General features: G+C 65.8%; 55 protein-coding genes and 1 pseudogene (1 of these 56 cut by a window edge). 30 read left to right on the plus strand and 26 right to left on the minus strand.

All coding sequences use genetic code 11. From position 1 onward, the window contains the following. The 3 genes from B3D50_RS14960 to B3D50_RS14970 form a co-directional block, all read right to left on the minus strand. The coding region (locus B3D50_RS14960) for a cbb3-type cytochrome c oxidase subunit I (protein WP_286952402.1) at window positions 1-418 on the minus strand (418 nt) is incomplete at its 3' end. Continuing rightward, complete coding sequence (coxB, locus tag B3D50_RS14965) at window positions 415-1,365, minus strand: cytochrome c oxidase subunit II (RefSeq protein ID WP_286952404.1); 951 nt, start codon at window positions 1,363-1,365, stop codon at window positions 415-417. The genes B3D50_RS14960 and coxB, both read right to left, overlap by 4 nt. Continuing rightward, window positions 1,355-1,714, minus strand: a complete 360-nt coding sequence (locus B3D50_RS14970) for a c-type cytochrome (protein ID WP_286952406.1) — start codon at window positions 1,712-1,714, stop codon at window positions 1,355-1,357. The genes coxB and B3D50_RS14970 overlap by 11 nt, the downstream gene beginning before the upstream one ends. A 128-nt stretch (window positions 1,715-1,842) precedes the next feature. Here B3D50_RS14970 and B3D50_RS14975 point away from each other — a divergent pair, with 128 nt between their 5' ends. After that, window positions 1,843-2,583: a c-type cytochrome gene (locus tag B3D50_RS14975; RefSeq protein ID WP_286952408.1), complete on the plus strand. Its 741-nt coding sequence runs from the start codon at window positions 1,843-1,845 to the stop codon at window positions 2,581-2,583. Between the two features lie 72 nt (window positions 2,584-2,655). Beyond that, the gene (locus B3D50_RS14980; protein ID WP_286952410.1) at window positions 2,656-3,102 is read left to right on the plus strand and encodes a DUF305 domain-containing protein; all 447 of its coding nucleotides are present in this window, start codon (window positions 2,656-2,658) and stop codon (window positions 3,100-3,102) included. Here B3D50_RS14980 and B3D50_RS14985 read toward each other — a convergent pair. The 3 genes from B3D50_RS14985 to B3D50_RS14995 are packed head-to-tail and all read right to left on the minus strand — an operon-like array spanning window position 3,099 to window position 5,828. After that, on the minus strand, window positions 3,099-3,815 hold the full coding sequence (locus B3D50_RS14985; RefSeq protein WP_286952412.1) for a cytochrome b: 717 nt from the start codon (window positions 3,813-3,815) through the stop codon (window positions 3,099-3,101). The genes B3D50_RS14980 and B3D50_RS14985 overlap by 4 nt on opposite strands. Continuing rightward, window positions 3,812-4,534, minus strand: coding sequence for a cytochrome c oxidase assembly protein (locus B3D50_RS14990; RefSeq protein WP_286952414.1), 723 nt, complete (start codon window positions 4,532-4,534; stop codon window positions 3,812-3,814). Before B3D50_RS14990 ends, B3D50_RS14985 begins: the two co-directional genes overlap by 4 nt. A gap of 43 nt (window positions 4,535-4,577) precedes the next feature. Next, window positions 4,578-5,828: an erythromycin esterase family protein gene (locus B3D50_RS14995; RefSeq protein ID WP_286952416.1), complete on the minus strand. Its 1,251-nt coding sequence runs from the start codon at window positions 5,826-5,828 to the stop codon at window positions 4,578-4,580. Between the two features lie 218 nt (window positions 5,829-6,046). Here B3D50_RS14995 and B3D50_RS15000 point away from each other — a divergent pair, with 218 nt between their 5' ends. Beyond that, on the plus strand, window positions 6,047-6,826 hold the full coding sequence (locus B3D50_RS15000; RefSeq protein ID WP_286952418.1) for a hypothetical protein: 780 nt from the start codon (window positions 6,047-6,049) through the stop codon (window positions 6,824-6,826). After that, window positions 6,810-7,601, plus strand: coding sequence for a metallophosphoesterase family protein (locus tag B3D50_RS15005; RefSeq protein ID WP_286952420.1), 792 nt, complete (start codon window positions 6,810-6,812; stop codon window positions 7,599-7,601). The genes B3D50_RS15000 and B3D50_RS15005 overlap by 17 nt, the downstream gene beginning before the upstream one ends. A gap of 2 nt (window positions 7,602-7,603) precedes the next feature. Here the strand turns inward: B3D50_RS15005 and B3D50_RS15010 are convergent, their stop codons facing one another. Continuing rightward, window positions 7,604-8,497, minus strand: a complete 894-nt coding sequence (locus tag B3D50_RS15010) for an SDR family oxidoreductase (protein ID WP_286952422.1) — start codon at window positions 8,495-8,497, stop codon at window positions 7,604-7,606. Between the two features lie 178 nt (window positions 8,498-8,675). On the opposite strand from B3D50_RS15010, the gene B3D50_RS15015 reads away from it, so the two are divergent. The 5 genes from B3D50_RS15015 to B3D50_RS15035 all read left to right on the plus strand — a co-directional run bounded on the left by B3D50_RS15015 (window position 8,676) and on the right by B3D50_RS15035 (window position 11,680). Then, complete coding sequence (locus tag B3D50_RS15015; RefSeq protein ID WP_286952424.1) at window positions 8,676-9,728, plus strand: flavodoxin family protein; 1,053 nt, start codon at window positions 8,676-8,678, stop codon at window positions 9,726-9,728. Between the two features lie 68 nt (window positions 9,729-9,796). Next, on the plus strand, window positions 9,797-9,991 hold the full coding sequence (locus B3D50_RS15020) for a hypothetical protein (RefSeq protein WP_286952426.1): 195 nt from the start codon (window positions 9,797-9,799) through the stop codon (window positions 9,989-9,991). A gap of 129 nt (window positions 9,992-10,120) precedes the next feature. Next, window positions 10,121-10,360 carry a hypothetical protein gene (locus tag B3D50_RS15025; protein ID WP_286952428.1) on the plus strand — a complete coding sequence of 80 codons (240 nt, stop codon included), beginning with the start codon at window positions 10,121-10,123 and terminating at the stop codon, window positions 10,358-10,360. A gap of 18 nt (window positions 10,361-10,378) precedes the next feature. Beyond that, window positions 10,379-10,972, plus strand: a complete 594-nt coding sequence (locus B3D50_RS15030; RefSeq protein ID WP_286952429.1) for a DUF4142 domain-containing protein — start codon at window positions 10,379-10,381, stop codon at window positions 10,970-10,972. Window positions 10,973-11,179: 207 nt separating this feature from the next. After that, window positions 11,180-11,680: a ferritin-like domain-containing protein gene (locus B3D50_RS15035; protein WP_286952431.1), complete on the plus strand. Its 501-nt coding sequence runs from the start codon at window positions 11,180-11,182 to the stop codon at window positions 11,678-11,680. 48 nt (window positions 11,681-11,728) lie between these two features. Here the strand turns inward: B3D50_RS15035 and B3D50_RS15040 are convergent, their stop codons facing one another. After that, window positions 11,729-12,457, minus strand: a complete 729-nt coding sequence (locus B3D50_RS15040; protein ID WP_286952433.1) for a Crp/Fnr family transcriptional regulator — start codon at window positions 12,455-12,457, stop codon at window positions 11,729-11,731. A gap of 152 nt (window positions 12,458-12,609) precedes the next feature. On the opposite strand from B3D50_RS15040, the gene B3D50_RS15045 reads away from it, so the two are divergent. From B3D50_RS15045 to B3D50_RS15060, 4 genes are all read left to right on the plus strand, one after another. Next, a complete protein-coding gene (locus B3D50_RS15045) occupies window positions 12,610-12,798 on the plus strand; it encodes a hypothetical protein (RefSeq protein ID WP_087141298.1) in 189 nt (62 codons plus the stop codon). A gap of 98 nt (window positions 12,799-12,896) precedes the next feature. Continuing rightward, window positions 12,897-13,658 carry a Crp/Fnr family transcriptional regulator gene (locus B3D50_RS15050; RefSeq protein WP_286952435.1) on the plus strand — a complete coding sequence of 254 codons (762 nt, stop codon included), beginning with the start codon at window positions 12,897-12,899 and terminating at the stop codon, window positions 13,656-13,658. 56 nt (window positions 13,659-13,714) lie between these two features. Further along, on the plus strand, window positions 13,715-14,416 hold the full coding sequence (locus B3D50_RS15055; protein WP_286952436.1) for a Crp/Fnr family transcriptional regulator: 702 nt from the start codon (window positions 13,715-13,717) through the stop codon (window positions 14,414-14,416). Between the two features lie 58 nt (window positions 14,417-14,474). Continuing rightward, window positions 14,475-15,488 carry a DNA topoisomerase IB gene (locus tag B3D50_RS15060; protein WP_269300246.1) on the plus strand — a complete coding sequence of 338 codons (1,014 nt, stop codon included), beginning with the start codon at window positions 14,475-14,477 and terminating at the stop codon, window positions 15,486-15,488. Here B3D50_RS15060 and B3D50_RS15065 read toward each other — a convergent pair. Continuing rightward, complete coding sequence (locus tag B3D50_RS15065) at window positions 15,485-16,090, minus strand: cysteine hydrolase family protein (RefSeq protein WP_286952439.1); 606 nt, start codon at window positions 16,088-16,090, stop codon at window positions 15,485-15,487. The genes B3D50_RS15060 and B3D50_RS15065 overlap by 4 nt on opposite strands. Window positions 16,091-16,305: 215 nt before the next feature. Between B3D50_RS15065 and B3D50_RS15070 the strand changes: the two genes are divergently transcribed. The 4 genes from B3D50_RS15070 to B3D50_RS15085 are packed head-to-tail and all read left to right on the plus strand — an operon-like array spanning window position 16,306 to window position 22,230. Beyond that, the gene (locus tag B3D50_RS15070; RefSeq protein ID WP_286952441.1) at window positions 16,306-19,689 is read left to right on the plus strand and encodes a response regulator; all 3,384 of its coding nucleotides are present in this window, start codon (window positions 16,306-16,308) and stop codon (window positions 19,687-19,689) included. Between the two features lie 8 nt (window positions 19,690-19,697). After that, window positions 19,698-20,522, plus strand: coding sequence for a CheR family methyltransferase (locus B3D50_RS15075; protein WP_112999473.1), 825 nt, complete (start codon window positions 19,698-19,700; stop codon window positions 20,520-20,522). Then, window positions 20,519-21,094, plus strand: coding sequence for a chemotaxis protein CheB (locus B3D50_RS15080; protein WP_286952443.1), 576 nt, complete (start codon window positions 20,519-20,521; stop codon window positions 21,092-21,094). Before B3D50_RS15075 ends, B3D50_RS15080 begins: the two co-directional genes overlap by 4 nt. Then, window positions 21,091-22,230, plus strand: coding sequence for a hybrid sensor histidine kinase/response regulator (locus B3D50_RS15085; protein ID WP_088410911.1), 1,140 nt, complete (start codon window positions 21,091-21,093; stop codon window positions 22,228-22,230). The genes B3D50_RS15080 and B3D50_RS15085 overlap by 4 nt, the downstream gene beginning before the upstream one ends. A gap of 3 nt (window positions 22,231-22,233) precedes the next feature. Here the strand turns inward: B3D50_RS15085 and B3D50_RS15090 are convergent, their stop codons facing one another. Then, entirely contained in the window at window positions 22,234-22,521 is a 288-nt protein-coding gene (locus tag B3D50_RS15090) for a SemiSWEET family sugar transporter (RefSeq protein ID WP_286952547.1), read from the minus strand. A 211-nt stretch (window positions 22,522-22,732) separates the two neighbouring features. On the opposite strand from B3D50_RS15090, the gene B3D50_RS15095 reads away from it, so the two are divergent. From B3D50_RS15095 to B3D50_RS15115, 5 genes are all read left to right on the plus strand, one after another. Beyond that, on the plus strand, window positions 22,733-22,978 hold the full coding sequence (locus B3D50_RS15095; RefSeq protein WP_269300241.1) for a hypothetical protein: 246 nt from the start codon (window positions 22,733-22,735) through the stop codon (window positions 22,976-22,978). A gap of 170 nt (window positions 22,979-23,148) precedes the next feature. Continuing rightward, the gene (locus B3D50_RS15100; RefSeq protein ID WP_286952446.1) at window positions 23,149-23,364 is read left to right on the plus strand and encodes a hypothetical protein; all 216 of its coding nucleotides are present in this window, start codon (window positions 23,149-23,151) and stop codon (window positions 23,362-23,364) included. A 182-nt stretch (window positions 23,365-23,546) separates the two neighbouring features. After that, window positions 23,547-24,785 (plus strand): parallel beta-helix domain-containing protein, encoded by a 1,239-nt coding sequence (locus tag B3D50_RS15105; RefSeq protein WP_286952448.1) that lies wholly within the window; start codon window positions 23,547-23,549, stop codon window positions 24,783-24,785. An 8-nt stretch (window positions 24,786-24,793) separates the two neighbouring features. Further along, complete coding sequence (locus tag B3D50_RS15110; protein ID WP_286952450.1) at window positions 24,794-25,939, plus strand: SO2930 family diheme c-type cytochrome; 1,146 nt, start codon at window positions 24,794-24,796, stop codon at window positions 25,937-25,939. Continuing rightward, window positions 25,930-27,327 (plus strand): aldehyde dehydrogenase family protein, encoded by a 1,398-nt coding sequence (locus B3D50_RS15115; protein ID WP_286952452.1) that lies wholly within the window; start codon window positions 25,930-25,932, stop codon window positions 27,325-27,327. Before B3D50_RS15110 ends, B3D50_RS15115 begins: the two co-directional genes overlap by 10 nt. A 14-nt stretch (window positions 27,328-27,341) precedes the next feature. On the opposite strand, the gene B3D50_RS15120 is transcribed toward B3D50_RS15115, so the two are convergent. Beyond that, window positions 27,342-27,986, minus strand: coding sequence for a TetR/AcrR family transcriptional regulator (locus B3D50_RS15120; protein WP_286952454.1), 645 nt, complete (start codon window positions 27,984-27,986; stop codon window positions 27,342-27,344). A 143-nt stretch (window positions 27,987-28,129) separates the two neighbouring features. On the opposite strand from B3D50_RS15120, the gene B3D50_RS15125 reads away from it, so the two are divergent. Then, entirely contained in the window at window positions 28,130-30,592 is a 2,463-nt protein-coding gene (locus B3D50_RS15125; protein ID WP_286952456.1) for a TonB-dependent receptor, read from the plus strand. A gap of 61 nt (window positions 30,593-30,653) precedes the next feature. Here B3D50_RS15125 and B3D50_RS15130 read toward each other — a convergent pair whose 3' ends face one another. The 6 genes from B3D50_RS15130 to B3D50_RS15155 all read right to left on the minus strand — a co-directional run bounded on the left by B3D50_RS15130 (window position 30,654) and on the right by B3D50_RS15155 (window position 41,770). Further along, entirely contained in the window at window positions 30,654-32,216 is a 1,563-nt protein-coding gene (locus B3D50_RS15130) for an alkaline phosphatase D family protein (protein WP_286952458.1), read from the minus strand. Window positions 32,217-32,278: 62 nt separating this feature from the next. Beyond that, the gene (locus B3D50_RS15135; RefSeq protein WP_286952460.1) at window positions 32,279-34,981 is read right to left on the minus strand and encodes a TonB-dependent receptor domain-containing protein; all 2,703 of its coding nucleotides are present in this window, start codon (window positions 34,979-34,981) and stop codon (window positions 32,279-32,281) included. Window positions 34,982-35,100: 119 nt separating this feature from the next. Next, window positions 35,101-36,045 carry a FecR family protein gene (locus tag B3D50_RS15140; protein ID WP_286952462.1) on the minus strand — a complete coding sequence of 315 codons (945 nt, stop codon included), beginning with the start codon at window positions 36,043-36,045 and terminating at the stop codon, window positions 35,101-35,103. After that, window positions 36,045-36,608 (minus strand): RNA polymerase sigma factor, encoded by a 564-nt coding sequence (locus tag B3D50_RS15145; RefSeq protein WP_286952464.1) that lies wholly within the window; start codon window positions 36,606-36,608, stop codon window positions 36,045-36,047. Before B3D50_RS15145 ends, B3D50_RS15140 begins: the two co-directional genes overlap by 1 nt. Window positions 36,609-37,143: 535 nt before the next feature. Further along, on the minus strand, window positions 37,144-40,845 hold the full coding sequence (locus B3D50_RS15150) for an autotransporter outer membrane beta-barrel domain-containing protein (RefSeq protein WP_286952466.1): 3,702 nt from the start codon (window positions 40,843-40,845) through the stop codon (window positions 37,144-37,146). Window positions 40,846-40,996: 151 nt separating this feature from the next. Then, window positions 40,997-41,770: an SDR family oxidoreductase gene (locus tag B3D50_RS15155; protein WP_286952468.1), complete on the minus strand. Its 774-nt coding sequence runs from the start codon at window positions 41,768-41,770 to the stop codon at window positions 40,997-40,999. Between the two features lie 131 nt (window positions 41,771-41,901). Here B3D50_RS15155 and B3D50_RS15160 point away from each other — a divergent pair, with 131 nt between their 5' ends. Together B3D50_RS15160 and B3D50_RS15815 are read left to right on the plus strand one after the other, a co-directional pair. Continuing rightward, entirely contained in the window at window positions 41,902-42,126 is a 225-nt protein-coding gene (locus B3D50_RS15160; protein ID WP_286952470.1) for a LysR family transcriptional regulator, read from the plus strand. Continuing rightward, window positions 42,098-42,469, plus strand: a pseudogene (locus B3D50_RS15815) (LysR substrate-binding domain-containing protein); the annotation flags it as partial. The gene B3D50_RS15160 and the pseudogene B3D50_RS15815, both read left to right, overlap by 29 nt. A 243-nt stretch (window positions 42,470-42,712) precedes the next feature. On the opposite strand, the gene guaA reads toward B3D50_RS15815, so the two are convergent. The 5 genes from guaA to guaB all read right to left on the minus strand — a co-directional run bounded on the left by guaA (window position 42,713) and on the right by guaB (window position 48,185). Then, a complete protein-coding gene (guaA, locus tag B3D50_RS15170) occupies window positions 42,713-44,275 on the minus strand; it encodes a glutamine-hydrolyzing GMP synthase (protein WP_286952475.1) in 1,563 nt (520 codons plus the stop codon). After that, complete coding sequence (locus B3D50_RS15175) at window positions 44,272-44,967, minus strand: 5'-methylthioadenosine/S-adenosylhomocysteine nucleosidase (protein ID WP_269300225.1); 696 nt, start codon at window positions 44,965-44,967, stop codon at window positions 44,272-44,274. Before B3D50_RS15175 ends, guaA begins: the two co-directional genes overlap by 4 nt. Continuing rightward, window positions 44,964-46,259, minus strand: a complete 1,296-nt coding sequence (locus B3D50_RS15180) for an RsmB/NOP family class I SAM-dependent RNA methyltransferase (RefSeq protein WP_286952477.1) — start codon at window positions 46,257-46,259, stop codon at window positions 44,964-44,966. Before B3D50_RS15180 ends, B3D50_RS15175 begins: the two co-directional genes overlap by 4 nt. A gap of 1 nt (window position 46,260) precedes the next feature. Next, window positions 46,261-46,659 (minus strand): MAPEG family protein, encoded by a 399-nt coding sequence (locus tag B3D50_RS15185; RefSeq protein WP_286952479.1) that lies wholly within the window; start codon window positions 46,657-46,659, stop codon window positions 46,261-46,263. A gap of 65 nt (window positions 46,660-46,724) precedes the next feature. Beyond that, entirely contained in the window at window positions 46,725-48,185 is a 1,461-nt protein-coding gene (gene guaB / locus B3D50_RS15190; protein ID WP_286952481.1) for an IMP dehydrogenase, read from the minus strand. Between the two features lie 129 nt (window positions 48,186-48,314). On the opposite strand from guaB, the gene B3D50_RS15195 reads away from it, so the two are divergent. After that, a complete protein-coding gene (locus B3D50_RS15195) occupies window positions 48,315-48,875 on the plus strand; it encodes a DUF2061 domain-containing protein (RefSeq protein WP_286952483.1) in 561 nt (186 codons plus the stop codon). On the opposite strand, the gene B3D50_RS15200 is transcribed toward B3D50_RS15195, so the two are convergent. Continuing rightward, complete coding sequence (locus tag B3D50_RS15200) at window positions 48,872-49,594, minus strand: RlmE family RNA methyltransferase (RefSeq protein WP_286952485.1); 723 nt, start codon at window positions 49,592-49,594, stop codon at window positions 48,872-48,874. The genes B3D50_RS15195 and B3D50_RS15200 overlap by 4 nt on opposite strands. 80 nt (window positions 49,595-49,674) lie before the next feature. Between B3D50_RS15200 and B3D50_RS15205 the strand changes: the two genes are divergently transcribed. Then, the gene (locus tag B3D50_RS15205; RefSeq protein WP_138141577.1) at window positions 49,675-50,139 is read left to right on the plus strand and encodes a peptidylprolyl isomerase; all 465 of its coding nucleotides are present in this window, start codon (window positions 49,675-49,677) and stop codon (window positions 50,137-50,139) included. Between the two features lie 24 nt (window positions 50,140-50,163). Here the strand turns inward: B3D50_RS15205 and B3D50_RS15210 are convergent, their stop codons facing one another. The 3 genes from B3D50_RS15210 to B3D50_RS15220 form a co-directional block, all read right to left on the minus strand. Beyond that, on the minus strand, window positions 50,164-50,670 hold the full coding sequence (locus tag B3D50_RS15210; RefSeq protein ID WP_286952489.1) for a hypothetical protein: 507 nt from the start codon (window positions 50,668-50,670) through the stop codon (window positions 50,164-50,166). A 5-nt stretch (window positions 50,671-50,675) separates the two neighbouring features. Beyond that, window positions 50,676-51,299 (minus strand): methyltransferase family protein, encoded by a 624-nt coding sequence (locus tag B3D50_RS15215; protein WP_286952491.1) that lies wholly within the window; start codon window positions 51,297-51,299, stop codon window positions 50,676-50,678. A 92-nt stretch (window positions 51,300-51,391) separates the two neighbouring features. Beyond that, window positions 51,392-52,357, minus strand: coding sequence for a M20/M25/M40 family metallo-hydrolase (locus B3D50_RS15220; RefSeq protein WP_286952493.1), 966 nt, complete (start codon window positions 52,355-52,357; stop codon window positions 51,392-51,394). A 315-nt stretch (window positions 52,358-52,672) separates the two neighbouring features. Between B3D50_RS15220 and ligA the strand changes: the two genes are divergently transcribed. From ligA to B3D50_RS15235, 3 genes are all read left to right on the plus strand, one after another. Then, window positions 52,673-54,991 carry an NAD-dependent DNA ligase LigA gene (gene ligA / locus B3D50_RS15225; protein ID WP_286952494.1) on the plus strand — a complete coding sequence of 773 codons (2,319 nt, stop codon included), beginning with the start codon at window positions 52,673-52,675 and terminating at the stop codon, window positions 54,989-54,991. Next, entirely contained in the window at window positions 54,970-55,605 is a 636-nt protein-coding gene (locus B3D50_RS15230; RefSeq protein WP_286952495.1) for a 3'-5' exonuclease, read from the plus strand. The genes ligA and B3D50_RS15230 overlap by 22 nt, the downstream gene beginning before the upstream one ends. A 182-nt stretch (window positions 55,606-55,787) precedes the next feature. Further along, window positions 55,788-56,182: the 5' portion of a DUF2147 domain-containing protein gene (locus tag B3D50_RS15235; RefSeq protein WP_003164483.1), read on the plus strand. It continues 28 nt past the right edge of the window; 395 of the gene's 423 nt are visible here — the first part of the coding sequence; the start codon lies at window positions 55,788-55,790; its stop codon lies beyond the right edge, outside the window.

Below are 56,182 nucleotides of genomic sequence, written 5' to 3' on the forward strand. Positions count from 1 at the left end.
AGGCCCAGAAGGCGTAGGCCCCGAGGCGCGGAAACGGCAGGTCGCGCGCCCCCAGCATCTGCGGCAACAGCAGCACGCCCAGCGCCTCGACCGCCGGCACGGCGAACAGGAACATCATCACCGTACCGTGCATGGTGAAGATCTGGTTGTAGGTCTCCTGCGGCAGGAAGCCCGTCATCGGCAGGGCCAGCTGGGTGCGCATCAGCAGCGCCAGCACACCCGCCAGCACGAAGAACAGCATGGCCGCGCCGACGTAATAGACGCCGATGATGTTGTTGTTGATCGCCGTGATCCACTCGCCGGGACGGCGTGGACCGCACCAGGCGGCTTCCAGCTGCTCCAGCTCGCCGGCCGGACGCGTCTCCTCGGTGGGAAAGCGATCGTATTTGCGGACGTCGAAGCCGGTTTCCGACGTCATTTCAGACTGTCCAGATAGGCGGCCACGTCGCGCAGCTCGCGCCCGGTCAGCACTGGATAGGACGGCATGCGGTTGCCCGGCTTGATCCCTTGGCTGTCGGCGATCCACCCCGCCATCGTGCCCTGATTGTTGGGCAGGATGCCCGCGCCCAGCGTCTGGCGTGAACCGACATGGGTCAGGTCCGGCCCGGCCAGGCCGTTGGCCTCGGTTCCGCGTATGGTGTGGCAGGCGCCGCACCCCGAGGCGCCGAACACCGCCGCGCCCGGCAGGGCGGACGGCGCGGCGGGCGCGGCCTGCCTGGCCCGCCAGGCCTCGAAGTCGGCCTCCGCATGGGCGACGACGACGAAGCCCATCAGGGCGTGAGGTCCGCCGCAGTATTCGGCGCACTGTCCCGCATAGACGCCCGGTTTGTCAGCCTGCAGGCGCATGAAGTTGCGACGTCCGGGGATCATGTCCGTCTTGCCGCCCAAACGCGGCACCCACAGGCTATGGATGACGTCGGCGCTCTCCAGCTCGATCACCACCGGACGGCCGACGGGGATGTGAACCTCATTGGCGTCCTGGACCGTTTCGCGGCCCTGGCCGTCCAGATAGGCCACGCGCCACCACCACATCTCCCCGGTGACGCGCACGCGCATCTCGCCGTCACGCGGCGCATCGGAAACCCGCGCCGTGACGCTGAGGCCGTAGATCAGCAGGCCCGTCAGCACCACCACCGGAAAGGCCAGGCCGCCGATCCAGACCAGGCGCTCGCCGCCGACGCGACGTTTCCACGTTCTCGGCCCGAAAAGGGCGACGCCCAGGGCGATCAGGACGACGGCCAGCACGACCGCGCCCATGACGAACAGCACCCAGGCGACGACCGTCACCGGCCCGGCGAACGGCCCTGCGGGGTCCAGAACCGGCGGCGGCCAACCGCCCAGCATGTCCGGCGTCTCAGTCGTCATCGAGCGTATAGAGGTAGGCCGCTATGTCGCGGGCTTCGGCTTGTGTCAGGAGCATGGGCGGCATGCCGGTGTCGGGCAGCAACGACGGGGCGTCGCGCACGAAGGCGGCCATGACCGCAGGTTGGTTCGGCAAGCGCCCTGCGATCATCGGCCGCGCCCCGACGCCCGCCAGCGATCCGCCGGTCCGCCCCTCGGGCCAGGCCACACCGGGAATGACGTGGCAGGCGCCGCAGCCCTGGGTCCGGATCAGGCGCAGCCCCTCGACCGCGTCGGCGCCCGCCAGGTCGCGCGGCGCCCCAGCCTTGTCCGCGCAGGCGGTGAGGCCCAGCAGGCCGACGGCCGAGATCACAGCCCCTATCTTCCCCATCGTCGCGACATGACAGCATCCGGCCCCTTTCCGCTTCGCCAGAACCAATCCGCCGGGCGGCCAGGGGTTCCGAGGCGGAACCGGCGCCGCAAAGCCGGTGTTGGATCAGGGTGCGCGCCCTGCTCCTCGCTTTTCTGGGATTGACCCTCGCCGCCTGCGATACGACGCCGGGCGCAACCGATCGCGCTTTTCAGGCGTCCGGCGAGATCATCGCCATGGGCGGCGGGGCGGGCGGCGCGGCCAACGCCTGTTTCACCTGCCACGGCCTGAAGGGCGAAGGCGACGGCGTCTCGACGCCGCGTCTGGCCGGTCTGGACCAGGGCTATCTGCAGAAACAGATGGAGGACTACGCCAGCGGCCTGCGCCCTGACGACGTCATGACCCGCGTGGCCAAGGGTCTGGATCAGGACGCGCGCCGGACGGTGGCGGCCTGGTACGCCGGACTGCCCGCGCCCGCCGTGCGAGCTTCAACCGCCTCCCCGCCTCCGATCTGGCTGACTGGCGATACGGCCCGCGGCATCACCGCCTGCGCCGCCTGCCATGGCGTTGAGGGCCAGGGCGCGGGCGAAGGTCAGCCGATCGTGGCCGGGCAGCCCGCCGCCTATACGCTGGAACAGATTGACCGCTGGAAGTCCGGCGAGCGGCGAAACGACCCGCGCGGCGTCATGGCCGCCGCCGTCCAACGGCTGACGGATGACGAAGCCCGCGCCATCGCCGCCTGGCTGTCGACCCAGCCGCCCTCCCCGGTCCGCGCCGAAGCGTCGATCGCCCGCGCCGCCTCGGTCGCTGCTGCCGCGCGCCCGGCCGCGTCGCGCGAGATCCGCCGCCCCGCTCGTTCCGACGGCGACTGAACTCCTCGGGAACAGGCCACGCACACAGCGATTGGTTGTCTCACGACTAGAACAACCCGGTGGAGGCCGCTGATGCACGCCCACAGCTATCGTAATCTCGCAATCGAACTGCTGATCGACTTCGTCATCATGTATCTGGTGATGTTCACCATGATCGCGACGCTCGATCATTTCCGCTTCAACCTGAACAACGTCTATATGACGCTGATGATGGTCGCGCCGATGGCCGTGGTCATGCTGCTGTCGATGCGTTCGATGTTCCAAAACAGACGCGCCAACTGGATCATCATCGGAGTCGCCGCCGTCGTATTCGCCGCCAGCTTCTACGCCATGCGCACCCAGGCGGCCATTAACGACCAGGAGCTGATCCGCGGCATGATCCCCCATCATTCCGGGGCGATCCTGATGTGCGAAAAGGCCAAGCTGATCGACCCTGAGCTCATCGCCCTGTGCGATGAAATCATCGTCGCTCAAGAGCGGGAGATCGCCCAGATGCAGGCGATCCTGGACCGACTCTAGACCTGGAAGCGGGTGCGGCCGCGCCGCAGCCTCCGAACGGTCGTCGCGATCCTTTTCTCCAGCGCGCGCCATCGTCGCTGCCATCGCGTGCGCCGCGGCCTCAATTGAGGCACGACCGGCAGCATGGCGTGGAAGACGTCGTCGCGGTCGATCAGGTGATGCTTCAGCGCCGCCCCCGCATGAATCGGGATCATCAGCAGAAGAGCGACAATCAACGCCCAGTGCATACACTCCGCCGCAGCCTCGACCGCCCACAGCTGGCGGTTCGACAAATTCTGCATCGGCAACAGCGGCCATGGAATGAAGCCCGCCGCCTCCAACTGGGTGTTTCGCGCCGTCGCAGAGACCATCGCCCAACCCGACAACGGCAGGCCGAACAGACACATGTAGAAAACATAGTGGGTGACGCGGGCCGCCGTGCTTTCCCACCCCGGCTTGTCTGCGTCATTGATCAGGTCCGGCGCGACCAGCCGCCAGGTCAGGCGGCCGATCACCAACAGCAGCATCAGCACGCCGACGGCGAAGTGAACCTCATAGGCGGCGACCTTCTCCCCGCCGACCGGCAACCGGCCCATCCACCAGCCCCAGCCCAACTGGAAGACGACCAGGCCCGCCATGATCCAGTGAAACCAGATGGCCACGGGAGAATAGCGCCCCTCATCATGATGACCGGCGGCCCATTCCAGCGCCTGGGCGATCAGCCGGTCGATCATGCCGCCGCCTCGCCCACCGGCTTCAGCAGACCGTGAAGGCGCCAGAGGGCGACCAGGAGATAGGCCGCCGCCGCTGGCGCCCACATGATGAGCCCGGCCGCCTGCTGGTCCTCCAGCGGCGTCATGTTCCAGGCCATGGTGCTGGCGAAATGCGGCGCATAGAGCGGCTGGCCCGCAAACACGATCAGGGCGCCCAGAAGCCCCATCAGCAGCATGGCCGCCAGCAATGCGGCGACGGCCGCATGGCCTCTGGCGCTGCGCACGGCCGCCCAGAACCAGACTGCGCTGCCCAGAATAGTGAATTGCATCAACCAGTAGATCGCATCATGCGACAGGGCCTGGGCATAGAGACCCGGCGCATGCCAGGCCCAGAAGATCACCGCCTGCGCGGCCGTCGCCGCCGCCAGCCTCGGCTTTCTCATCGTCGGCACACAAAGGGCCAGCAACGGGGCCGCCGCCAGCACCAGAAGCAGGTGGTGCAACGTCCGTGCGGTGAACAACGCCGAACTCAGCGCGCACAGAGGCGAGATGAAACCGATCACCAGCGCGGTCATCGCAGCCGCGTATCGCCCCCTTTCCGGCCCGCGCAGCAGAACCAGCCCCGCGACCGTCGCAGCCGTCACAACGACCCAGAGAACCGGGTCGCCGTTCCAGCGGCTCAGCGCCTCGGCCGGATCGGGCGCGGGCCCGCAATAAGGTGTCCAGACGGCATCGACCATCCTGGGCCAACGCCTGCGTGCAGCGACGGTTCACTAAGCCGGATCACGCCAGGCCTTCGCCGTCCCGCAGATAGATCGCGGCATCATAGCCTCGGCCATAGGGCGCCTCGGCGGAGAAGCTGAGATCAAGCAAGCGCGACCGGAAAAAATCGCCGTGCGCCAAGCCTTTGAAGTCGACGACGACTGCGCCGCTTCCACGCTCGAGCAGCGCCGCCTCAAGCGAATCCGGTTCTTGGGTCGGGACGGGACGGGTCACGCTGAAGTCGATTTCGGATCCATCCAGCGCCTTGTGCGACAAAGCGCTGACGTGGCCGCGCCCAAGGGTCGTCGCAATCGCGCATACCCTGTCGGGAAAGGCGCGGGAGATCACGCCGCCGACGTAGGCCAGGGCGGTCTTCTGCGCGTCGCTCATGGCGGCGATCTGGGCGGCCGGTCCTTTATCGCGAACGTCCAGATAGACCGTAGAGTCCTTCAGGATGTGGTTATTGTGCGCCCAGACGATGATCTTCCGTCCGGGGTGCTTATGACGGATCAGCCAGCCGAGATTGGCGGCCATGGCTTCGTCCCTGGAATGGCCCAGCCATGCGAACCGGGCCCAGGCGTCAAGGCTGGCCAGTTCGGCGAAAATCTGTCCGCTGGCGTCGCCCGCCGCGGCGTCATCGCGACGAAGCAGGGACACGAAGCGGGCGATTGCGGTGAAATAGGCCTCCTGCACCGCCGTTTCCGGCGGCGCGTCGAATTCCGCCGATTGAAGAGCGGCGTAGCCGCGGACCAAGGCCTCGAACGCGTCATTGGACAGGCCGACAGTCGTCGCGACGGGGCGCAGGACATCGACCACGCCGCTACGGGCGCTAGCGCCCTTCAGCCGACAGTCGAAGCCGCAGACGTCAAGTCGCCCGCCGGCCCGGAAGACGGTCTCGACATAGGCCCATAGTCCATCGGCGGCGGGCGCCCTGCCCCAGAAGTCATAGATGTTGGTCTGCGCGAACGGACGGACCTCTTCCGGTCGGGAGATATCGTCCCACCCGCGAGTGACGGACCAGAAGTCCGCTTCGAACGCCAGAACATCAAAGCCGAACCGCCTGTGCAGAAGCTCGACCAGCCGCCCGCGCAACCGGATGGAGGCCCCGTCGCCATGGCTGGATTCTCCCAGCATGACGATGTCGCGATCGCCGATGATGCGGGCGAGCGCGTCTGCGAGCGTTGTTTCCTCGGCGGGATCAAAGGCGGCGTCGAACGGAATGGCGTCCCAGGCCAACCGCGCCGCCAGGGCGTCCTGTCCTCGCGAAGGCAAGGTTAGCGAACCCAGCCCCGCCGCCAGAAGCCCGAAGGATGTTTCGCGCCGCGTAAGAATGACCTGTCCTCCCAACCGTCAAGCTCCTACCTCTAGGGCGGGGCGACCGCGCGAACAACGGGAGAGGAAATCGTCGGCGACCGCGACGGACCTGAGAGCAGCGGGCGGAACCCGGTTTCGCCATGCGCCGTTTCCATGCCCTGTTCAGGAACCCGCTCATGTCCGATACCGTCGCCGATGCCGCCTTCGAGCCTCCCGCAGAAGCCCAGGCCTTTTATGAAGAGTCCTTGCGTCTGCTGAAGGAATCCGGCGTTCCCTTCCTGCTCTCGGGCACCTACGCCGTGACGGCCTATACCGGAATCCGTCGGCCGACCAAGGATCTGGACGTCTTCTGCAAGCCCGGCGACTACCCCCGGATTCTGGCCTTCTTCCAGGCGCGCGGCTATCGCACCGACGTCGAGGACGAACGCTGGATCGCCAAGGTCTGGAAAGACGACAAGCACTTCTTCGACGTGATCTTCGCCATGTCGAACGGCACCATCGCCGTCTCCGACAGTTGGTTCGGGCCGGATCGCATCACCGTCTACGGGCATGAGGTGACGATCACTCCGCCGACCGCCCTGATCCTGTCCAAGGCCTTCATCCAGGACCGCTATCGGTACGACGGCGCCGATGTGAACCACGTCATTCTCAAGCAGGCTGACGCCATCGACTGGAAATCGCTTCTGGATCAGATGGACCTCTATTGGGAGGTGCTGCTGGCGCACCTGCTCAACTTCCGCTTCGCCTATCCGACGGAGCGCGGCCTGGTGCCGGCGTGGCTGGTGACGGAGTTGATCGGCCGCCTTCAGGCCCAGGTCGATCTGCCGGCGCCGCGCGTAAAGGTCTGCCGCGGCCGCCTGTTCAGCCCCAGAGACTACATCGCCGACATCTCCGAATGGGGCTTCGGCGACGTGGTGGGCAAGGGCCTGGAGGAACGCCATGACCCCGTCGCCTGAACCCGCCGCCCCCGCCGCTGAAAGCCAGACGCCTCAACCCGGCATGGAAGCCGGACCGAAGAAGAAGCTTCGCGTCGCCGCCGTCGGCGATCTGCACGTCGGCGAGACCTCGCATCGCGCCTATCGCGACCTGTTCGACCGGGTGCATGAAGACGCGGACGTGCTGTGCCTGTGCGGCGACCTGGTCAATTTCGGCAAGACGGTCGAGGTGGAGAACCTGCTGGAGGATCTGCGCGCCTGCCGCATCCCCATGGTCGGCGTGCTGGGCAATCACGAGCACGAGTGCGGCCAGCCTCTGGAGGTGGCCCGCATGCTGAGCGAGGCCGGGGTCAAGATGCTGACCGGCGAAGCCTATGAGATCGACGGCGTCGGCTTCGCCGGAGGCAAGGGCTTCGTCGGCGGCTTCGGCCGCTACATGCTCAGCTCCTTCGGCGAGGCCTCGGTGAAGACCTTCGTCAATGAGGCGGTTGAGGACGCCAATCTCATCGAAAATTCGATCCGAACGCTGCGGACCGAGCGGAGCGTGGTTCTGCTCCACTATGCCCCGGTGGTCGACACGGTGATCGGCGAGCCGCCGGAAATCCACGCCTTCCTCGGCTCGTCGCGGCTGGCTGAGGTGGTCGACCGCTATGAGAACGTCAAGCTGGTGGTGCACGGCCATGCGCATCGCGGGGCGCCGGAAGGCCGCACGGCGCGCGGCGTCCCGGTCTACAACGTCGCCCTGCCCGTGCTGCGGGCGCTGGGCGACACGCCCTATCGCGTATTCGAGGTCTGAGCTCAGGCGATCCCGGCGCCGCCGGTGACGCCCCATACCTCGCCCGTGACGAAGCTGGCTTCCTGCGACGCCAGCAGAACGTAGACGGGCGCGATCTCGACCGGCTGGCCCGGGCGGCCGAAGGCGCTGTGAGCCCCGAATTTCTCGACCTTCTCCTGAGGCTGGCCGCCGCTGGGCTGCAGAACCGTCCAGAAGGGCCCCGGCGCCACGGCGTTCACCCGCACGCCCTTCTCGATCAATTGTTTGGCCAGGGCCTTGGTGTAGGTGACGATCCCGCCCTTGGTGGTGGCGTAGTCGAGCAGGATGTCCGACGGTTCATAGGCTTGGATCGAGGCCGTGGTGATGACCGCCGCGCCCGGCGGCAGGTGCGGCGTCGCCGCCTGGCACAACCAGTGCAGGGCGTAGAGATTGGTCTTAAGCGTGGCGTCGAAATCCTCGGTCGAGACCTGGCGCACGTCCTCGCGAAACTGCTGCCGGCCCGCGTTGACGACCAGGATGTCCAGGCCGCCGAAGGCCTCGAGCGTGCGCTCTACCATGGTCGCATTCCACGCCTCGTCACGCACGTCGCCGGGCAGGGCCAGCGCCTTGACGCCTTCTGCCTCGATCAGGGCGATCACCTGGCGCGCGTCAGCCTCCTCTGAGGGCAGATAGGAGGCGGCGACATCGGCCCCTTCGCGGGCGTAGGCGATGGCGATGGCGCGGCCGATGCCGGAATCGGCCCCGGTTATCAGGGCGCGGCGCCCCTTCAGCCGCCCGTGGCCGCGATAGCTCTCCTCCCCATGATCGGGCTTGGGCTCCATCTCAGCCACCAGTCCGGGCGCGGGTTGCGGCTGCCGCGGAAACGGCGGACGCGGATATTGATTTCGGGGATCCTGCATTGTCAGGCGGTCGGACATGACGGCTCCTGTAGACGTTTGAAGGGCGTGCCTTCCTAAGTCGCCCTCTGTCCGCGCGTTCCCCTCCTGCGGCGGAACGTCGTCTTCAGCCGCGACGTTTCCGACGCACCCGAGCCGGAGAAGCCGCATGCCAGATTCCGTTTCCCAAGCTCCAGCCGTCCCTGAACCACGCAAGGGCATGCCCAGCCCGGAACTGGACCGCGCAACCTTTGAAACCCGCTTCCGCAGCCGGTTCGCGGACCCTGCCTTTGATCCGCTACGCGACGAGATCGACCGCCTGGCCGCCGCAGCCTGGGACGGCTACATCGGGGGTCGGAAATCGCCGCTGACGCGCCCCGCCGGTCCGAGCTTCGCCGAGCCGGACTATGAGCTGGCGCTGGACTGGTTGGACGCCCACAAAGCCCTTCGCGCCGCCGAGGCGCAGCATGACGACGCCGCCGGGCCCGCGCGCATCCTGATCATCAACGCCTCCAGCCGCTCCGAGCACACCTGCCCCGGCGAAATGTCCAAGAGCTGGCGTCTGGTCCAGGTCGCCCGCGAAGTTGTGGAAGGTCACGCGGGCGTGGAGACTGAAGTTCTCGACCTGTCACGCCTGGCGTCGGAATACGGCCGGGAAATTCATCCCTGCAAGGCCTGCTTCTCCACCGCAGCGGCCCTCTGCCACTGGCCGTGCAGCTGCTATCCCAACTACAGCCTGGGCCAGGTCCACGACTGGATGAATGACATCTATCCGATGTGGGTCCGCGCGCACGGCGTCCTGATCGTCACCCCGGTCAACTGGTATCACGCCTCCAGCCCGTTCAAGCTGATGATGGACCGGCTGGTTTGCGCCGACGGCGGCAATCCCGACCCCACCACGACGCACGGCAAGACCGTTTCAATGGCCAAGGCGCTGGAGCTGGCCGACTGGCCCTATCCCCGCCATTTGGCGGGTCGGCGTTTCGCCCTGGTCGTTCATGGCGATACGGAAGGCGCAGAGAACGTGCGCCGTTCTCTGTCCGACTGGCTGGTCTCAATGGAGTTGTCGAGCGTCGGCGCGGACGCGGAGATCGACCGCTACATCGGTTATTGGGAGCCCTACGCCACCAGTCACGACGCCCTAGATCGCGACCGAGCCGTTCAGGATGAGGTGCGGCTGACGGCCGAGAAACTGACCCTGGCCGTGCTGGCGCGACGCAACGGCGCGTCGGAACCCCTTGAGCCAGACCTCAAAGCCCCACGCCGAAAATAGGAAACTGACCGGCGCCGTATGGAACACGCCTGGCGTCGATCCCTTCTCCCCTACGAAAGGAGTCTCTTTTGCCCCTCGCGAATAAGGAAAAGCCTGAGGTTTTGCGACGTCCGCGGCGACTGTTGATGCTCGTCGGAACGCTTCTGGCCCTGTTGTTGATCGTCTACCTGGCCACGGCGGCGACCGGCTTCCTCCGCACGCAAACGAAGTCTCCGGATCCGCGGATGACCGGCGCCGAAGCGCCCCTGGAACGCGCCATGTGACGGCATGTCCAGGCTTGAGCGTTTGGAACACCGCCGCGTCCCGCCGCTTAAGCTCCCGTCACAGGGAGGATAAAGACATGACCGATCGCCATCGCCGCCCGCCGGGCCTTCTCGCCACGGGAGGCCGCCATGCGCTTCTATGAAGTCGTGGTCGGCAGCGACAGCGGCCCTCAACGACGCTTGCGAGTGGCCTCGCCCACCGACGCCCAGGCCGTCGACGCCGCTGCCCCGCTGATGCGCGCGCACGAGGCCGTGCTGTCCATCCGCGAAACGCCGGACGACGGCCTTCAGCAAGCCGACGCGCCCCCGCCCAAAACTCAGGCGGAAGAACTGGCCCCCGTCACGCCCGGCATGGCCGCCAAGTCCTGATCACCCAAGGAGTTTAAAATGATGATGAAGCAAACCGCCGCCCTCCTGGCCGTTTCAGCCGCCGCTCTCACCCTGGCCGCCTGTAATCAACAGCAAGGGTCCGAAGCCGTCGACAAGGCGCAGGACGCCGTTTCCGAGCCGGTGGGCCAGACCTCGGCGGCGACCATGGGCGCCAATATGGTCAGCGCCTATGTCCCGAACGCCGCCATGGGCGACATGTATGAGATTCAGGCCGCCGACATCGCCATGGAGCGATCGAAGAACGCCCAGGTCAAGGAACTGGCGCAGATGATCAAGACGGACCATACAGCCGCCTCGACCGCTCTAAAGGCCGCCGCCGGGCAGGCTGCGCCGGACACGACCTTGCCGACCGAACTGGATCAGCGCCGCAAGGGCCTGATCGACAACCTGCGCTCAGCCTCGGCGGCGGACTTCGACAAGACCTATATCGACCAGCAGGTCGCCGCCCATGAGGAGGCCGTCACCCTGCATCGCGGCTTCTCGGACAAGACGGACGCCCCTGCCCTGGCGGAGCACGCCCGCACCGTCTTGCCCAAGATCGAAGCCCACCTGGAGCGCGCCAAGCAGTTGCAATCCAACTTGGCCGGCTGACGCACGCCGAAGTTAAAACGGCGCGAAGGGGCGGACTGCGGTCCGCCTCTTCTTTCTATTCAGCGACCCCGCGCCGCGTTCGGCATTGACTACGGCGTCTATTTGCGGGGTTCCGTTGCCCCCGGTCCTGTCCAGATCCGAACACTAAGGAACGGGCTTGTGCGCCTATCGCTTCGCAAGCTCCCCTTTCATATTCAGGAGAGCCCCATGGCCGAGAAAACGCTGCAGACCCTGTTTCACGACACCTTGCGCGACATCTATTACGCCGAGCGCAAGATCCTGAAATCCCTGCCGAAGATGGCGCGCGCCGCCCAGTCGCCCGATCTCAAGGCAGCCTTTGAGAAACACCGCGAGCAGACGGAAGGGCAGATCGAACGCCTGCAACAGGTGTTCGAGATCATCGGCAAGCCCGCTCGCGGCAAGACCTGCGACGCCATCGAAGGCATCCTGGCCGAGGGCGACGAGATCGCCGAAGAGTACAAGGATTCGGCGGCGCTGGACGCCGGCCTGCTGGCCGCCGCCCAGGCGGTCGAGCACTATGAGATCACCCGCTACGGCACGCTCAAGCGCTGGGCCGAGGTGATGGGGCTGAAAGACGCCGTCAAACTGCTTAATGAAACCCTGCAGGAAGAGAGCCAGACCGACCATGATCTGACGGCCATCGCCGACGCCGCTATCAACGCCGAGGCGTTGAAGCCCGCCGCCTGAATTCCAACGGCCCTGCCGCCCGATCAGCGGCGGGGCCGTCATTCGGCGCTAAACCGGCAGTCGCTCCAGCCGCAGATAGGAGGGATTGAATTCGGCCGCGTCCGCCAGACGATCCCATTCCAGGATGCGAACCTCAGACCCCGTCCACTCCAGCCATCCGGCCTCGCGCATGACCTTCAGCGTACGGTTCACGTGCACGGCGGACATGCCGAGCAGATCCGCAATCTCGGCCTGTATGATGGGAAAGCGAAAGACGCCGTCACGCGCCAGATCCACCGCTTGCAGGCGGGCGTAGATTTCGCACACCAGCAGGGCCGTCCGCTCCAGCGCCTCCTGCCGACCCAGCGCCAGCAGCCATTCGCGGTGCATCGCGGCGTCCACTACCGTCTCGAGCCACAGCAAACGCGTGAGATGCGGATGCTCTTCAGTCAGCTTGCGCAGCCGGTCGTGCGGCGCCTCGGCGATCAGGCAGTCCGACAGCGCACGCACGCCATGATCGACACGCTTTAGAACGAAGCCGTGCAGGTCGATGAAGTCGCCAGGCAGGTTGATCTGAGTATACTGCCGCCGCCCGTCGCTCAGATCGCGATAACGCGCGCAGAAGCCGTCGACGACCAGACTGGAATGATCGACCAGAGCGTCCTGGGAGACGATGTCGCTGCCGGCGGGTTTCAGAACCACATGGGTCAGCACGTTTCGCAAGGCCTGCCGTTCGCAGTCCGTGATGACATCGCGGCGCTCAAGCTTGTTCTCCAGAAGACGGCTGTGGTCGTGCATCTCGCTCCCCTTATTGGCGGAAACACAACGCCGGTTCTTCGCGAATGTTGCGACGCAGGAAAGCCGCCAAGGTCACCAAGGCAGCAAATGCGACACAGAGAAACCCTGGAGCTTGAACCGCATTATCTTCGCGTAACAGGGGAGTTTGTATCGTGAATAGAACACCAGTTATCGAACGCGCCTTCGAGTTGGCCCGCAGCGGCCGCTTCCGCATTCCAAGCGAAGTACGAAAAGCCCTGATCTCGGATCGGTATACCCAGGCCGAACTCTTCCAATTGGAAGGCAAGGCCACATGGAGGCAGCTTCGCACCCTGTGCTCGGACTCCTATTACCGCGCCTAGGAAAGCTTCGTCGACGATGCCGCAAGCGTCACGGTCGAGCGTTCGGACTAACCTATGTAAAGAACGAAACACCTCCGGCCGTGCTGTTGGTCAGAGGGATGAAGAATCAGTCTTATCAAGATGATGTAGACATAGCCGCGGCGTCGCTGGAGCGGATGCTGTCCAGCTTCGTCGCGCTGTCGCCCGCCGACGTGGATCGCGTCCGCGGCTGGTTCCATGGTCCGGCGCTGGTCCACCCGCCCGGCGGGTCTGTGTCCCTTCACCCCGAACGTCAGGACGCCCGCGTCGTGGCCCGCGGCTGGATCGCGCGCGGAGCCATGCTGGAAGACGGCCGGCGGCAGATCGTGGGCCTCAGCCTGCCCGGCGACGTCATCCTGGCCGCCGACGCCGTGGACGCCGACATGGCGGTCTGGGCCCTGACCGACGCTTCCACCCTCGACGCCTCCCTGCTGTGGGAGGCGATTTCAGAAAGCGGCGACGTCAGCCCCCGATTGCTGGAAGCGTGGCGCCAAGTCCGCTCGGCGGAGCGCCTGCGCCTGGCGCGGCACGTGATCCGTCTGGGGCGGCTCAGCGCCTATGAGCGGACGGCCCATCTTCTGCTGGAATTGTACGAGCGGCAAAGCCGCCTCGGCGCCGCCGAGCCCGGCGTTCTTCATCTCCCCCTGACCCAGGACATGCTGGCGGACATCCTGGGGCTCAGCGCCGTGCATATAAACCGCACGCTGCAGCAGCTCCGACGAGCAGGCCTGGTCGACTACCGGACCGGGCGAGCCATCCTGCCTGACCTGCAGGGTCTGGCCTTGGCCGCGGGGCTCAGCGTCGCCGACGACCTCGCGGATGCGCCGCCCAGCCGCGACTAACTCATGTAAGTGGGGTTCGTCGACATCCATGGCAGGGCTTCAGGCCAGGAGGCCCCATGCCCGCAGATTCAGCCGTCATTCTCCCCTCGCCCGCACGGCCTATCGGCCGTTCCCGCCCCAACATCCACGACCATCCGGTCTATCGCGCCCTGCCGTCGGACGCCCAACAGCGTCTGATCGCCGAGGGGGTGGAGCTCGACCTGGCAGGCGATGCGCAGACCCCGCTGGACAGGGACCACCTCTGGTTCATTCTGTCGGGTGTTTTGGGCGTCTTTCCCGCCGCCAGCGACGTCTGCGTGGCGCCGATCGTCTCCGGCTCCGTCTACGGCTGGGATCACGCCCTGGGCTCCAGCGGCAGCGGCGCCGACGTGCGCCCGCTTTTGGATGTTCGGCTGTTTCGTGTTCCAGCCGCCGTCGTCCGCGAGGCGCTGGGCTATGACTGGCTGTCGCGTTTCATCGCTCTTCAGGCGGTTCAGCGTTTGACGTTTCTGGAACAGGAAGCCGCCTGCAATGCTTCGCACCGCGTGTCGGAGCGTCTGGCGAAATGGTTGCTTCGCCTGCACCACGGCGGCAACGGCGCGCCGCTTCGCCTGACGCAGGCCCAGTTGGCCGCCATGCTCGGCGTCCAGAGAACGAGCATCAACGCCGCCGCCAGCAACCTGCAGACTATGGGCGCTGTGCGCTTCAGCCGCGGCAAGGCGTCTATCCTGGACGCCGACAGCCTCGCAAATCTTTCGTGCCGCTGCGGCGCCGCATGAGGGAGCCGAAGCTGCGCTCTGGCGTTGCCTAGACCCAAACTCAGCCAGAGCCGCAGTGATGCCGACGAGCGCGACCCAGCCGCCGTCTTCCGACGGACTGATCTGGTCCAGCAACGAGACCCCAGGCCTCACGCGTCGCCGGAGCGGGCGGGGTTTCTGCTACCGTGACGCCAAAGGCCGCCTGGTCCGCGATCAGAGCATCCTCAAGCGCATCCACGCCCTGGCCATTCCGCCCGCGTGGCGGGACGTCTGGATCTGTCCTGACCCGAACGGCCATATCCAGGCGACGGGGCGCGATGCGCGCGGCCGCAAGCAGTATCGCTATCACGCCGAATGGACGGCTCAGGCCGCCTCGCACAAGTTCGCCCGCCTGCCTGATTTCGCTCGCCGCCTGCCGCGGCTGCACGAGCGGGTGGAGAACGATCTATCGCGCCGGGGGCCCTGCAAGGAGAAGGTGGTGGCGTCGGCCGTCCGTCTGCTGGAGATCACCCTGATCCGGGTCGGCAACGCCGCCTATGCCCGCCAGAACCGCAGTTTCGGCCTGACGACCTTGCGCAAACGCCACCTGGAAGTCGACGGTTCGGCCCTGATCTTCGAGTTCCGGGGCAAGAGCGGCAAGGAACATTGCGTCAAGGTCAGCGACCGGCGTCTGGCGCGTGTCATGCGCGGGTTGGAAGGCCTGCCCGGCCAGCACCTCTTCAAATACCGCGACGCCGAAGGCGTTCTGAAGCCGATCAGTTCAGACGACGTGAACGCCTATATCCGCGAGGCCATGGGCGATCAGTTCTCCGCCAAGGACTTCCGGACCTGGGCGGCCACCGTGTCCGCCGCCCGCGCCTTCTGCGAGATGGCCCTCCCCACGTCCCAGACCGAAGCCCGACGCAACGTCTCAGCCTGCATGAGAACGATCGCAGGCCTGCTCGGCAATACGCCGACGGTCTGCCGGGCCTCCTATGTGCACCCGCGCGTGATTGAACTTTATGAGACCGGAAGCATCACAACCCTACTGCCTGGTCCAGACGCTCAAGGTTTCGATTCGAGCCTGGCGCGATTGCTGGGCGGCCCCGCCTAGATCCAGGCATCAAGAACTTCGTCGCATTCCGCCGTCTCGATCTGCTGGCCGAAACGGTCGTGATAGAGACCCAGCAAGGCGTCATGCGACTGGTCTGAGGAACTGCACAGAGCGTCCGACACCACCACCACGCGAAAACCCAGATCCACGGCGCCCAGAACGGTGGCCAGCACGCACATGTCGGTCTCGGCGCCCGTCACCACCAAGGTGTCGACCTGGCTCGCCATCAGAGCCGACGCCAGACCCGTGCCGACCCAGGGAGAATAGCACGCCTTGTCCAGCACCAGTCCGGGCGGAACGAATGCCTGCAACTCGGGCAGAAGCTCCACCCGTTCCTCCCCTAGATTTTCAATCGTCATCGAGGCCCATCGCCGCCAATACCGACGCCAGGCTCCCCGCCCCTCTTCGGCCGAGCGGGCGGGAATGAACCGGGTGAAACAGGTACGCTCGGCCTTGCGCTCGCACAGACGCACGACCACAGGCAGGACGCGCGGCATCCAGGGCGTGCGCCAGGCGGTGTCCTCCGCGAACAGTCTTTGCATGTCCACGCACAGATGGACGGCGTTTGCCGGTATGGGGCCGAAGTGGATGCCGGAAGCCATAGGCAGCCAAAGCTCAGGCCTCCACGGGGTTCCCCTTGACGGACTTGAACACAGGACGCGCGATCCCCAGCCTCGCTCTTCGCCAAGCCTGTGCGATGAGTCCAGCATAGGTTATTGCACGGGTCGCTCCCGCCTGTAGGCAGGGTGTTTCCCGAGGCTCGCCAAGGTTTTGCAGATTGATGAGATCGCCACGTCGCCCGTCCACGGGCTCGAAGATGGAAGCCTGGGCGACGCTGGGGCTGGCCCTTGTTCTCACCTTCTTTTTCGCCACCGGCGTCATCGCCTGGCGCAACGTGGAAGTCTTGCGGGCCAACAACCAGCAGATCATCCATACACACCGGGTAATCGTCGCGGTCGATGAAGTGCTGTCCGCCGCTCAGGATGCGGAGACGGGGCAACGCGGCTATCTGCTGACGGGCGACCTTCAGTATCTGCAGCCCTATGAAGCCGCGAGCAGGGACTTGGCGCAACGCCTGGACGACGTCGGCGAGCTGACGAAGGGCAGCCCGACCCAGCAAGCCCATCTGCGCCAACTGCGACGCCACATCGACGCCAAGATGGCTGAATTGGGAGCCACGCTTCAGGCGCGCCGCACCGAGGGGATGCAAGCCGCCCTGGCGCGCATGGCGACGGACCAGGGCAAGCGTGAGATGGATGCGGTCCGCGCCCAGATCACGCTCCTGCGCCAGGAAGAGCAGCGGGTGCGCCAACTGCGCCTAAACGAAATGGACGCCGCCTATCGGACGGCGCTGATCAGCGGCGTGCTTTCCGGCCTGTTGGGAGCGGCGCTGACGATTGTCGTCTTCACCCTGATCCGCCGCAGCGCGCAAGCGCGCGCCCGCCAGGAATGGCTGCACGAAGGGCAGGTCGGCCTGGCCGCCGCCATGATGGGTGATCAGTCCTTGGAACAGCTCGCGGACAATATCCTCGCCTATCTGGGGCGTTATGCCGGCGTGCAGGCCGGCGCCCTGTTCAAGGGCGAAGGCGGCCTCTACCGGCGCATCGCCGCGCTCGGCGTGCCGTCTGACGCGCCCATCGCAGAGCGCTTCGCCTTGCGTGAGGGACTGCTCGGTCAGGTGGCGGCTGAAGGTCAGGTTCTGACCCTGTCCGACGTGCCCGAAGGCTATCTGACGATCGGTTCGGCTCTGGGCCGCGACAAGCCTCGGCACCTGGTGCTCGCCCCGGCGCGGGCGGACGGAGCCGTCAATGCGGTTCTGGAGCTCGGCTTCCTGCACGCGCCTGACGAACGGCTCATGGCGCTGCTCGAAGAGGCCGGCCCCGCCATAGGCACGGCTTTGCGGTCCGCCCGCTACCGCGCGCAGTTGCAGAACATGCTGGAGGAAACCCAGCGCCAGGCCGAGGAACTCCAGGTCCAGAGCGAAGAGCTGCGCGTCTCCAATGAAGAGCTGGAGGAGCAGGGCCGCGCGCTGAAGGAATCCCAGGTGCGTCTCGAGCAGCAACAGGCGGAGCTGGAGCAGACCAACAGTCAGTTGGAGGAGCAGGCCCAACTTCTGGAGACTCAGCGCGACGATCTGGAGCGCGGCGCCTCGGCTCTGACGCTGAAGGCGCGCGAACTGGAGCAGGCCAGCCAGTACAAATCCGACTTCCTGGCCAACATGTCCCATGAGTTGCGCACCCCCCTCAACTCGCTGCTGATCCTGTCCAAGCTGCTGGCGGACAATCCGGAGGGAACGCTGTCCGAGGAGCAGGTCAACTACGCTCGCACCATTCAGTCGTCCGGCAATGACCTGCTGGCCCTGATCAACGACATCCTCGACCTGTCCAAGATCGAAGCCGGCCACATCCAGGCGCGCCCCGAAGCGGTGTCGATGCAGCGTTTGACCGAAGACGTGCGCCAACTCTTCCAGCCTGTGGCGGACGATCGCGGCCTGGCTTTCGACATCGAGTTGGACGCCGGAGCCGACCTGATGGAGACCGACCGTCAGCGGCTGGAGCAGATCCTCAAGAACCTGCTGTCGAACGCCTTCAAGTTTACGGAAAGCGGCACGGTAAAGCTGAGCATATCAGCCCAGCCCGGCGACAGGGTCGCCTTCGCCGTATCGGATACCGGCATCGGCATATCGCCCGAGCAGCAGAAGGGCGTTTTCGATGCCTTTCAACAGGCTGACGGAACGATCAGCCGCAAATACGGGGGCACGGGCCTGGGCCTGTCGATCTCGCGCGAACTGGCGCGTCTGCTGGGCGGACGGATAACGCTGGAAAGCAGTCTGGGCGAAGGGAGCGTCTTTACCCTTTCTCTGCCGCGCGCCTATGACGCGGCGCAGGTCGCCTCTCGTGAAACGCCCGCCCCTGCCCCGCAAATTTCGCCCCAATCGGACGCGCCTTCCGAGCGCCGCCTGTCTCATGTGCCGGCAAGCATAGAGGACGACCGCGATCATCTGGCAGGGACGCGCCGGCTGCTGCTGGTGGTGGAGGATGATGACCGCTTCGCCGCCATCGTCCGCGACCTGTCCCGCGAACTGGGCTTCCAGTGCATTGTGGCGGGCACGGCGCAGGAGGCCCTCAAGCTGGCCAAGCGCCATCGCCCCAGCGCGGTCGTGCTGGACGTGGGCCTGCCCGACCAGTCGGGCCTGACCGTTCTGGACGTGCTGAAGCGCGACGACGACACCCGCCACATTCCGATCCACGTCGTCTCGGCCGAGGATCACAGCCAGACCGCCCTGTCGCTGGGCGCCATCGGCTATCTGGTCAAGCCGGTGAAGCGCGAAGATCTCGCCGAGGTTCTGCGCACCCTGGAGGACAAGCTGACCCGCACCGTGCGTCGCGTGCTCATCGTCGAGGACGACGTGGTCCAGCGCGACGCTGTGAGCCGCCTGCTAGCCTCAGGCGATGTGGAGACCGTAGGCGTGGGCACGGCCGCCGAGTGCCTGGAACAACTCAGAAGCCAGACCTTCGACTGCATGGTGCTGGACTTGACCTTGCCGGACGCGTCGGGCTTTTCCCTGCTCGAGACCCTCAGCCGCGAAGGCGGTCACGGCTTCCCCCCGGTGATCGTCTATACAGGGCGCGATCTATCACCCGATCACGAGCAGCAGCTGCGGCGCTATTCCAGCTCCATCATCATCAAGGGCGCAAAGTCGCCGGAACGCCTGCTCGACGAAGTGTCCCTCTTCCTGCACCAGGTGGTGTCGGAGCTGCCGCCCGAACAGCAGAATATGATCCGCAAGGCCCGCAACCGCGACGCCGTGCTGGAGGGGCGTCGGATTCTGATCGTCGAGGACGACGTCCGCAACGTCTACTCCCTGACCAACGTCCTCGAACCGCGCGGCGCCATGATCGAGATCGCCCGCAACGGCAAGGAGGCGCTTGAGGCCCTGGAGCGATCCTCAACCGACCCGTCGAAGGCCGTCGACCTGGTGCTGATGGACGTGATGATGCCGGTCATGGACGGTCTGGCGGCCACGCGCGAGCTGAGAAAGGATCCGCGCTGGAAGACGCTGCCGGTGCTGATGCTGACCGCCAAGGCCATGCCGGACGACCAGGAACGCTGCATGGCGGCCGGTGCGAACGACTACATGGCTAAACCGTTGGACGTGGACAAGCTGCTGTCCCTAGTCCGCGTCTGGATGCCCCGCTGAGTTCCGCCATGACGAACGAGATCGAGGACATCGAGATCGGGCTTCTGCTGGAGGCGCTGTTTCAACGCTACCATTATGACTTCCGCCATTATGCGCGGGCGTCGATCAAGCGCCGCCTGCTTCAGGCGCGCAGCCATTTCGGCATGCCGAGCCTGACGGCCCTGCAGGAACGCGTGCTGCACGACCCCGAAATGTTGCCGCGTCTGCTCGCCTTCCTGACCGTTCAGGTCAGCGAGATGTTCCGTGATCCCGACTATTTCCGCGCCCTGCGCGAGCAGGTTTTGCCCCACCTGCGCACCTATCCTTCGCTCAAGGTCTGGATCGCGGGCTGCAGCGCTGGAGAGGAACTCTACTCCATGGCCATCCTTTTCCGCGAGGAAGGCCTGTTTGACCGCACCCTCTTCTACGCCACCGATATCAATCCTGACGCCCTGCGCGCCGCCGAAGCCGGGATCTATCCCCTCGATCGCATTCGCAAGTTCACAGAGAACCATCAGAAGTCCGGCGGCCGCTCGTCCCTGTCCGACTACTATACGGCCGACTACGGTCGGGCGGTCTTCGACAAGTCGCTGCGCGCCAATGTCGTCTTCTCTGACCACAGCCTTGTCACGGACGCCGTCTTCGCCGAGATGCAACTCATCTCCTGCCGCAACGTCATGATCTATTTCGACCGGGGCCTTCAGGATCGCGCGGTGGGCCTGTTCCAGGATTCCCTCGCGCGCAACGGTTTTCTGGGCATCGGATCAAAGGAGAACCTGCGCTTCTCGCGCCATGCGGCCGCCTTTTCAGAATTCGTCCCGGCGGAGAAGATCTACAGGAAACGCGAACCGTGAGTCCGTCCCCGGACCGGGCCGTGGCGATCGGCGCCTCCGCCGGAGGCGTGCAGGCGCTGCTCGCTCTTCTGCCGACGCTGCCGGCGGACTTTCCCTGGCCGATCTTCATCGTCCTGCACGTCCCGGCCGACCGCGGCAACGTCCTGGCCCCTCTGTTCGAGGCCAAATGCCTGCTTGAGGTCAAGGAGGCCGAAGACAAGGAGACCGCCCGTCCAGGCGTGGTCTATTTCGCCCCCTCGGACTACCATCTGCTGGTCGAGAGCAACGGCGATCTGGCCCTGTCTTCCGACGAAGCCGTCAACTACTCCCGCCCCTCCATCGACGTGCTGTTCGAGAGCGCGGCGGACGCCTACGGCGCCGGCCTCACCGGCGTGATCCTGACCGGCGCCAATGAGGACGGCGCCGCAGGACTGAGCGCCGTCGCCGCTGCGGGCGGGATCGCCCTGGTGGAGGAGCCCGCAGCCGCCTACGCCCAGGCCATGCCCCAGGCCGCCCGCAACGCCTGCGACGCAGCCCTCGCCCTGCCGCTCGAACGCATCGCCGAACATCTGAAAGGTCTCGGAAAAGCATGACCAGCCCGGAACAGCCGATCCATCTTCTGCTGGTCGACGACCTTGAAGAGAACCTGCTCGCGCTGGAGGCGCTGCTGAAGCGCGAGGGCGTGGTCTGCCTGAAGGCCCGCTCGGGCGACGAGGCTCTGGAGCTACTGCTGGTTCACGACGTGGCCCTGGCGCTGGTGGACGTGCAGATGCCGGGCATGGACGGATTCCAGCTGGCCGAGTTCATGCGCGGCAATGTGAACGCGCGCCACGTCCCCATCATCTTCGTCACGGCGGGTAGCGCGGACCTGCAGCGTCGCTTCAGGGGCTACGAGGCCGGCGCGGTGGACTTCATCCAGAAGCCGGTCGAAACGGACATCCTGCGCAGCAAGGCGAAGGTCTTCATCGACCTCTATCGCCAGCGGATGGAAATCCTCTCCCAACGCAACGAGTTGGAAGCCTCCGCCAACGCCCTGCGCGCCGCCGATCGGCGCAAGAACGACTTCATCGCCATGCTGGGCCATGAGTTGCGCAATCCGATCATGGCTCTGCGGGCCGGTCTTCAACTGCTGGAGCGTCAGTCTGACGAGCGAATGAAAGCCGGCATCCACGCGCGCATGGAGGTTCAGGCCCACCACCTCTCACGCCTGATCGAAGATCTGCTGGATGTCGCCCGGATCGACCAAGGCAAGATCTCCCTCAAGCGCGAGCGCATCAGCCTGCAGAGCATCATCGAGTCCGCTGTCGACACGAGTCGCCCCAAGATCGAGGCCGGGGCGCATGACCTCACGGTCGCCCTGCCTGCCCAGCCCCTGTGGTTGAAAGGGGACTTCACGCGCCTCTCGCAGGTGGTCAGCAACCTGCTCACCAACGCCGCCAAATACACGCCGCCTGAAGGTCAGATCCGCGTCTCGGCCGACGTCGATCAGGACCACGTGCGGATCGACATCGCCGACAACGGCGTGGGCGTGGCGCATGACATGCAAGGTCGCATCTTCGATCTGTTCACCCAATCCAAAGGCCCCGACGATCGTTCGCGGGAGGGCCTCGGCATCGGTCTGGCGCTGGTCAAACAACTGGTCGAGATGCATGACGGCGCGATAGAACTGGCCAGCGAAGGCCCCGGTCAGGGCAGTTGCTTCACGGTGCGCCTGCCCATCGCCGCGTGATGTTCAGGACGGCGTCGCGCTCGGCTTTCCATCCCTGAAACGCCATTTCATGAGCAAAACGCCTGACGCCATGAACAAGGCGCAGGCGTTGGCGAACGCTACCGGCCAAGCCGAGACCATGACGCCATAGATCGTCCACAGAATGAAACAACTGACGGTCAGCGAATAGGTCTTCAGGCTGACCGCCGACGCATCACGCTCCCTCCAGATCTTATAGCCCTGAGGCGCAAAACTGCTGATTGAGCAGAGCGCAGCAGCCGAGCCTATTAGGTTTGCGACATCTTCAGCCATGATCAGCCAACGTGACGTCTGCAGGGCTGTTCCAAGGGTCTCCCGCCCGTTCAAAGCAAGCATCGTCGAATGACGCCGAACGGTCCGAGCCCGCTGGATGACGTCGACGGAGGCTGAAGCCTGACCGAGGGCCGTGCATCATCCGCCCCGACGCGAAAGGGAACATCACCTTTCCCTTCGTCTTCTCTCCAGACGCCAGAAGGAGAAGACCATGATCAAGCCCCCCTGCGACAAGGGCGCCCCCAAGGCGGAACAACCAGGCGCGGCTGACCGAACAGAGGTCGAGAAGGCGCAACTCGCCCTGGACGACCTCGACACCATGCATGGCCAGGCGACGCGACGATGCGATGAGGCGTTGCAAGCCCTGCGCACGCGATGCGACGATGAGCGACAGGCCTACGAGGCGCAGCGGAAGGCTCTGCAGGAACGCTTGAAAAAGGCGCGGGCGCGTCTCTGACCCTCGTCCTCTTCATCAGCTTCGGCACCGGAAATTACGGAACAGCATCCCGCGAGAAGAGCCATCGCGCTGAGGTTCCCGACCCCCCGTCAAAACTTATCGTGTAGCGGGACCGCAGGAACGGGCTCAGCGCCTGCTGATTGGCTTTACTCCACCAACAGGAGATCACCATGACCGACGTCCAACCCAACGACCCGAACCGTGATCAAGCCGACGCTCCCGATCTGAAGGGCGAAGTCGAGGCCGGCCGTCAGGCCCGGAAGACCGGAGCCAATCAAGACCCCTTGGCGAACAATAATCCCGCCGACAGAAACGCAACGCCTTCAACAGGCGGCGATGGAGCCGCCGGAGCCGGCGGCCCCAAAGGCTTCGGCACGGGCACTTAAGCAGCCTGGCGTGAGGGCCGCTGATACGGCTCTCACGCTCTTTTCCGGCGATCGACATCGCCCCAATGGAGCATTTTGCGGACCCAAAAACAGAAACAGTTTCATTTTCTTGTTGCCGTACAAGAAACCTTATGAAAATCTCCGGCTGGGCGAACACTCACGAGCGTTCTGGAGGGGACATCATGAAAATGCGCATCTGGCTGCCGGTCGCGGCGATACTGTTTCTGAGCGCCTGCGGGTCGAAACCGACCGAGAAAGGCACGGACCTCGCGAAGGCGAACACCACCTATCAGAACGAACTGATGGAGCTGTTGATGGACGCCAAGCCGGGCGCGGTGATCGAAATCCCCGCCGGCGTCTTCGCTATCGACACAGAGTTGAGCCTGGTGGTCGACGGGGTGACCATTCGCGGCCAGGGGATGGACAAGACCATCCTCAACTTCCGCAATCAGGCCGCCGGCGCCCAGGGTCTGCTGGTCACCGCCAGCAATTTCACCATTGAAAACCTGGCGATCGAGGACACCAAGGGCGACGCCATCAAGATCAACAAGGGCGAGAACATCATCGTCCGCAAGGTCCGCACGGAATGGACCCAAGGGCCCAAGACGGAAAACGGCGCCTACGGCATCTATCCCGTCCAGACCAAGAACGTCCTGATCGAAGACAGCGTGGCGATCGGCGCTTCCGACGCCGGCATCTATGTCGGCCAGTCACAGAATGTGGTGGTCCGCCGCAACCGAGCCGAGTTCAACGTCGCCGGCATTGAGATCGAGAACTGCATCGACGCCGACGTCTATGAAAACCTGGCCACCAACAACACCGGCGGCATCCTGGTCTTCAACATGCCCCAGCTTCAGCAGGCCGGCTATCGGACGCGCGTCTACAACAACCGCGCCATCGCCAACAACACGCGCAACTTCGGCCACGCGGGCACCCCGGTCGCCAGCGTGCCCGCGGGCACGGGCGTGATCGTCAACTCCAACGATCAGGTCGAGATCTTCGACAACGACATCGCCGACAACAAGACGGCCAACATCATCATCTCGGCCCTGTTCTCCGCCGGCTATTCCGACAGCGCCATGAGCGCGGACTTCGACCCCTACCCCGAAGCCATCCTGATCAAGGACAACCGCTTCAGCGGCGGCGGCAACGCGCCGGACGGCATGGACTTCCAGGCCTTGCGCATCGCCAAATTCGGTCCGACCGGCCGTTTCCCCGACATCCTGTGGGACGGTTACGTCAATCCCAAGCGGCTGGTGAACGGCCAGTTGCCGTCGGAACTGCGCATCTGCATCGACAACGGCGACGCCGGGATTCTCAACGTCGACGGGCCGAACAAATACGCCAATCCGAACACCGACATGACGCCGCATCGGTGCACCCTGCCCCGCCTCTCGCCCGTCGTCCTGCCGGAAGCCTGACACGGCCCATGACCCCGCTTCGTCTGCTCGCGCTCGGCCTGCTGCTCCTGATCGGAGCGGCAGGCTGCTCCAGGCCCCAGGGCCAGGTTCAGGCCTTGGCCGAACCCACCTACTTCGACATCGAAAACCCCAAGTCGCTCCGAGAATGGGGCATGGTCCAGGTGTCGGACGGCTCCCTGATCCTGGGCGCGCGCGTAACGCCCTATGACCTGACCACGCCGCTGTTCACCGACTATGCGCAGAAGCTGCGGACCATCTGGATGCCGCCCGGCGTCGCGGCCGACTATACGGCGGACGGCCCCCTGGCCTTCCCGGTCGGCACGGTCATCACCAAGACCTTCTTCTATCAGACCGGCGCCAAGGGACGGGTGCTTCAGCAGGCCGACCCGAGCCGGTTTCACGACGGCGACGGCCTGAAGCTGAAACACGTGCGAATGATTGAGACCCGCCTGCTGATCCGCCGGGCGGAGGGCTGGACCGCCCTGACCTATCTGTGGAACGACGCCCAGACCGACGCCGTGCTGCATCGCATCGGCGCCGTCGTGCCCCTGACGATGGTCCGTCAGGACGGCGAGGACGAAGCGTTCTCCTACATTGTTCCCAACGCCACCCAGTGCTCCGCCTGCCATGCGACCAATGTCGCCACCCGCGAAATCCAGCCCATCGGCCCCAAGGCGCGTCTGCTCAACCGCGATTTCGCCTATTCGGACGGGTCGGAGAACCAGCTGAGCCGCCTCACCGCCATGGGCTATCTGAAAGGCGTCGCCGATCCGGGTCAGGCGCCGCTTCAGGCGTCCTGGACGGACGCCGCCGCGCCGACCGAAGCGCGCGCCAGAGCCTATCTCGACGTCAACTGCGGCCATTGTCACAACCCGAAGGGAGCGGCCGCCACCTCAGGGCTCTACCTGGACGCGGCCTCGCCGCTGTCAGGCTCCGCCGGCCTGTGCAAACCGCCCGTCGCAGCAGGCGCGGGCACAGGAAACCTGCGCTTCGACATCGTGCCGGGCAAGGCGGACGAATCGATCCTCGCCTACCGCATGGCTTCGACCAATCCAGCCGTCATGATGCCCGAGATCGGCCGCTCGACCCGCCATGACGAGGGCGTGGCCCTGATCCGTTTCTGGATCGATTCATTGGAGGGATCATGTCGTTAGACTCGGCCCAGGCTCGTGCCCCCCAGATCGCCGCGATCATGGATCGTCTGCGCGCCGCCTTCGACAGCGGCCTGACGCGCGACTTGGCCTGGCGTCGCGCCCAGCTCGCCGCCCTCGAGCGGATGATGGTCGACAACGAGGCGGAGATCGCCGCTGCGCTGAAGGCCGATCTGGGCAAGCCGTTCGCCGAGGCCTGCACCGCCGAGATCGATCTGGTCTCCAGCGAGGCGGCGCTCGCGCGCAACCACGTCGCCCGCTGGAGCCGCCCCCAGCGGACCAGCACCCCCCTGGCGATCCAGCCCGGAAAGAGCTTCATCGAGTCGGCGCCCTACGGCGTGACCCTGATCATCGGGGCGTGGAACTATCCCTTCCAGCTGGTTCTGGCCCCCCTGGTCGGCGCCATCGCGGCGGGCAACTGCGCCGTCATCAAGCCTTCGGAGATGGCGGTCCAGTCCTCCGCCCTTCTGAAACGACTGGTCGAACGCTATCTGGACCCGCGCGCCTTCGCCGTGGTCGAAGGGGACGCGGCCGTCTCCAAGGCCCTGCTGGACCAGCAGTTCGACCTGATCTTCTACACCGGCGGCGAGCGGGTCGGCCGGATCGTCATGGCGGCGGCGGCCCGTCATCTGACCCCGGTCGTGCTGGAGCTGGGCGGTCAGAACCCCTGCATCGTCGATGAGACCGCCGACCTGACGGTAGCCGCCCGGCGCATCGTCTGGGGCCGCTTCCTGAACGCAGGCCAAATCTGCGTGGCGCCGGATCACGTCTATGTCGCCGCCTCGGTCGAGGCCCGGCTTCTGGACGAGTTGAAGCGCGCCGTCACGACCATGTTCGGCCCCGATCCCCGGCAAAGCCCGGATTACGGTCGCATCATTAACGCGCGCCACGCCGCACGCCTGCAGAACCTTCTGGCCGACGGCCGCGCCGTCACGGGCGGCCAGGCCGATGTCGACGCCTGCTATGTCGCGCCGACCATCCTGACGGATGTCGCAGCCGATGCGCCGGTCATGGCCGAGGAGATCTTCGGCCCGATCCTGCCGGTCCTGCCCTATCAGACGCTGGACGAACCCCTGGCGGCCATCAACACCCGCGCGCCCTCCCTGGCGCTCTACGCCTTCACCCGGAACAAGACGACGGCGGACCGGATCATCGCCTCGACGCGATCCGGCTCGGCGACCATCAACGACGCCGTGATCTTCATGGCCAATCCGAACCTGCCGTTCGGAGGCGTGGGGGCCAGCGGCATGGGCGCCTACCACGGACGCTACAGCTTCGAGGCCTTCAGCCACCGGCGCGCCGTACTGAAGCGCGGCTTCGCCCTGGACGCCAGCATCCGCTATCCGCCCTTCACCAAAGGCAAGCTGGCGCTTTTCCGGCGCATGGCCTGAGCCGTCTGCGCGGATCAGTCCTTCAGATAGGCCGAGAGATAACGCTCCAGCGCCACGGTCGCCTCCGCGAACAGGCGGTCGGTCCATTCCGACTGCGCCTCGCCGCTGGTCAGGGTTTCGAACGAGGTGAAGATCTCGGTGGCCATGCGGGCGACGGCCAGGGGTGCGTCGCCCTGGAAGCCGTCCAGCCCCTGCTCCCACCGCGCCGCCAGATAGGCCGCGATCTGGGCGTTCGCCTGTTCCTTGACGATACGCAGTTCGCGCGTCGTCAGCATCAGATGAAACAGGGGGCGATAGGCGGGATCCTCGTCCAACGTCTTTCGCAGTATCAGCATGACCTGCAGATGGCGCTCGCGCCAAGACGTGAACCGAGGGTTTTCCATGATCTCGGCGATGCGAGCGTGCAGCTGCGCCACCAGCGTCTCGAACAACTCCTTGTAGATGGCGAAGACGTTCGGGAAATAGCGATAGATCGAACTGACCGGCACATTGGCTTCAGCCGCGATGGCGCTGGTGGTGATCGTATCGACGGAGGTCGAGGCCAGGAGCTTCTCGGTCGCCGCCAGTACGCGAGTGATCCGATCGCGCGCACGTTGCTGCATCGGTGCAGTGCGCCGTTCCAGCGTGGTGATGATTTCTTGCGACGCGCGCGAGGTCACTGCCGCCCTCCATTCCAGTCCGCAGGCCGTCTAACACGACTGGACGCCTTTCTGTAAGCCGCACCGGCGCGCAGCCCCTTGTCAAACGGAATAATATTCTGTTTCGTAAAGTTTGAAAAAACGGGGCTTTGGGAGGGGCTGCGATGATCAGGATGGAGCACTGTCTGAAGGCGACGCTTGCGGGGAGCGTGGCGCTCGCCGCCCTGGCGACGCCGGGTCTGGCCAGAGCGCAGGAGGTCAGGGCGCAGGAGGTCAGGGCGCAGGAGGTCAGGGCGCAGGAGGTCACGACGATTGATGACGTCGTCGTCACCGCGCAACGGCGCGAACAAAGCCTGCAGGAAGTCCCGATCACCGTCAGCGTCGTAACGGCCAGGACCCTGGAGTCGCTGGCGGCGGACGATATGGGCGACATCTCCGCCTTCGTGCCCGGCCTGACCGTATCGAACACCAGCCCGACGCAGGCGAACTACAGGATTCGCGGGGTCTCGACGTCGGACTTCGGCGTCGGCACTGACCCGGCGGTGGGCGTCTATGTCGACGGCGTCTATGCGGCGCGCTCGGGCGCCGGCCTGCTGGCGTTCAGCGACGTCGCCCGGATCGAGGTGCTGAAAGGGCCGCAGGGCACCCTGTTCGGCCGCAACAGCGCCGCGGGCGCCGTGTCCATCACCACCAACAAGCCCAGCGACGAATTCGAGGCGCGCCTCGGCGTCCGGCTGGGCGATTACGACAAGCGCCGCTTCGAGGGCCTGGTCAACCTGCCGATCAACGACGTCCTGGCGCTGCGGGTCAATGCGCTGGTGAACCGTCGCGACGGCTGGCTCATCGATGACGTCACCGGCCAGGACTATGACCGCGAGGACAACTGGGCCGCCCGCGCGGCCCTGCGCTGGGACGTCGGCCCCCAGACGCAGATGATCCTCAGCTGGACCCATGACGAAATCGATCAGGACGCTCGCCCGGCGATCGGCGTCGCCCCCCTGCCCGCAGCGCCCGGCCTGCCGGCCTTCCCGCCCGATCCGGCGGATTACCTCGATCCGTTCAAGGCCAAGATCCGCAACGACGTCATCGACAACCACGAGACGCGTCGCCTGGACGAAGGCACGCTGACCATCACCCACGCCTTCGGCGACATCGACTTCACCTCCCTGACCTCAGCCCGCCGCTTCAGCACCGAGAACCGCGAGGACGAGGACGGCACCAACCGGCCGGACCTGTATTTCGACACCAACAACCGCGAAAAGAACCGATCCTGGTACCAGGAATTCCGTTTCGCCGGCGAACACGGCGCGTTCAACTGGATCGCCGGCGCCAGCTACTACAGCGAACACGCCGAACAGCGCAGCGACACCTACGCCACCACCGACAGTATCAACACCATCCTGACCAATGCGGCCGGGCAGCCGCTGTTCACGCTGGCCGACATGATCCTGGACATGGCCGGCATCCCCGCCAGCACCCTCGGCTACAGTTGGCAGGAGGACATGATCAACGAGGGTGATTTCGACGCGACCGCCCTCTTCGCCGACGTCATCTGGGCCGCCAACGACCGCCTGAACCTGACGTTCGGCCTGCGCTATACCCGCGACAAGAAGACGTTCCAGTGGCTGAACGGCCCGCGCGTCGCGCCCGAACTGGACGCCGTGCTCAACGACCCCACGGTCAACTTCGTGCTGGATACCTACATGGGACCGGCGCTGGGCTATCTGTATTCCGACTTCGTCTTCGACCTGTCCGGACTGGCCGGGGTCGAGTGCGACAACGGCGTCACCGTGCAGGAAGGCGTGGCCTGCAAGTTGTCCGATTCCTGGTCCGACCTCAGCCCGCGCTTCGTCGCCGACTATCACCTGACCGACAACGCCATGGTCTTCTTCTCCTACGCCAAGGGCTACAAGGCCGGGGGCTTCAACAGCGTCGAGGTCGCCTCGCGTTTCGACAATGAGGATGTCCAGAATTTCGAGATCGGGCTGAAGAGCAGCCTGGGCCCCAACGCCCGCCTCAACATCTCGGCCTTCCAGTATGACTACGACGGCAAGCAGTCGATCCGGCTGGTCACCCCGGCAGGGTCCAGCGTGCCGCAGTATCTGGTCGAGACCAGCGACGACACCGCCTGGGGCGTCGACATGCAGCTGGATGTTCAGCCTCTGGACGGCCTGAACCTGTTCGCCAACGCCCAGTACATCGACGCCACCTACAAGCGCAAAATGACCGACGACGGCGACCTGGCCGGCCAGCCGACCGGCGAGCCGCTATGGTCGGCGGCGGCGGGCGCCTCCTATCGGCGGGACCTCGGCGCCGCCGGCTCGCTCGACATGCAGCTGATCCACGCCTATCGCGGCGAAGGCCGGTGCAACACGACGTCCACGGGCCAGGGCTCTTGCCTTCAGACCCCCTGGTTCGATCCATCCGAGGCGCAGAACCGAACGGACGTTCGTCTCTACTGGCGCAACGCAAACGAGCGCTACCAGGTCGGTTTCTACGTCAACAACCTGTTCGACAACCAGTATGTGACGGGCGTGAACAACATCACCGCCACCACCTTGGGCACCCCGTTCGTGAACATCACCGAGCCCAGAATGTGGGGCGTCGACCTGACCTACACCTACTGAGGGGGTCTCGGCTTGGGACGGCGATGCATCACCAGAAACTGAGCTCGGCAAGCGAGCCACATCATGCGCTCTTGAGACCCCGCTCGCCGCGCTCCAAGACAAAACGGGCGTGAGTGGAGAGGCGTCCGCCGGGCTCTCGCACCTGATCTAGGATCTTCATATCCGCACAAAAGAGATCTCGGCGCACGTCGCACAGCACATAGCCGCGACGGTCCTGCATGGCTTTCAGGTGCGGGTTGTTCCGCCGCCACAGGGCGTTGAACGGCGTCTCCCCCAGACCGTCTGAACCGGATGTGATGGATGTCGCCAGAAACTCCGACGCCACCGGCGCCCCGCCCTGATCGAGGAGAAGATCGGCCGCGTAATGCTGGTGGGCGTCTCCAGTCACGACCGCGACATTGGTTAGCCCGCGATCGTGGATATGATCCAGCAGGCGACGACGGCTGTGCAAATAGCCGGACCAGGTATCCATCGGATAGACCCCCTCGCTCTTGAGCGGGTCGCGTTGAGTGTTCAGGTGCATCATCATCACCTGCTGGGCGATGAGGTTCCAGCGTGTCTCGCGGCGGGCCAGTCCATCGAAGAGCCAAGCTTCCTGCTCGGCGCCCAACATGGTGCGGTTCGCGGCGAACACTTCCCGAGCCAGAGGCTTGTCTCCATCGCCGTTCGGCTGGTCGGAGCGATACTGCCGCGTGTCCAGGAAATGAGCCTGCATCAGGTCGCCGAACTGGGCGCGACGGAACATCCGCATGCCCCCGCCCCTCGGCAGCGAGGCGCGCCGCAAAGGCATATGTTCGTAGAATGCCTGGAAGGCGGCGGCGCGACGCAGCAGAAAGATCTCGGGCGGCGTGCCGTCCTGATCCAGGTCGGCCACCCAGTTGTTGTCGACTTCATGGTCGTCGAAGCTGACGAACCAGGGCGCCGAGGCATGGGCCGCCTGCAGATCGGCGTCAGCGCGATACTGGGCGTATCGCAGGCGATAGTCGTCAAGACTGTAGATTTCCTGCCCCGTATGACGGCGCACAGGATCGAAGATACGGCCGTTCATGAGGCGCGTACCACCGGTGTCACGGCCCTCGTAGATGTAGTCGCCGTAATGGAAGACGAAGTCCGCCTGCTCTTCGGCGATATGCCGCCAGGCCGTGTACCAGCCCTCCTCAAAATGCTGGCAACCGGCGACGGCGAAACGCACCCGGTCCACGCGCGCGCCCGCCGCCGGAAGGGTGCGCGACATACCTGGCAGACTGCGCTCTGCGCCACAGATGAAGCGGTACCAGTAAGGACGCCCCGGCTCTAGCCCCGCCAACTCGACGTGGACCGCGTGGGCCAGTTCAGGCCGAGCGATAGCCTCACCGCGTCGCACCACATGGCGGAAAGCCTCATCCGCCGCGACCTCCCAGGCGACTGCGACGGGCGCCATGATCATGCCGCCATGCGGAGCCAGCGGCTCCGGCGCCAGACGCGTCCAGATCACGAAACCGTCCGGCGCTGGATCGCCGGACGCCACGCCCAGCTGGAAAGGCGGCGTGATGAAGCGAGGCTGCGCCAGCGCGGGGCCAGCGGTGAGAAACATGCCTCCCATGCTCAACAGTTCCAGCAGGCGGCGGCGATCACAGGCGGACATTACGATCTCTCGAAATGAGGGAGCGCGCCCCGGACCGGGATGGGCCCGGGGCGCAGCGGGTGTCACCAACGGTAAGTGGCGACCAGGCGGAAGTGACGGGCGAAGATCGGTCGGCCGAACATGGCCTCGTCCGTTCCCTGCCCAGTCAGGCTATCGACGCGGGGATTGCCTTCGGTCAGACCGAACTCGTCCAGAATGTTGGAGCCGGTGAGTTGCAGGCTGAGCTGGTCGAAATCCACCGCGATCCCGGCGTCCACCGTCGTATAGGCGGGCAGCCGCGTCGAGTTCAGGCTGTCGACGAAGCGCTCCCCGACGTATGAGGCGCGGGTGAACATGGACACCGGATAGCCAGCCACGGTCGTATGGATGGTCGGCTCGACACGGGCCAGCCATTCCGGCACTCGCGGCGGCAACTTGTCATTGTAAGCGTCGCCGAGGGCGCCGTATTTGCTTTCCTGAAGATCGCTCTGGCGCGGCTGCTGCCAGGTGACGTTGCCTTCCAGCGAGAACCAGGCGTTCGGACGCCAGGCGAACTCGGTTTCGACGCCCTTAGACTCTGCGACGCCCCAATAGGTAGTGCTTTCATTCACGCCCGTGTTGGGGTTGACCGTCGGTCCCGACACGCTGAGCCGGTCGAAGTCGGTGTAGAACAAGGTCGCGAACAGCTGCAGGGGGCGAGTATTATACTTCAGCCCCATCTCATAGCCGGTGATCTTGTCGTCGGGAGCCTGGGTGTTGGTGACGGCAGCCCACAGATTTTGGCCGCGGAAGGCGTTGGTGTAGCGTCCAAAGACTGCGAAGGTCGGCGTCACCTCATAGTTGGCGCCGACCGTCCAGGCGGTGTTGTCGCGCTTCATCTCAAACGTCTGGGTCCGACCGCTGTCACCCTGAACGGCGTCGTCGGCGGTCGTGCCGAGATCACCTAGATTACGGGTCTCCGTCAGTTGCCGCACGCCCGTCTGATCATACCACTGTCGGCGATAGCCCGCATCGATGGTCAGGCGTTCGTTCAGTCTCCAGCTATCGGCGATGTAGAAGGACGTCTGCTTCGACTCGGCTTCGCCCCGGATGAAATAAGAGCCGTAGCGGTGGAAGCCATTGTCCGTCAGCGAGCCTAGAATCTCGCCGGCGGCGTCCAGCGCCAGGATATCCAGGCGACGGGCGTCCGAGTTCAGCTCATGGACGCCGTCCTGCAGCAGGCGGGCGTGCGAAAGTTCAGCGTAAGAGAAACCTCCGCCTACCGTGAGGTCATGCTCGCCCGGACCGAAACCGCTCAGGGTGCGAGTGATCTGCAGCTCATCCGAAACGGTGCGCCCTTCAGTCGGCACGTATCGATAGGAGCTTTCGATCACCAGATTGCGCGTGGCTGCGGCGTCCCAGGCGACGCGCGCGCCGTTAGGGCCACGCTCATCCGCTACCACGAACTGCAGCCGATCCACTCCCGCCCCGAAGGCCGTGCGCGCCTTGGTCAACCGTGCAGCTAGATACTGATCTGCATCCTGCGGCGCTGTCGTCGTGAACATGGTGTCCAGGTTCACGCTAGCGTCAAAATAGCGGAACCTGTTGTTGATGGTCCAACCGTCACCGAAGTCGCGACGGAAGTCGAAGCCGGCCATGAAGGCCTTGGCGTGCCGCCCATCGGCGATGTCGCGATCAAGGTCGTCGACATCCGCCCCCGTAAAGGTCCGCAGCACATAGCGACGATTGGCGTTGGAGATCAGGGTTCCCGTGTGCGGATCGACCAAGTCGGCCAGAGAACTGCCGTCACGAGGATCCTTGAGCGGAATGGGCAGGTAGAAGATGTTGGTCTCGTCGATGACCTTGGCGTAAGCGGTGAAGTCGCCGCCCTCGAAGCGCTTGGTCAAATTGAGGCGGAACTGTCCCCCCTTGTCTGCAGGAAAACCCGGATCGCGATAGCCGTCGTGAACCCGCCAGAAACCGCCCGCCGCCAGATACCAGTCACCGCCCAGAGGGCCCGACCAATAGCCGTCCAGGCGCTGCATGCCTGTGTCCTGAAGCGTCAGCCGCACCGCCGCTTCAGCCGTGTCCGTTCCCTTGCGTGTTATGGTGTTGATCAGGCCCGCCGGCGCGTTGGACGCGAAGATCGGCGCTGGTCCTGAGCGCACCGCCTCGACACGCTCGACCATGATGTCCGAGCGCAGGAAGCTGTCGCCGTTCAGATAGATCTCATTGGGATCCTGAAAGAAGGTCATGCCGTCTTCCTGGATCGAGATGAAGCGCGTGCCGAAGCTGCCCGGCAGGCCGCGAGGCGAGATGTTGTTATTCGACTCGCCGCCCGACGCCTCCGCATAGAAGCCCGGCAGACGGCCAATCAGATCCGCCGTGTTCATCGGCGCCTGACGTGTGACTTGCTCCTCGCTGATGCTCGAGATCGCGTAGGACGTGCGGAACTTGTCAGTCGCGCGCGCCACACCGGTGACGACCACGTCCTCGACCGTCACAGCCCCGGCTTCCTGCTGATCGCCGCGCCCTAGAAGGAGCGTGCGGCCGTCATCCGAGACGATGCGCAGACCCGTACCCTGGAGGGCGAGGCGCACTGCGGCGCGGACGTCCAAATCCCCCTGCACCGCATTGATGCGGACGCCAGCCAGATCATCCTGGGACGCCAGAATCTGCACGCCGGCCTGCTGGCCCAATTGCAGCACGCCGCTCTGCGCCGCCTGCGCCGGGACATCAAAGCGACGCACCTGCGCCTGAGCCGGCAGCGCCGAAACGGCGGCGACGGCGGAAACACTGGCAATCAAGATTGCCTTACGTCCTGGGAAAAATAGCATCTTTGATCCTGAGCAGCTGTAAGCTTCAGAACCAACGACGATGGAGAACGACGACGCCTCCACTATTTTTCATATAGTATTTATGAAACTTAAGAGACGCCGATTTGAATATGATCAGAACCAATCATAATCGGAACCTGAAGCACCTCTCCGGCCGCCCGCGCGAAACCATCCGCATCCTGAGTACGAAACACTCCGACAATGCGACGATCCGCCAGTGTATCGGCGAGACGGATGGGGCGTTCGCTGTAGCGATTGAAGGTCGCAACGGCGTCCTGCATGCGCTCTCCATCCAGAATGACCTGTCCCGCCCTCCAGGCCAGTTTGCGCTGCACTGCGCCAGCATCCAGCGCCTTCAGCAGTATGGCCCCTGCGCGCGGGATGATTGCAGAGTATCCTTGGCCGACCCGTTGCCGATCATCCCGGTTTCGTGCTTTGACCACGCCTTCGGTCACGACCAGTTCAAGATGATCCGGGTGGCGGCGGAGGGTGAAGGCGGTCCCCACGGCCGTCACTAGCGCATCGCCCGCCTCGACGGTGAAGGGGCGCGTCCTATCCGCCGCCACGTCGAACCAGGCTTCACCCGCCTCCAGTCGCACGTAGCGCCGGGCGTCGGAAAAACGGGTCACCAGCCGCGTCTCGGTGTTCAGGGCGATGCTGGAGCCGTCCGCGAGCGGCGACTGCCTCACCTCCCCGCGCGCAGTGCCGAAACGCTGTCGTCCCCCGCCCTGCAACATCGCAGCTCCCGCCGCTGCGGCCGCCAGGGCGGCGCCGCCCGCCAGCCACCGTCGCCGAGAGAGGCCCGGCACGCGACGCAAGACACCCACACGATCGACGTCCTGCGTGTGCGCATCCAGGTCATTCTGCCCCATCGCCGACCAGAGGGCCTGGCTGCGGACATAGGCTCCCTGGCATCGAATGTCCGAGGCCAGCCATGCCGAGAGCGTGCTCTCCTCTTCGGGAGACAAGCCGCGCGCCGCGGCCGCCGCCCAGTCGGCGGCCGCGCGGTCGATCACATTATCGGTCTGATCCATTATCGCTCGTTTCGACGGCGCATATCGATCAAGGCGCTGAAAGAAATGACCTGTGCTTCCTGCCGCTCGAGTCCTCGAGCTAAAATCTTGAGCCCTCGCGCCGTGCGTTTTTCGATCGTGCTTTCTGGGACGCCGAGTTTCTGCGCCACGGCCTTTTGCGACAGCCCTTCCACACGACGCATCACCAGAACCTCCCGCACCTTCTCCGGCAAAGCCTCCATCAGATCAACAACCCGACGCAACCTCTCTCGCCCTTCCGCCACGCGCTCAGGACCGGGGCTATCATCCACAATGAACAGCGCTTCGAAATCCTCCACGGGAACCAGTGGCGATCGGCGGCGGCGGCGAAGATGTTCCAAGGCCACATTCCTGGCCACGGCGAAGAAATAGGCGCGTGGGCTGTCGATCCGCTCCGGCTCGCACGCTCGAGACATCCTGGCATAGGCTTCCTGCACGATATCGTCTGCCTCGAGGCCATCGAAGCGGGATCGCGTGATCCAGGCCCGCACATCCGCCTCATGCGGCAGGATGTTTTGCCCGACCCATCGGATAATGTCTGACACGCCGCCCTCTTTGTTCGCGCAGCGAACTAGCGTTGAGGCGTGACAGGACGACGACAGCGGATATGCCCGCCAATCGCCGGCCGGGACAAGGCTCGTGCACCGGAGCTAAACCGTCAGGAACGCCGTCCCCCAAAAAAGAGCCCCTCCAAAAGCTCTCGAAGGACATTGTCAAAATTCTTTTTCGCCAGTAACTTAACGACAATTTCGGAAACAGCATCAAAAAGCTCCGAAACGTCCAAAGAGTCCCTGCCCTTGCTCGCCGCCGTCGAGGCGCGCGAGCGCGGCGCTCGCCGCGTCATCGACCGGGCGTCGAACTGTCCCGCCTGTCAGAGATCACGAAACCAACGTGCAATTGGCCTGCGCCGCCGTCGTCGCCCACCCGCGACCGCCGCGTCAGCCCCCGCACCGTCACCCGCGCGACGTGCGCATTCTGCCAGGATCGCGGGGTTTCCACTAAACGCCAGAACCCGACTTCGGCGTCCAGCCGGAAATGCGGCATTGCAGTTCTTAACGGAGGGCTTGTCATCAAGCCCAACTACCAGTTGATGCGAAGACCCAAGGCGGCTTCGGTAGCCGTCTGGCGGCTGCGGTCACCATCGACCGTCCAGCGATGGCTCGCCTGACCATAAAGGCTCACGTTCGTGCTCACACGGGCGGTGAGGCCTCCGCCGACTTCCAGCGCCGTATGGCCGAACCGGCTCTCGATAGCGGAGCCGGATTGCCCAAGCAGCACGCTGTCCTTGCCGGAAAAGGCGTGCCAGAGATTGATCCGTCCATAAGGTTGCCAAAGGATCCCGCGGGCGTCGCGCCGGGTGTGTTGCAGACGCGCCCCGAACCGCCCGGTCCAGGCCACGCCCTCATCCCAGTCTACGCTCGAGTACTGATCCTGCGTCCCGTCCACCCGCACATTCTGGTAGACGATCTGCGCCTGCGGCTCGACCAGCCAGCTCTCTCGCAGGGTGATGGAATAGCCGGTCTCGAGCGACCATGTGTATCCGGTCGTCTCGGTCGAGGCCCCGGAGCCATAAAGGGACGTCGCCTCCATGTCGTACCAGCTCTGCTGCAGGACCGTATCGACATACCAGCCCGTCGGGCCGAAATGCGTCCAGTAGGCCCCGACAGACGAGCCGTCCGTTTGCAGGCGGCCCACCTCCAGATCCCGCATCCCGCGTGCAAGGCCGCGCATCGACGCGTCGTGGTCGGTATAGGCCACATACAGGCCGACGTGATCGCGGCGGCCGCTGTCCGTCGCCCGCCGGAAGAGGTCGAGCCCGGTCTGGAGCCCGACCAGATCGCCCTCGGCCCGCGCCTCGGCCGTTCCGCCCCATCGGTTGTCCAGCCGCGCCCCGAACAGTCGCCCCCAGGCGCCGTTCACATAAGCCCGCGGTTCCACTAGGCCACGCAGGTTTTCCTGATCACCGACGCGCTGGTGCAGCGTCCCCAGGGTTGAAAGGGCCATCTGTCGCGCGATCGCAGGAACAGGTGCGTAGAGCGGCGTCTCAGGCCGATAGATCGGAATGCCGGGCCCATTCGGATCCTCGCTCTTGATATGAGACCTAAGGAACCAGTCGCCCGGATCGGAGTCGCCGCCCCGGAAGAGCTGATATTCATAGGCGCCCGCCACGACGCGCTGGCCCAGCGTGAAGGCGTCGGCCGTCGTCGCGCCGCCGCCGGTCACCTGGACCAGCCGAATGCCGTCGTCCACGGTTAGCGCGCCGGGGCCGCCGGTATTGTTGACCAGGATGGTGGTCGTGCCGCCGGCCTGACCGCCATTGATCACTAGCAGGTTGGTGGGCGAGGCGTCGCCGCCGAGATAGGTGTTGAAGCCGATGCGGCTCCCTGCGCCGCCCGTATAGCCGCCGACCGTCAGCGTACTGTAGCCGTCCTGCCTCGCCAGGAACTGGATCACGCCGGCGTTGGTCACTGCGCCGGTCGCGCTGGAATCACCAGTCAGGTTCCAGGCGCTGTCGGCGTCGATCGTGATGTCGGCCGCATTTCGCGCCAGGCCGGTCCAGAGACTGCCCTGCGCCAGGGACACGTCGGCGGTGTTGCCGGAATCGGCGAGCAGATCGCCCGTCCATTGCGAAGCGATCAGATTGGTGCTGGTCGCGCTTCCGGGGCCGGCCAGACGCTGATCACCCGTCCAGCGACTGTTGCTCAGGTTATAGGCGAGGGTTGATGCATCGACGACGATGTCGCCCGTCAGAGACGGCATGTCGGCAATATTCAGCGTCAGGTCGCTGGCCACACCTGCGGCGTCGTCGCTCACCTGCGCCAGCAGGGACCGGCCGTTGACGACGGCAGGGTTGAGCACGGCCCCGCCCCCGATCGAGACCACTCCCGTCCCGCCTTCGGAAAGGACGATCGCGCCATCGGCGGCGCTCAGGCTGCCGCCGGTGATCGACACGGCGTTCGCCTCGCTGCCCGCGAGGTAGATCGCCGACGATCCGGCGCCGTTCGCCGCGACGGCCGCGCCGGAAATCGTGAGATCGCCGACGTTGACGGCGGCGACGCCGTGCGCGACGGCGCCGGTGGTTTCGACCGAACCGCCCGCCATCTGCACCGTCCCTGCATCGCCGGCCCGAACGCCAAACGCAGCGTCGCCCGAAGTGGCGACAGCCGTATTGGCCAGGGTGACGACGCCGGCGTCCCGCGCGGATACGCCGAAGGCGTTCGCTCCCTGCGTAGCGACCGCAACGTCCGTGGCCGCGATCACGCCGCCTGCCATCACATGCAGGCCAGCGGCGTTGATGTTTGCCGTTCTGACCGAGGTTCCGGACAAGGAAATGCTGCTGGCAGCGTCGGCTGCCCGGACGGCGTCGGCGCCGCCGATCGCGGCTGTGTCGGCGCCATTGGTCGTGATAGAGCCGCCGACGATCGAGGCCGAGGCGCCCTGGCTGACCTTGACGCCGATCGCGCCGTCGCCGTGCGTGGTGATGCGGGCGTTCTGCGTCTGCAGTCTGCTGCCGGCACCGACCACATCCGCTCCATGGGCCTCCAGGCCTATGTCGGCGCTCGGAAACTGAAGTACCGGAAGATTGCTTCCGCCTCTTCCATAACCAGTCGTGATCTCCGTGTTGCTCGCGGTGACGGCGCCACCGGCGGTGACGAGCAGGCCAGCGCTGGAAGGGCCGGAAGTGCGGACTATGGTGTCGGTCAGGGTGACGGTGCTGCCCGACCCGCTCGCCGCTGCGCCTGCGGAGTTAGGCTGATAGGTGAAGACGCCGTAGCCGGCGAAGTCGATCCGGCCGCCGGCGTCGGCCCACAGGCCCGGACTGTCGGCGCCGTAGGTGGCGGACGTCGCGCCATTGAGGGCAAGAATCCGGCTGCCGACGCCACGGGCCAGCATGCCCGGAGAGTCGGCAGTAATCGTGCCGCCGTAGTAATCGCCGGACGCGATCGCGCCGCCGCTCATGGTGATCAATCCACCATCGGCCGCGAGCAGCCCGGCGCCGCCGCTTCCGTAGACGTTTACGTAGGCGTTGTTCAGGGTCAGGGTGCTGTCAGCGCCCGAGGCGACCGCGCCAGCGGCGTCATCGCCATAGCTGTACGTACTCAGGTCGTTGAGGGCGATCGATCCCCCCGCGTCCGCGAAAACAGCGGAGGCTCCCGCGCCGTAGGTCGTAACGCTGGTGCGGGTCAGGGTGATCGTCCCGCCGCCCGATGAATAGGCGCCGTGCGCGTTGTCGAGCGCCGTGTTCACCTCGCTGTCGGTCAGCGTGACGTCGCTGCCTGTTCCGATCGCCTCGACGCCGTAAGCGCCGGCGCCGTTCGTATAGACCAAGGTATAGCTGCCGGTGATCTGCCCGCCACTATCGGCATAGAGACCGCGGCCGCCGTCGCCATAGGTGCTGATCATGACGCCGTCCGTCGGCGTGCCGATCAGCGAGATTGTACCGTCATCGGCAGCGCGCACGCCGTGGCCGCTGCCCAACGCGGAAAGGTCGACCGAGACGCCGCTATAGGCTCCCGATCCGGAGACCTCGACCACCGCAGCGGCGTCTGTGCTTTGGCGCACAGTGAATGCAGAATCCGCGCAGCTACCGGAGGAAATGCTGAGCGTAGCCGGCGCAGCGGCGCATTGAGCGAACGCTTGCGTGGAGGGAAGCAACACCGTCGCCGCTGCGGCCCAGACGACACGACGACGACAGGCTGAACTCAAGAGCGCCTTCTTCCGCGCGCCGCCCAAACCAAGGGCGGAAATCGAAGCCGGCGCCTCCCCCTGGACTGCACGCAATGGCAGAACTCCTTTTCTCAGGAATATCTAATCAGAAGCCCATACGCTTGACAGAAAGAGTTAAAATACAACAAGATTACAAGGTTAAGCGCTGCATTTAAACGCCGGTCAGACGCTGCGGCTTATCGTTTCCGGCAGGCCGCCCATCGCCTCATTTCGTCGTGTAACCGCCGTTGACGAGAATGGTCTGGCCAGTCATCCACCATCCGTCGCTGACCAGAAAGCGGATATAGGGAACGATATCCTCGATGTCAGTCAGCCCGGTTTTCGAAAAATTCGACAGCGCCGCCGCCGTCTTGTGATAGGCGATAGCGTCTTCCCCTTCGGCCGGGTAGAAGAAGGGCGTGTCCATAGGACCGGGCCCAATGGCCGTCACCGAGATTCCACGCTCGCCGAACTCTTTGGACGCCGCCCGGGTGAAATGCTCGACCGGCGCCTTGGTCCCTGCATAGGCCGCATAGAAGGGCGTATAGGCGCCAAGCAGCGAGGTGACGAGCGTACAGATTTTGCCGTTGTCGTTGAGATGTTTTCCCGCCTCTTTCAGGAAGAAGAAGGCTGATTTCGCGTTCACGGCGCTCATCTCGTCGTACTCAGCCTCCGAAATCTCGAGCATCGGTTTCTTCAGAACCTTGCCGACCGTATTGATGGCGATATCGGGTCGCCCTAACGCCCTGATCGTCGTGTCAAAGAGGCCTTGCATAGCGTCAGCGGTGGTGAGGTTCGCCTGCAAGGCGACGGCTTCCGCGCCGGCCGCTTTGATCGCCGCCACAGTCGCATCCGCCTCTGCCCTAGCGGCTTCACTATTGTAATGGATCGCTACGGCCTTCGCTCCTTGTGCCGCAAGATCGCGTGCGATCAATCCGCCGAGATTCTTGGCCCCGCCGGCGATGATGACGGTTTTGCCCTTGATGCTGTGGTCAGTCATGGCTCGATCCTAGGCTGCGCGCCCATACCGGCGGCTTCCAGATACAGAGCCTATCGCGTTAGACAGACCAATAAAGTCGAACATTCTGGCATCAATTGTCAGAAATCGTATCCAGTAGGAGAGCCTCGAGCATGGACCGGATCGATCTGTTCCGCATCTTCGCGCGCGTAGTCGAATGCTCGAGTTTCACGCGGGCGGCTCACTTGCTGAGCGTCCCCCGCTCCTCCGTCTCCGCAGCCATTCAGGAACTCGAGGCGCACGTCGGCGCACGCCTGCTCCATCGCACCACGCGCAAGGTGTCTCCGACCCAGGACGGCCTTGCCTTCTATGAGCGCTGCCAGCGCAGCCATCGCTGAGGTCGAGGACACGGAAAACCTCTTCCGCCAGAATGCGTCACAGCTGATCGCCCGACTTATCGGCGAATTTCCGCTGATCAACGTCGTCAGCCCGACCTATCTAGAGCGCTACGGCGCACCGAAATCACCTTCCGATCTCTCTACGCATCATGCCGTGAACTATGCGTCGCCGACGAGCGGCCGGATCGAGGATTGGGAATGGACCGAAGACGGCAAGGTTCGCAGCCTGCCGATGTGCGGCCGCGTCACGGTCAACAGCGCCGAAGCCTACGTCACTTGCTGCCTCGTCGGCTTGGGACTGATTCAGGTTCCCGCCTATAATGTCCGGCGTCATCTCGACGCTGGCGAACTCGTCGAGATGATGGCCGAGCATCAGGCCCAGCCTTATGCTGGTTACCTTGCTCTACCCCCCATCGGAAGCACCTTTCGCTCAGCCTGCACGTGTTCGCCCAATGGCTTGAGAGATTGCTACAACTCCTCTGACCTGCCACGCGCCCTGCGGACCTTGTCGACTGGATCGAGCCTTCGAAATCAGCGACTTGCGTGCCATTTCGAAAGCGATGTTGAAAGTTCCCAAAAGGCCGGATTATTCCCACTCGATGGTGCCCGGCGGCTTCGACGTCACGTCGTAGACGACGCGGTTGACGCCGCGGACTTCGTTGATGATGCGCGTGGCGGTCTTGGCCAGGACGTCCCAGGGGAACTGGTAAAAGTCGGCCGTCATGCCGTCGGTCGAGGTGACGGCGCGCAGGGCCAGCACCTTTTCATAGGTGCGGGCGTCGCCCTGGACGCCGACCGTCTTGACCGGCAGCAGCACGGCGAAGGCCTGCCAGATGTCGTCGTACAGGCCCGCCTTGCGGATCTCGTCCAGATAGATGGCGTCCGCGTCCTGCAACGTGGCGACCGCCTCCGGCGTGATCTCGCCGGGGATGCGGATGGCCAGGCCCGGTCCGGGGAACGGATGGCGTCCTACGAAAGCGTCCGTCAGGCCCAGTTCGCGGCCCAGAGCGCGGACTTCGTCCTTGAACAGTTCGCGCAGGGGTTCGACCAGCTTCAGCTTCATGAAGTCCGGCAGGCCGCCGACGTTGTGGTGGCTCTTGATGACGTGCGAGGGGCCGCCGGTCGGAGACACGCTCTCGATCACGTCGGGATAGAGGGTGCCCTGGGCCAGGAAGGCGGCGCCTTCGATCTTGGCGGCCTCGCGGTCGAACACCTCGATGAAGACGCGGCCGATAGTCTTGCGCTTGGTTTCCGGGTCCGAAATCCCGGCCAGTTCGCCGAGGAATTCCTTGGAAGCGTCCACATGCACCAGCGGGATATTGTAGTGCTCGCGGAACAGTTCCGTGACCTGCTTGGCCTCGTCCTTGCGCAGCAGGCCGGTGTCGACGAAGACGCAGGTCAGCTGGTCGCCGATCGCTTCGTGGATCAGCACGGCGGCGACCGAGCTGTCGACCCCGCCCGACAGGCCGCAGATGACCTTGGCGTCGCCGACCTGTTCGCGGATCTTGGCGATCTGCTCGTCGCGATAGGCGGCCATGGTCCAGTCGCCGGTCAGGCCCGCCACCCCGTGGGTGAAGTTCTTCAGCAGCTGGGCGCCGCGCGGCGTGTGCACCACCTCGGGATGGAACTGCACGCCGTAGATCTTGCGCGTCTCATCGGCGATGGCGGCGAAGGGCGCGCCTTCCGAGGTGGCGATGACGTGGAAGCCTTCCGGCAGGGCCGTCACGCGGTCGCCGTGGCTCATCCACACCGGCTCGCGGTGATCCAGGGCGCCGATGCCGGCGAACAGGGGGCTGTCCTTGGTGATGACGATCTCGGCGCGGCCGAACTCGGCGTGGTGGCCGCTCTCGACCTTGCCGCCCAGCTCGGCGCAGATCAGCTGCTCGCCGTAGCAGATGCCCAGGATCGGCGCGCCGTAGTCGAAGACGGCGTGATCGACGCGCGGGCTGTCCGCCTCGGTCGTCGAGTTCGGGCCGCCCGACAGGATGATGGCCTGCGGCTGCATCGCCGTCAGAGCCTCGCCCGCCTTGTTGTACGGATGGATTTCGCAATAGACGCCGGCCTCACGCAGGCGGCGCGCGATCAGCTGCGTCACCTGGCTGCCGAAATCGACGATGAGCACCTTCTGGTGTTGGGTCGGCTGGGTCATAAGGTCGAATCCGGGGCGAGCGATTGGGCGAGGGTTTGGCCCTGAAGGGCCGGAATTTCAAGGGCTGCGAGGCCATGATCCGTCAGCACCGTGATCAGGCCGTCCACGGCTTGGGCCAGGTTCTCGTCCACCAGATGCAGGGTCGAGGTCCAGTCATGCAGGCCCGTCAGTTCGGCCTTGCCGTCCGACACGCCGCGCAGCGCCAACAGCGGCAGGCCGAAGGTCTGGGCCGCGCGGACCAGCGCCCACGTCTCCATGTCCACCATCTCGGCGTCGATGGCGTCATAGGCGGCGCCCGAGACGACGTTTCCGCCAGTCGACAGGCGCGCGCTCGGCACGCCGGGGATGGGGCACGGCAGCGGCAGAACGGCGGGCATGTCCAGCAGCGGCGTCACGCCCCTCTCGAACCCGAGCGCGCTGGCGTCCATGTCGCGATAGGCCACGGACGACGCCTGATAGACCGCCGCATGATCCAGCACGCGCGACCCGCACGAGCCCAACGACAGGATCAGGTCCGGCGTCTCTCCCCTTGCCTCCAGCCGCGCCAGGGCCGCCGTCAGCGACACCGCCCCCTCGACCGGCCCGATGCCGGTCATCAAGGGGTCGATGCGGGCGCGCAGATGTTCGCCGTATTCAGCCGGTGCGGCCATGACCGGCAGGACGGTGACGGCGCCATAGCGCTCCAGCCTCACGAAGCGCGCTCAAACAGGGCGATGAAGAAGCCGTCCGTGCCGGTCGCAGCGGGCGACAGACGCAGGCGATTTCCTTGCGCCAGGGCGGTCAGGCGTTCGCGCCCCGCCTCGGTCAGGTCCGCGCTATGCGCCGCATCGGCGACGGGGACGGGCTTGAAATCCGGGTGCGCAGCCTCGAAGGCGACGGCGGTGGCCTCGTTCTCGGCGCCCAGCACCGAGCAGGTGACATAGGCCAGACGCCCGCCCGGCCGCACCAGCTTGGTCGCCTGCCCCAGAATCCGCAGCTGCAGCGCGTGCAGGCGCGCGACCTCCTCAGCCGTCAGGCGCCAGCTGTCCTCCGGCCGACGCCGCCAGGCGCCCGAGCCCGAGCACGGCGCGTCGACCAGCACCACGTCGGCCTGACCGTTCAGATCCTCGACCCCGCCGCCGTTCGTGCCCAGCAGGCGCAGGTCGGCCTCGACGCCCGCGCGCGCCAGGCGCGGCTTCACATTGTCCAGACGCTTGGCCGAGACGTCGCAGGCGATCAGCGACCCCTGCCCCTGCATGGCCTGCACCAGACCCAGCGTCTTGCCGCCGCCGCCCGCGCAGTAATCCACCACCGTCGCGCCGGGGAAGGCGCCGGACAGCCAGCCGACCACCTGGCTGGCCTCGTCCTGAATCTCGAAATGGCCGTTCTGGAAGCCGTCCAGCGGCTGCACGTTCGGCGCCGGTTCGGCGTCAAGGCGCAGGCCCCAGCCCGACAGCGGAGTGTGCTGGGGCGACAGCCCGGCGTCGCGCAGCTCGGTCTCGACCTCCTCCATCGTGGCGCGAAGCGAGTTGACGCGCAGGTCCACCGGCGCGCGGCCGCTCAAGGCTTCGACCTCTTCGCGCCAACGGTCGCCGTGGACCGCCTTCAGGTCCGCCGTCACGAAGTCCGGCAGGGCGACCTCGGCCAGATCGACCGCGTCCTCGCCCGCCATGACGCGGCCGCGCTCGTGCTTGGACAGGGGACGCGGGCCATAGCCTTCGCCGTTGTAGAGGCCTTCGATCTCCTCCAGCGTAGCGCCGTCCAGCACCGAAAGAGCCCCGACGATCAGGGCGCGTCCGTCCTGACGCCCGCCCATATAGGCCGACAGGCGGCCCCGCGCGCGCAGCACCTGATAGACGCGCTCGGCGATGGCGCGGCGGTCGCCCGAACCGGCATAGCGGTTCTGCTGGCTCCAGGCCTTGAGCACGGCGTCGGCGGGCTGGCGGCCCTGCGAAATGCTGTCGATGATGGCGGCGGCGGCGGCCAGGCGGGCGGCTGGGGTCAAATCAGACTCGGATGAAAAGGGCCAGAAGGCACATCGCCAGTCCCGCAAGCGAGACCAGCCACACCAGCGACCGGATATAGGGAACGCCCAGGGCGTAAAGCGGGATATAGGCGACGCGCGCCCAGAAGTAGAGGGCCGCGCCCCACGCCGTCAGCGCGCCGGTTCGGTCAGCGACCTGGGCGATCAGCACGGCGCCGATGAACAGCGGCAGGGTCTCGAACAGATTGGCCTGCGCCCGCTCCAGACGACCGACGACGGGGCTGTGCGCCTCGGGCGTCTTGTCCCGCGCTCCGGCGTTCCACGACAGGCCGAACTCGCGCGTTCGAGCGAAGGCGGGCAGGAAGACCTGCACCAGAGCCAGCACCAGCGTCGCCGCCAGCCAGGTCAGTTCAGTCGTCACGCCCGTCTCCTGTTCTGCAGGCCCAAAACAAAACCGCTCCCGGCCGGGGCCGGGAGCGGATCAGGTCAGCCCTGACGATAGTTGGGCGCCTCGCGCGTGATCATCACGTCGTGAACGTGGCTCTCACGAAGGCCCGCATTGGTGATGCGGACAAAGCGTGCACGCTGCTGGAAGTCGGTGATATTGGCGCCGCCGACGTAGCCCATGGAGGCGCGCAAGCCCCCGACCAGCTGGTGCACCACCGGGGCGATCGGCCCCTTGTAGGCGGTCTGGCCCTCGATGCCTTCGGGGACCAGCTTCTCGGACGAGACTTCCTTCTGGAAGTAGCGGTCGGCCGAGCCGCGCGCCATGGCGCCCACCGAGCCCATGCCGCGATACGACTTGTAGGACCGGCCCTGGTACAAGAAGACCTCGCCGGGGCTTTCATCGGTCCCTGCGAACATCGAGCCCATCATGGCGACATTGGCGCCCGCCGCGATGGCCTTGGCCAGATCGCCCGAGAACTTGATGCCGCCGTCGGCGATGACCGAAGCGCCCGTGCCTTCCGCCGCGCGGGCGGCGTCGACGATGGCCGTCAGCTGCGGCACGCCCACGCCCGCGACGATGCGGGTGGTGCAGATGGAGCCCGGCCCGATGCCGACCTTCACCGCATCGGCGCCGGCGTCGATCAGGGCGCGCGTCGCGTCATAGGTGGCGACGTTGCCGGCGATGATCTGCACGCGGTTGTTCTCGCGCTTGATGCGCTCGACCACCTGGGCGACCGAGGCCGAGTGGCCGTGGGCGGTGTCGATCACCACCACGTCCGCGCCCGCATCGGCCAGCGCCATGGCGCGCTCGAACCCGGCGTCGCCCACGGTCGAGGCGGCGCCGACGCGCAGGCGGCCCTGCTCGTCCTTGCAGGCGTTGGGGAAGGCCTGGGCCTTCTGGATGTCCTTCATGGTGATCAGGCCGACGGCGCGATAGGCGTCGTCCACCACGATGACCCGTTCGATCTTGCGCGTGCGTAGCAGCTCGCGGGCCGCCTCGCGCCCGGCCGCCCCTTCGCGCAGGGTGATCAGCTCGCCGGTCGTCATCAGATCGGCGGCCTTGAGGTTCAGGTCCGTCTCGAAGCGCATGTCGCGGTTGGTCAACATCCCGACCAGCTTGCCGCTCTTGGGATCGACCACGGGGAAGCCGGTGATCTTCTTGCGCTCGACGATCTGGAGGACTTCGCCCAGCGTCGTGTCGGGGGCGACCGTGACCGGGTTCACCACCATGCCGCTTTCATAGCGTTTGACGGCGCGGACCTCTTCGGCCTGCTCGTCGATGGTCATGTTCCGGTGCAGCACGCCCATGCCGCCCGCCTGCGCCATAGCGATGGCCAGGCGGCTTTCCGTCACCGTGTCCATGGCGGACGACAGCAGCGGGATGTTCAGTTTGATTTCGCGTGTCAGCTGGGTCGATACATCGACATCAGCGGGCATGACCTCGGACGGACCGGGTTCGAGCAAAACGTCATCGAAGGTTAGGCCTTCGCGTATCTCCATTTGGAGCCTCCATTTTGCGGGCCGCGTATAGCCCCCGTTTGCGGGGAACCGCAACCCCAAGCCCGCGCTATCGTGCATATTAAGAGGAATTGCCTTGAAACGGACGGCGAGAGGCCGCATTTCCCGATAATGGTTCGCATCTTGATCAACACGGCGCGACAGCTCGCTCTCAAGATTGCGAGCTACGGCGCCATGCACCTGATCGTCGCGATCCTGGTGGCCTTCGCCCTGACGCGCGACTGGCGGCTGGCGCTGGCGGTCGGGGTGGTCGAACCGATCTTCCAGACCATCGCCTATTCCATCCATGACCGCGTCTGGCACCGGATCGAACGCCGCAAGATGCTGTCTGGCGTCGAGGAGACAGCCGAGGCCTTCACCGCCCGTCTGGAGGTGATGAACGCGCACGAGCAGAATCGCGCGCACAACCACCATGGCCACAGCCACGCCCTGCCCCGCAACCTGAAGCAGGTGGCGCTGAAGACCGTCACCTACGGCGTCATGCACTTCACCGTGGCGGTGCTGGTGGCCTTCGCCCTGACGCGCGACATCCGCATCGCCCTGGCCATCGGCACGATCGAGCCTCTGGTGCAGACGGTCTTCTTCACCCTGCACGACCGCATCTGGACGCGGGTCGAGGCCAGAAAAGCCGCCCGTCGCGCCGCCGCAGCGGCTGAGGGCGCATCGGCCTAACGCTTGTTCAGCGCCACAAGGAAGACCTCGGCGCTGCCCTTGCGGCTCGAGTCGGGCTTCACGTATTTCACCGTCTCGAACTCTTCGCGCAGGCGCGTCAGCACCCCGCCGGCGTCGCCGCCCTGGAAGTTCTTCGACACGAAATTTCCGCCAGGCCGCAGGGTGCGGATGGCGAAATCGGCCGCGATCTCGATCAGGGCGATGATCTTCAGGTGGTCCGTCTGGCGATGGCCGACCGTATTGTGCGCCATGTCCGACAGCACCAGATCCGGCGGCCCGCCGATGGCGTCCAGCATCTGCTGATCCACGCCCGGATCGGTGAAGTCCGCCTGAATCAGCGTCGCGCCCGGAATCGGCTCGATCATCAGCAGGTCCACGCCCGCCACCGCCGCCGCGCCGCGATCCAGCGCCACCTGCACCCAACCGCCCGGCGCCGCGCCCAGGTCGATGACCCGCGAGCCGCGCTTGATCAGCCGGAACTTGTCGTCGATCTCCATCAGCTTGAAGGCGGCGCGGCTGCGCCAGCCCTCGGCGCGCGCGCGGTCGGACCATTCGTCCGACAGCTGGCGCTTGATCCACGCCTGGCTGGACAGGGTCTTCTTGTCGGCCGTCTTGATCTTCTGGCCGACCTTTCGCCCGGCTGCGGTGCCGCCCGTGGGCAGACGCACCATGCGGCGGCGTTCCTGCGGCTTGTCGGCGGGCTTTTCGTCTTCACTCATGCTTCCCACATAGCCCTGACGGCGTTCAGCCGCTATGACCCGCGCACAATTCCGGCTCGCATAACCTCAAGGAGCGCCCGATGGCCGACCAAACCCTGACCTTCACCCTGGACACCGGCGACGGCGCCGAACGCAACGTCGTCATCAAGCTGCGCGACGACCTGGCCCCCAACCACGTCAAGCAGATCACCGATCTGGCCAAGGAAGGCTTCTATGACGGCGTGGTCTTCCACCGCGTGATTCCGGGCTTCATGGCCCAGGGCGGCGACCCGACGGGCACCGGCACCTCGGGCTCGAAGAAGCCGAACCTGAAGCAGGAATTCTCGAAGGAGCCGCACGTCCGCGGCGTCTGCTCCATGGCCCGCACCGCCAACCCGGACAGCGCCAACTCGCAGTTCTTCATCTGCTTCGACGACGCCCGCTTCCTGGACGGCCAGTACACCGTCTGGGGCGAGGTGATCGAAGGCATGGAACACGTCGACGCCCTGCCGAAGGGCGAGCCGCCGCGCGCGCCGGGTAAGATCGTCAAGGCGACCGTCGCCTAAGGACGAAGGTTCAGCGGCGGGGGATCAGTCCCCCGCCCACCACCGCATCGACACCCCGTCGAAGGTCCGGTCCCCGACCTTCAGCGTCCCTTTCAGGACGACGCCCTGATCTCCCAGATTGCGCCGCGCCTTCGCCAACGCATCCTGGTCGAGCCTTCCGTCGAACGTCACCGCCCCCAGCTCCCGCGACGTCGCCTCGAAGCGCACCCGATCCTCGGTCACGTCATAGGCCGTCGGAATCAGCCGCGTACGCCGCGTCTTATCCCCCGCTTCGAACTCCATCATGATCGGCGCGAAGCCCGCCGTCCGCTGCCCGTCGCGCCAGGCCATGAAGTCGGGAACCTGGCCCAGGAACAGGTGATGCAGCCGCCAGTCGCCGACCTGAACCGCCGTCGTGGGGATGTAATAGCCGGACACGTCCTCGGGCAGGTCGTGTTTGAAGGCGGCCGCCTGCCCGACCTTGTCGGGCGCCGCGCGCCGGTCGCAGGCGGCGACCGTCAGGGCCAGCGTCGCCGCCAGCAGAACCGGCACGGTCCTCAAGGCAGGCGCACCAGGGCGGACAGCCAGCCCAGATCCTGCAACCGCTCGACGGACTCGAACAGCGGCACGGCCAGCAGGAAGACCAAGCCGTCGCGCAGCGTCGTCAGGAAGAACTGCGGACGCACCTCCAGGCTGTCGGCGTCGCGCCATTTGGAGAAGTCCGGCCCGAAGCGCGGCGTCCGCGCGCAATAGTCCGCATAGGTCTGGCCGAAAGCGCCCGACAGCCAGGCCTCCTCGCGCTTCACCGTGGCGTAGAAGACCGCCACCGTCAGCAGCAGGAAGACAGTCGCGAGCGTCACGCTGCCCGTCTGCGCGCCTACGCCGAACGCCCCCATGAAGCTGAAGACATACAACGGGTTGCGGCTGATCGAATAGGGTCCGCGATCCACGATCTCGGCCTTCTTGCGCCCGCCGATATAGAGGGAGCACCAGGCCCGCCCGACGATGCAGACGACGATTAGGCCCAGGCCGAACGCCTCCAGCCCCTCATGGAGCATGGTCTCGCCGCCGATGGACCGGCTGACGAAGGCCAGCCCGGCCACGCCGATCAGTCCGACCAGCAGCGCCGCCTTCCGCAGCTTCTGCACCCGCTGAAGATCAAAGTCCTGCGTCGCCGACATCTGTGTTTCCTTGACTGATGCGACTGCGACAGAACGCCGCTCTTGCGGCGCTTTCAAGGCTTATCTTTGCGAGCGTTTCGCGGTCGCAAAAATCACTGATCCAGCCACCGATCCAGCGCCCGGAACCCGCCGATGGCCAGTTCGGTCGCGTCCTGGAACACGGCCGGATTGACCTTCTCGAAATCGTCGCTCGGGCGGTGATAGTCCGTGTGATAGTTTACGCCGAAATACAGGAACGGCAGGCTCGCGCGGTGGAAGGCGGCGTGGTCCGACGCCTCGACCCAGTTGTCGGCGCCCTTGTCCTCGGGCGTGTCCTTGCCGAAGGCCAGGGCCACGGTCCGGCGCGCCGGAACCTGATCCAGCACCGGGCGGAAATAGGGGTGCTGATAGGTGCCCGTCACCCACAGTTTGCCGTCGCTGTCGGCCCGCGCCGTCATGTCGAAGTTCAGGTTCATCGCGATCGCGTGCAGCGGCACCGGCGGCGCCTCGACGAAATGCTTGGCGCCCAGCAGGCCCCGCTCCTCGCCGTCCAGCGCCACGATCAGGACGCTGTGCTCGGGCGGGTTGGCCTTCAGCCGCCTGGCCAGCTCCAGCATGGTCGCCACGCCCGAGGCGTTGTCGTCCGCTCCGTTGTAGATCTGGCCGTCGTTGACGCCGACATGGTCATAGTGGGCCGTCACCACGATGTATTTGTCGGCCACGCGCGTGCCGGGGATCACGCCGATGATGTTGGTCCCGCTGTAGGTCTTCGTCCCTTCGCGCGTGCGGCCTTGCATCTCCCACGGCTGCAGACGCCCCATCGGCGAGGGCTGAACGCCCAGCGCCTCCAGTCGGCTGACGATGTACTCGCGCGCCTTGGCTCCGCCTTCAGAGCCGGTGTCTCGGCCCTGCATGTCGTCGGCCGACAGGATGCGCAGATTCTCCATCAACTGAGCGTAATCGGCCGAGGCGGCGGCGACGGCGGGCGTTTCCGGCGCGGCCGGGACGGTCGTCGTCTCACAGGCGGCCAGCGTCAGGGCGGCGGCGATCACGGACAGGCTGACGAGGACAGGACGCATGAAGGGCTCCGGCAGAGTGAGACGGCGGGACGAAGAAAGGCTCCCCCTCCCAACGCCCCTTGATGTCGTCATCCTCGGGCTTGTCCCGAGGATCCATAAACACGACGCCCGACACTAACGCTCGACGCGCGCCAGGAAAGGCCTGAGTCTCTGGATCCTCGGGACAAGCCCGAGGATGACGGGCGTTGGACGGCGCCAACAATCACAGGCCACGCTCTAGCGGCCCCCGGCCGCCGCGTCAGATTACGTTTCTGTCATGGCGGCGACAGGATGCTAAAGAACCCCCTCCGCCTTTGCCGACTTCCTGCGATTCCCATGCCCCATACGCCCGTCGAAACCCTGACCGAAGCCCAGGCGCGCGAAGAGCTGGATCGCCTGTCGGCCGAACTGGCGCGTCACGACGCTCTCTATTACGCCGACGCCGCGCCCGAGATTTCCGACGCTGACTATGACGAGCTGAAACGCCGCGCACTGGCCCTGGAAGCCGCCTTCCCGACCCTGTCCAGCCCAATCTCGCCGTCGCAAAGAGTCGGCGCCCCCGTCTCGACCCAGTTCACCGAGGTCCGCCACGGCGTGCCCATGCTGTCGCTGGACAACGCCTTCGACGAGGGCGAGGTGCACGACTTCGTGGCTCGCATCGCCCGCTTCCTCAAGCTGCCGGGCGACGAACCGATCGCCTTCGTCGCCGAGCCCAAGATCGACGGCCTCTCGGCCAGCCTGCGCTACGAAAAGGGCGTCCTGGTCCAGGGAGCCACGCGCGGCGATGGCAAGACGGGCGAGGACGTGACCGCCAATCTGCGCACGCTGGACAGCATCCCCCAGACCCTGACCGGCTCCGGCTGGCCCGACGTCATCGAGATCCGGGGCGAGGTCTACGCCCCCAACGCCGCCTTCGACGCCTTCAACGCGGCGGCCGAGGCCGAAGGTAAGCGCACCTACGCCAACCCGCGCAACTTCGCCGCCGGATCGCTGCGCCAGAAAGACCCGAAGATCACGGCCCTGCGCCCCCTGACCTTCTTCGCCTACGCCTGGGGCGAGACCTCCGCCCCCTTCGCGGAAACGCAACACGGCGCGCTGGAGGCCTTCCGCAGCTGGGGCTTTCAGGTCAACGACCGCTCGGCCCGCGTCGAGGGCGCCGACGGCCTGATCGGCGTCTATCAGACGCTGGAGGCCGACCGCAGCCGCCTCGGCTACGACATCGACGGCGTGGTCTATAAGGTCGACCGTCTGGACTGGCAGCAGCGCCTCGGCTTCATCGCTCGCAGCCCACGCTGGGCCATCGCTCACAAATTCCCGGCCCAACAGGCGACGACCGTGCTGGAAGGCATCGACATTCAGGTCGGCCGCACCGGCTCCCTGACCCCCGTCGCCCGCCTGCACCCCGTCACCGTCGGCGGCGTCGTGGTCCGCAACGCCACCCTGCACAACGAGGACGAGATCGCCCGCAAGGACGTGCGCATCGGCGACACCGTCGTCCTGCAACGCGCCGGCGACGTCATCCCCCAGATCGTCGGCGTGGTCGAAACCCTGCGCCCCGAGGGCGCCATCCCCTACGTCTTCCCCACCACCTGCCCCGTCTGCGGCTCCGAAGCCGTGCGCGAGGGGGACGAGGTCAAACGCCGCTGCACCGGCGGCCTGATCTGCGACGCCCAGATCGTCGAGCGTCTCAAGCACTTCGTCAGCCGCCGCGCCTTCGACATTGAAGGGCTTGGCGAAAAGCAGCTGATCGCCTTCCATGCGCGCGGCTGGATCAAGGAGCCGGCCGACATTTTCCGCCTCGCCCGCGACGAAGAGAAGCTGGCCCTGCTGCGCGCCGAGGACGGCTATGGCGAGACCAGCGTCGGCAACCTGATCGCCGGGATCGACGCCCGCCGCGTCATCAGCCTCGATCGCCTGATCTTCGGTCTGGGCGTGCGCGAGATCGGCGAGCAGACCTCGCTGGTGCTGGCCCGCGCCTTCGGCAGCTGGACCGCCTTCCGCGACGCCTGCATGGCCGCCGCGAACGGCCTCGCCAGCGACGACTGGAAGACGCTGGCCGCGACCCACGCCATCTCCACCCGCGTCTTGGGCCTGATGGCCGAGGCCCGCCCCCCCGCCGACGATCCATGGCCCGAGGCGCCGATGGACCAGAAGATCGCCCTCGCCTTCCCCGGCATGGCCGCGCCCGCCCGCCGCTCGCTGGCGGAAATCTCAAACGGCTGGACCGACCTGACCCGCTGGGCCGCCGTTGCGCGCAACGAAGGCCCCTCCGACATGCTGAACCAGATCGCGGGCGTCTCCGGCGTCGGCCCGGTCGCCGCCGAAGCCCTGGCCCACTTCTTCCACGAACCGCACAACCTTCAGGTCGTCGACGCCTTGCTGGCCGAACTCGAGCGCGTCGAGGACGTGGCCGCCCCCGTGACCGACAGCCCGGTGGCGGGCAAGACCGTCGTCTTCACCGGCTCGCTGGAACGCTTCACCCGCGACGAGGCCAAGGCCCGCGCCGAAAGTCTGGGGGCCAAGGTCTCGGGCTCGGTGTCGAAGAAGACCGACTACGTCGTCGCCGGCCCCGGCGCCGGCTCCAAGCTGAAGGACGCCGAAAAACACGGCGTGACCGTCCTGACCGAGGACGAGTGGCTGGCCCTCATCGCCTGATGCACGCCGTCGCCATCGACTTCGAAACCGCCAATGAGCAGCGGGCCAGCCCCTGCTCCATCGGCCTGGCCTGGATCAACGACGGCGTCATCGAATCCGTCGAGCACCACTACATCCGCCCGCCGGGCATGCGTTTCGCCAGCTTCAACATCGCCTTCCACGGCATCGGCCCCGAACAGGTCGAGGACGCCGAGGAATTCCCCGCCGTCCTGTCCGTCATCGCCCCGCGCCTGCAGGGCCGCACGGTGCTGGCCCACAACGCCGCCTTCGACGTCAGCGTCATCCGCAACACCTGCGACCACTACGGCCTGACCTATCCCGAGTTCGACTACCTCTGCACCGTCAAGCTGGCCCAGATCAGCTGGCCGGACTTCGCCTCGCACAAGCTGAACAACGTCTGCGCCGAACTGGGCGTCGCCTTCCGCCACCACGATGCGGCCGAAGACGCCTTCGCCTGCGCCTCCGTGGCCCTGGCGGCGGCTCAGATGCATCAGGCCGCCGACTGCCGCGCCCTGGCCGACGCCAGCCGCCTGACCATGGGCCGCGTCTGGCGCGACGGCTATTCGGCCTGCTCCAACGCTGGAACCCGCCCCCGCCGTCCGCGCGGCGGCTGATCGACGCCTCCCGCAAAAGACGCCCGAATCCATCGCCTTAGGCGCCCGCAGCGCGGGCAACTTGACCTAAGGTCATGTAATCATTGAGTGAAGTTCACAATTTCGGCCTTGTTTCGGACCGAACCCCGGATCATCCTTCGTCCAAGGGATCGCCTCAACGATCCGTCAGAAGGAAAACGCCGATGAAGACCTCCGTCCTGACGGCGCTCGCCGTCGCAGCCGCCGCCCTCGCTTCTCCGGCCCTCGCCAGCGACCCGACCGGCCTGTGGCAGACGCCGACCAACGGCGGCCAGGTCCGCATCGAGCGTTGCGGCCAGGCCCTGTGCGGCGTCCTCGTCACTTCCAGCCATATCCGCGCCGATCCGAACGTGCGCGACGCCCGCAACAAGGACGAGTCCTTGCGGACCCGTCCCCTGCGCGGCCTGCGGATGCTGTCGGGCTTCACCGGCGGCCCGACCGAATGGCGCGGCGGCTCGGTCTACAATCCCGAGGACGGCGGCACCTATCGCGGCACCATCACCCTGACCAACGACAACACCCTGCGCCTGCGCGGCTGCATCGTCGCCCCCCTGTGCAA

Origin of the sequence: Brevundimonas sp. UBA7507 (assembly GCF_002478355.1) — a bacterium.
In the GTDB taxonomy this organism is placed as follows: domain Bacteria; phylum Pseudomonadota; class Alphaproteobacteria; order Caulobacterales; family Caulobacteraceae; genus Brevundimonas; species Brevundimonas diminuta_D.

Bases quoted from the DNA above. Each gene is read 5' to 3' on its own strand.
- B3D50_RS15125 (WP_286952456.1), top strand. From the start codon at position 28,130: ATGATCAGGATGGAGCACTGTCTGAAGGCGACGCTTGCGGGGAGCGTG.
- B3D50_RS14980 (WP_286952410.1), top strand. From the start codon at position 2,656: ATGCACGCCCACAGCTATCGTAATCTCGCAATCGAACTGCTGATCGAC.
- B3D50_RS15075 (WP_112999473.1), top strand. From the start codon at position 19,698: ATGACGAACGAGATCGAGGACATCGAGATCGGGCTTCTGCTGGAGGCG.
- guaB (WP_286952481.1), bottom strand. From the start codon at position 48,185: ATGGAGATACGCGAAGGCCTAACCTTCGATGACGTTTTGCTCGAACCC.
- B3D50_RS15025 (WP_286952428.1), top strand. From the start codon at position 10,121: ATGCGCTTCTATGAAGTCGTGGTCGGCAGCGACAGCGGCCCTCAACGA.
- B3D50_RS15195 (WP_286952483.1), top strand. From the start codon at position 48,315: ATGGTTCGCATCTTGATCAACACGGCGCGACAGCTCGCTCTCAAGATT.
- B3D50_RS15005 (WP_286952420.1), top strand. From the start codon at position 6,810: ATGACCCCGTCGCCTGAACCCGCCGCCCCCGCCGCTGAAAGCCAGACG.
- B3D50_RS15010 (WP_286952422.1), bottom strand. From the start codon at position 8,497: ATGTCCGACCGCCTGACAATGCAGGATCCCCGAAATCAATATCCGCGT.
- B3D50_RS15205 (WP_138141577.1), top strand. From the start codon at position 49,675: ATGGCCGACCAAACCCTGACCTTCACCCTGGACACCGGCGACGGCGCC.
- guaA (WP_286952475.1), bottom strand. From the start codon at position 44,275: ATGACCCAGCCGACCCAACACCAGAAGGTGCTCATCGTCGATTTCGGC.
- B3D50_RS15030 (WP_286952429.1), top strand. From the start codon at position 10,379: ATGATGATGAAGCAAACCGCCGCCCTCCTGGCCGTTTCAGCCGCCGCT.
- B3D50_RS15070 (WP_286952441.1), top strand. From the start codon at position 16,306: ATGGAAGCCTGGGCGACGCTGGGGCTGGCCCTTGTTCTCACCTTCTTT.
- B3D50_RS14990 (WP_286952414.1), bottom strand. From the start codon at position 4,534: ATGGTCGATGCCGTCTGGACACCTTATTGCGGGCCCGCGCCCGATCCG.
- B3D50_RS15140 (WP_286952462.1), bottom strand. From the start codon at position 36,045: ATGGATCAGACCGATAATGTGATCGACCGCGCGGCCGCCGACTGGGCG.
- B3D50_RS15220 (WP_286952493.1), bottom strand. From the start codon at position 52,357: ATGCGTCCTGTCCTCGTCAGCCTGTCCGTGATCGCCGCCGCCCTGACG.
- B3D50_RS14985 (WP_286952412.1), bottom strand. From the start codon at position 3,815: ATGATCGACCGGCTGATCGCCCAGGCGCTGGAATGGGCCGCCGGTCAT.
- B3D50_RS15095 (WP_269300241.1), top strand. From the start codon at position 22,733: ATGATCAAGCCCCCCTGCGACAAGGGCGCCCCCAAGGCGGAACAACCA.
- B3D50_RS15130 (WP_286952458.1), bottom strand. From the start codon at position 32,216: ATGTCCGCCTGTGATCGCCGCCGCCTGCTGGAACTGTTGAGCATGGGA.
- B3D50_RS15050 (WP_286952435.1), top strand. From the start codon at position 12,897: ATGAAGAATCAGTCTTATCAAGATGATGTAGACATAGCCGCGGCGTCG.
- B3D50_RS15200 (WP_286952485.1), bottom strand. From the start codon at position 49,594: ATGAGTGAAGACGAAAAGCCCGCCGACAAGCCGCAGGAACGCCGCCGC.
- B3D50_RS15035 (WP_286952431.1), top strand. From the start codon at position 11,180: ATGGCCGAGAAAACGCTGCAGACCCTGTTTCACGACACCTTGCGCGAC.
- B3D50_RS15110 (WP_286952450.1), top strand. From the start codon at position 24,794: ATGACCCCGCTTCGTCTGCTCGCGCTCGGCCTGCTGCTCCTGATCGGA.
- B3D50_RS15105 (WP_286952448.1), top strand. From the start codon at position 23,547: ATGAAAATGCGCATCTGGCTGCCGGTCGCGGCGATACTGTTTCTGAGC.
- B3D50_RS15055 (WP_286952436.1), top strand. From the start codon at position 13,715: ATGCCCGCAGATTCAGCCGTCATTCTCCCCTCGCCCGCACGGCCTATC.
- B3D50_RS15100 (WP_286952446.1), top strand. From the start codon at position 23,149: ATGACCGACGTCCAACCCAACGACCCGAACCGTGATCAAGCCGACGCT.
- B3D50_RS15065 (WP_286952439.1), bottom strand. From the start codon at position 16,090: ATGGCTTCCGGCATCCACTTCGGCCCCATACCGGCAAACGCCGTCCAT.
- ligA (WP_286952494.1), top strand. From the start codon at position 52,673: ATGCCCCATACGCCCGTCGAAACCCTGACCGAAGCCCAGGCGCGCGAA.
- B3D50_RS15155 (WP_286952468.1), bottom strand. From the start codon at position 41,770: ATGACTGACCACAGCATCAAGGGCAAAACCGTCATCATCGCCGGCGGG.
- B3D50_RS15000 (WP_286952418.1), top strand. From the start codon at position 6,047: ATGTCCGATACCGTCGCCGATGCCGCCTTCGAGCCTCCCGCAGAAGCC.
- B3D50_RS15015 (WP_286952424.1), top strand. From the start codon at position 8,676: ATGCCCAGCCCGGAACTGGACCGCGCAACCTTTGAAACCCGCTTCCGC.
- B3D50_RS15160 (WP_286952470.1), top strand. From the start codon at position 41,902: ATGGACCGGATCGATCTGTTCCGCATCTTCGCGCGCGTAGTCGAATGC.
- B3D50_RS15090 (WP_286952547.1), bottom strand. From the start codon at position 22,521: ATGGCTGAAGATGTCGCAAACCTAATAGGCTCGGCTGCTGCGCTCTGC.
- B3D50_RS15115 (WP_286952452.1), top strand. From the start codon at position 25,930: ATGTCGTTAGACTCGGCCCAGGCTCGTGCCCCCCAGATCGCCGCGATC.
- B3D50_RS15060 (WP_269300246.1), top strand. From the start codon at position 14,475: ATGCCGACGAGCGCGACCCAGCCGCCGTCTTCCGACGGACTGATCTGG.
- B3D50_RS15085 (WP_088410911.1), top strand. From the start codon at position 21,091: ATGACCAGCCCGGAACAGCCGATCCATCTTCTGCTGGTCGACGACCTT.
- B3D50_RS15040 (WP_286952433.1), bottom strand. From the start codon at position 12,457: ATGCACGACCACAGCCGTCTTCTGGAGAACAAGCTTGAGCGCCGCGAT.
- B3D50_RS15215 (WP_286952491.1), bottom strand. From the start codon at position 51,299: ATGTCGGCGACGCAGGACTTTGATCTTCAGCGGGTGCAGAAGCTGCGG.
- coxB (WP_286952404.1), bottom strand. From the start codon at position 1,365: ATGACGACTGAGACGCCGGACATGCTGGGCGGTTGGCCGCCGCCGGTT.